The sequence below is a fragment of the Fundidesulfovibrio putealis DSM 16056 genome (assembly GCF_000429325.1).
Lineage (GTDB): Bacteria > Desulfobacterota > Desulfovibrionia > Desulfovibrionales > Desulfovibrionaceae > Fundidesulfovibrio > Fundidesulfovibrio putealis.
Genome location: NZ_AUBQ01000015.1, coordinates 115,078 through 172,748, shown reverse-complemented (window position 1 = coordinate 172,748; position 57,671 = coordinate 115,078). Strand labels below are relative to the sequence as shown.

At 55.7% G+C, this 57,671-nt stretch carries 54 protein-coding genes and 1 pseudogene (1 of these 55 running past the window's edge); 38 read left to right on the top strand and 17 right to left on the bottom strand.

All coding sequences use genetic code 11. The features are described from left to right. The 16 genes from G453_RS0113310 to G453_RS0113240 all read left to right on the top strand — a co-directional run. A protein-coding gene (locus G453_RS0113310; protein WP_027191464.1) for a type II secretion system F family protein crosses the window boundary here: on the top strand, positions 1 to 618 show its 3' portion. 450 nt of this gene lie to the left of the window's left edge; 618 of the gene's 1,068 nt are visible here — the last part of the coding sequence; its start codon lies off the left edge, out of view; the stop codon is at positions 616 to 618. Beyond that, positions 618 to 1,091, top strand: a complete 474-nt coding sequence (locus G453_RS0113305) for a type 4 pilus major pilin (RefSeq protein WP_027191463.1) — start codon at positions 618 to 620, stop codon at positions 1,089 to 1,091. The genes G453_RS0113310 and G453_RS0113305 overlap by 1 nt, the downstream gene beginning before the upstream one ends. Before the next feature lie 2 nt (positions 1,092 to 1,093). After that, a complete protein-coding gene (locus tag G453_RS0113300) occupies positions 1,094 to 2,119 on the top strand; it encodes an ATPase, T2SS/T4P/T4SS family (RefSeq protein WP_027191462.1) in 1,026 nt (341 codons plus the stop codon). Then, positions 2,116 to 2,544, top strand: a complete 429-nt coding sequence (pilM, locus tag G453_RS0113295) for a type IV pilus biogenesis protein PilM (protein ID WP_027191461.1) — start codon at positions 2,116 to 2,118, stop codon at positions 2,542 to 2,544. The genes G453_RS0113300 and pilM overlap by 4 nt, the downstream gene beginning before the upstream one ends. Before the next feature lie 3 nt (positions 2,545 to 2,547). After that, the gene (pilV, locus tag G453_RS0113290; protein WP_027191460.1) at positions 2,548 to 3,660 is read left to right on the top strand and encodes a shufflon system plasmid conjugative transfer pilus tip adhesin PilV; all 1,113 of its coding nucleotides are present in this window, start codon (positions 2,548 to 2,550) and stop codon (positions 3,658 to 3,660) included. Between the two features lie 2 nt (positions 3,661 to 3,662). Next, positions 3,663 to 4,865, top strand: a complete 1,203-nt coding sequence (locus tag G453_RS0113285; protein WP_027191459.1) for a TrbI/VirB10 family protein — start codon at positions 3,663 to 3,665, stop codon at positions 4,863 to 4,865. 67 nt (positions 4,866 to 4,932) lie between these two features. Continuing rightward, the gene (locus G453_RS0113280) at positions 4,933 to 6,918 is read left to right on the top strand and encodes a type IV secretory system conjugative DNA transfer family protein (protein ID WP_027191458.1); all 1,986 of its coding nucleotides are present in this window, start codon (positions 4,933 to 4,935) and stop codon (positions 6,916 to 6,918) included. Next, on the top strand, positions 6,915 to 7,448 hold the full coding sequence (gene traF / locus G453_RS0113275) for a conjugative transfer signal peptidase TraF (protein WP_027191457.1): 534 nt from the start codon (positions 6,915 to 6,917) through the stop codon (positions 7,446 to 7,448). The genes G453_RS0113280 and traF overlap by 4 nt, the downstream gene beginning before the upstream one ends. 2 nt (positions 7,449 to 7,450) lie before the next feature. After that, positions 7,451 to 7,639 carry a hypothetical protein gene (locus tag G453_RS24005; RefSeq protein WP_051272413.1) on the top strand — a complete coding sequence of 63 codons (189 nt, stop codon included), beginning with the start codon at positions 7,451 to 7,453 and terminating at the stop codon, positions 7,637 to 7,639. Further along, positions 7,629 to 9,998, top strand: a complete 2,370-nt coding sequence (locus tag G453_RS28820) for a zincin-like metallopeptidase domain-containing protein (protein ID WP_027191456.1) — start codon at positions 7,629 to 7,631, stop codon at positions 9,996 to 9,998. The genes G453_RS24005 and G453_RS28820 overlap by 11 nt, the downstream gene beginning before the upstream one ends. After that, positions 9,995 to 10,600, top strand: a complete 606-nt coding sequence (locus G453_RS0113260) for a lytic transglycosylase domain-containing protein (RefSeq protein ID WP_235731760.1) — start codon at positions 9,995 to 9,997, stop codon at positions 10,598 to 10,600. The genes G453_RS28820 and G453_RS0113260 overlap by 4 nt, the downstream gene beginning before the upstream one ends. Before the next feature lie 11 nt (positions 10,601 to 10,611). Beyond that, a complete protein-coding gene (topA, locus tag G453_RS0113255) occupies positions 10,612 to 12,600 on the top strand; it encodes a type I DNA topoisomerase (RefSeq protein ID WP_027191454.1) in 1,989 nt (662 codons plus the stop codon). 817 nt (positions 12,601 to 13,417) lie between these two features. After that, entirely contained in the window at positions 13,418 to 13,585 is a 168-nt protein-coding gene (locus G453_RS27985; RefSeq protein WP_156920917.1) for a hypothetical protein, read from the top strand. Positions 13,586 to 13,995: 410 nt separating this feature from the next. Continuing rightward, positions 13,996 to 16,296: a DEAD/DEAH box helicase gene (locus G453_RS27265; protein ID WP_084502324.1), complete on the top strand. Its 2,301-nt coding sequence runs from the start codon at positions 13,996 to 13,998 to the stop codon at positions 16,294 to 16,296. 123 nt (positions 16,297 to 16,419) lie between these two features. After that, entirely contained in the window at positions 16,420 to 16,770 is a 351-nt protein-coding gene (locus G453_RS0113245) for a helix-turn-helix domain-containing protein (protein ID WP_027191452.1), read from the top strand. Next, positions 16,748 to 18,079: a type II toxin-antitoxin system HipA family toxin gene (locus tag G453_RS0113240; protein ID WP_043645720.1), complete on the top strand. Its 1,332-nt coding sequence runs from the start codon at positions 16,748 to 16,750 to the stop codon at positions 18,077 to 18,079. The genes G453_RS0113245 and G453_RS0113240 overlap by 23 nt, the downstream gene beginning before the upstream one ends. Before the next feature lie 14 nt (positions 18,080 to 18,093). On the opposite strand, the gene G453_RS0113235 is transcribed toward G453_RS0113240, so the two are convergent. Next, positions 18,094 to 18,339: a ribbon-helix-helix protein gene (locus G453_RS0113235; RefSeq protein WP_027191450.1), complete on the bottom strand. Its 246-nt coding sequence runs from the start codon at positions 18,337 to 18,339 to the stop codon at positions 18,094 to 18,096. A 15-nt stretch (positions 18,340 to 18,354) separates the two neighbouring features. Beyond that, complete coding sequence (locus tag G453_RS0113230; RefSeq protein ID WP_027191449.1) at positions 18,355 to 18,990, bottom strand: ParA family protein; 636 nt, start codon at positions 18,988 to 18,990, stop codon at positions 18,355 to 18,357. A gap of 204 nt (positions 18,991 to 19,194) precedes the next feature. On the opposite strand from G453_RS0113230, the gene G453_RS29185 reads away from it, so the two are divergent. Beyond that, positions 19,195 to 20,061: a DNA adenine methylase gene (locus tag G453_RS29185; protein ID WP_084502322.1), complete on the top strand. Its 867-nt coding sequence runs from the start codon at positions 19,195 to 19,197 to the stop codon at positions 20,059 to 20,061. Here G453_RS29185 and G453_RS0113220 read toward each other — a convergent pair. The 4 genes from G453_RS0113220 to G453_RS23995 all read right to left on the bottom strand — a co-directional run bounded on the left by G453_RS0113220 (position 20,040) and on the right by G453_RS23995 (position 23,610). Beyond that, positions 20,040 to 21,134 (bottom strand): hypothetical protein, encoded by a 1,095-nt coding sequence (locus G453_RS0113220; RefSeq protein ID WP_043645719.1) that lies wholly within the window; start codon positions 21,132 to 21,134, stop codon positions 20,040 to 20,042. The genes G453_RS29185 and G453_RS0113220 overlap by 22 nt on opposite strands. A 3-nt stretch (positions 21,135 to 21,137) precedes the next feature. Continuing rightward, entirely contained in the window at positions 21,138 to 22,190 is a 1,053-nt protein-coding gene (locus tag G453_RS24000; protein WP_156920916.1) for a hypothetical protein, read from the bottom strand. 167 nt (positions 22,191 to 22,357) lie between these two features. Next, positions 22,358 to 22,933 carry a recombinase family protein gene (locus tag G453_RS0113210; RefSeq protein WP_027191447.1) on the bottom strand — a complete coding sequence of 192 codons (576 nt, stop codon included), beginning with the start codon at positions 22,931 to 22,933 and terminating at the stop codon, positions 22,358 to 22,360. After that, entirely contained in the window at positions 22,930 to 23,610 is a 681-nt protein-coding gene (locus tag G453_RS23995) for a Fic family protein (RefSeq protein WP_043645718.1), read from the bottom strand. Before G453_RS23995 ends, G453_RS0113210 begins: the two co-directional genes overlap by 4 nt. 418 nt (positions 23,611 to 24,028) lie before the next feature. On the opposite strand from G453_RS23995, the gene G453_RS0113200 reads away from it, so the two are divergent. After that, on the top strand, positions 24,029 to 25,054 hold the full coding sequence (locus tag G453_RS0113200; protein ID WP_027191446.1) for an ATP-binding protein: 1,026 nt from the start codon (positions 24,029 to 24,031) through the stop codon (positions 25,052 to 25,054). A gap of 312 nt (positions 25,055 to 25,366) precedes the next feature. Here G453_RS0113200 and G453_RS28815 read toward each other — a convergent pair whose 3' ends face one another. After that, positions 25,367 to 25,645 (bottom strand): hypothetical protein, encoded by a 279-nt coding sequence (locus tag G453_RS28815; RefSeq protein ID WP_235731759.1) that lies wholly within the window; start codon positions 25,643 to 25,645, stop codon positions 25,367 to 25,369. Positions 25,646 to 26,268: 623 nt separating this feature from the next. On the opposite strand from G453_RS28815, the gene G453_RS23985 reads away from it, so the two are divergent. The 5 genes from G453_RS23985 (at position 26,269) to G453_RS0113170 (ending at position 31,119) form a co-directional block, all read left to right on the top strand. Then, a complete protein-coding gene (locus tag G453_RS23985) occupies positions 26,269 to 28,050 on the top strand; it encodes an ATP-binding protein (RefSeq protein ID WP_043645714.1) in 1,782 nt (593 codons plus the stop codon). After that, the gene (locus tag G453_RS0113185) at positions 28,050 to 29,435 is read left to right on the top strand and encodes a sigma-54-dependent transcriptional regulator (RefSeq protein WP_027191445.1); all 1,386 of its coding nucleotides are present in this window, start codon (positions 28,050 to 28,052) and stop codon (positions 29,433 to 29,435) included. Before G453_RS23985 ends, G453_RS0113185 begins: the two co-directional genes overlap by 1 nt. Then, positions 29,432 to 30,079 carry a hypothetical protein gene (locus tag G453_RS0113180; protein WP_027191444.1) on the top strand — a complete coding sequence of 216 codons (648 nt, stop codon included), beginning with the start codon at positions 29,432 to 29,434 and terminating at the stop codon, positions 30,077 to 30,079. The genes G453_RS0113185 and G453_RS0113180 overlap by 4 nt, the downstream gene beginning before the upstream one ends. A gap of 30 nt (positions 30,080 to 30,109) precedes the next feature. After that, complete coding sequence (locus tag G453_RS0113175; RefSeq protein ID WP_027191443.1) at positions 30,110 to 30,502, top strand: hypothetical protein; 393 nt, start codon at positions 30,110 to 30,112, stop codon at positions 30,500 to 30,502. A gap of 344 nt (positions 30,503 to 30,846) precedes the next feature. Beyond that, positions 30,847 to 31,119: a hypothetical protein gene (locus G453_RS0113170; RefSeq protein ID WP_027191442.1), complete on the top strand. Its 273-nt coding sequence runs from the start codon at positions 30,847 to 30,849 to the stop codon at positions 31,117 to 31,119. An 18-nt stretch (positions 31,120 to 31,137) separates the two neighbouring features. Here G453_RS0113170 and G453_RS0113165 read toward each other — a convergent pair whose 3' ends face one another. Further along, entirely contained in the window at positions 31,138 to 31,410 is a 273-nt protein-coding gene (locus G453_RS0113165; RefSeq protein ID WP_027191441.1) for a hypothetical protein, read from the bottom strand. Between the two features lie 149 nt (positions 31,411 to 31,559). Between G453_RS0113165 and G453_RS0113160 the strand changes: the two genes are divergently transcribed. Further along, positions 31,560 to 31,814 carry a hypothetical protein gene (locus G453_RS0113160; protein WP_156920915.1) on the top strand — a complete coding sequence of 85 codons (255 nt, stop codon included), beginning with the start codon at positions 31,560 to 31,562 and terminating at the stop codon, positions 31,812 to 31,814. Positions 31,815 to 31,908: 94 nt separating this feature from the next. Here the strand turns inward: G453_RS0113160 and G453_RS27255 are convergent, their stop codons facing one another. From G453_RS27255 to G453_RS0113125, 7 genes are all read right to left on the bottom strand, one after another. After that, positions 31,909 to 32,505 (bottom strand): c-type cytochrome, encoded by a 597-nt coding sequence (locus G453_RS27255; RefSeq protein ID WP_169725335.1) that lies wholly within the window; start codon positions 32,503 to 32,505, stop codon positions 31,909 to 31,911. A gap of 85 nt (positions 32,506 to 32,590) precedes the next feature. Then, a complete protein-coding gene (locus G453_RS28455; protein ID WP_169725334.1) occupies positions 32,591 to 32,794 on the bottom strand; it encodes an SAP domain-containing protein in 204 nt (67 codons plus the stop codon). A gap of 305 nt (positions 32,795 to 33,099) precedes the next feature. Beyond that, complete coding sequence (locus tag G453_RS0113150) at positions 33,100 to 33,492, bottom strand: hypothetical protein (protein WP_027191438.1); 393 nt, start codon at positions 33,490 to 33,492, stop codon at positions 33,100 to 33,102. 104 nt (positions 33,493 to 33,596) lie between these two features. Next, entirely contained in the window at positions 33,597 to 35,756 is a 2,160-nt protein-coding gene (locus G453_RS0113145; RefSeq protein ID WP_027191437.1) for a SpoIIE family protein phosphatase, read from the bottom strand. 11 nt (positions 35,757 to 35,767) lie between these two features. Next, positions 35,768 to 36,973 (bottom strand): GGDEF domain-containing protein, encoded by a 1,206-nt coding sequence (locus G453_RS26405; protein WP_051272404.1) that lies wholly within the window; start codon positions 36,971 to 36,973, stop codon positions 35,768 to 35,770. A 21-nt stretch (positions 36,974 to 36,994) separates the two neighbouring features. Beyond that, entirely contained in the window at positions 36,995 to 38,167 is a 1,173-nt protein-coding gene (locus G453_RS26400) for an HD-GYP domain-containing protein (protein WP_051272403.1), read from the bottom strand. Then, positions 38,164 to 40,188, bottom strand: a complete 2,025-nt coding sequence (locus G453_RS0113125) for a methyl-accepting chemotaxis protein (protein ID WP_043645711.1) — start codon at positions 40,186 to 40,188, stop codon at positions 38,164 to 38,166. The genes G453_RS26400 and G453_RS0113125 overlap by 4 nt, the downstream gene beginning before the upstream one ends. A gap of 573 nt (positions 40,189 to 40,761) precedes the next feature. Here G453_RS0113125 and G453_RS29180 point away from each other — a divergent pair. From G453_RS29180 to G453_RS27250, 8 genes and pseudogenes are all read left to right on the top strand, one after another. Beyond that, a pseudogene (locus G453_RS29180) lies at positions 40,762 to 40,914 on the top strand (transposase); the annotation flags it as partial. 111 nt (positions 40,915 to 41,025) lie between these two features. Continuing rightward, on the top strand, positions 41,026 to 41,580 hold the full coding sequence (locus tag G453_RS0113120) for a hypothetical protein (RefSeq protein ID WP_027191435.1): 555 nt from the start codon (positions 41,026 to 41,028) through the stop codon (positions 41,578 to 41,580). A gap of 86 nt (positions 41,581 to 41,666) precedes the next feature. Continuing rightward, positions 41,667 to 43,118 carry a TolC family protein gene (locus tag G453_RS0113115; protein ID WP_027191434.1) on the top strand — a complete coding sequence of 484 codons (1,452 nt, stop codon included), beginning with the start codon at positions 41,667 to 41,669 and terminating at the stop codon, positions 43,116 to 43,118. A gap of 8 nt (positions 43,119 to 43,126) precedes the next feature. After that, positions 43,127 to 43,576: a hypothetical protein gene (locus G453_RS0113110; RefSeq protein WP_156920914.1), complete on the top strand. Its 450-nt coding sequence runs from the start codon at positions 43,127 to 43,129 to the stop codon at positions 43,574 to 43,576. A gap of 30 nt (positions 43,577 to 43,606) precedes the next feature. Next, on the top strand, positions 43,607 to 44,902 hold the full coding sequence (locus G453_RS23970; RefSeq protein ID WP_051272402.1) for an efflux RND transporter periplasmic adaptor subunit: 1,296 nt from the start codon (positions 43,607 to 43,609) through the stop codon (positions 44,900 to 44,902). A 12-nt stretch (positions 44,903 to 44,914) separates the two neighbouring features. Further along, positions 44,915 to 48,115, top strand: coding sequence for an efflux RND transporter permease subunit (locus tag G453_RS0113100; RefSeq protein WP_043645708.1), 3,201 nt, complete (start codon positions 44,915 to 44,917; stop codon positions 48,113 to 48,115). Between the two features lie 99 nt (positions 48,116 to 48,214). Beyond that, the gene (locus G453_RS0113095) at positions 48,215 to 50,047 is read left to right on the top strand and encodes a bifunctional serine/threonine-protein kinase/formylglycine-generating enzyme family protein (RefSeq protein ID WP_027191431.1); all 1,833 of its coding nucleotides are present in this window, start codon (positions 48,215 to 48,217) and stop codon (positions 50,045 to 50,047) included. A 22-nt stretch (positions 50,048 to 50,069) separates the two neighbouring features. Beyond that, positions 50,070 to 50,777: a PP2C family protein-serine/threonine phosphatase gene (locus tag G453_RS27250; protein ID WP_084502316.1), complete on the top strand. Its 708-nt coding sequence runs from the start codon at positions 50,070 to 50,072 to the stop codon at positions 50,775 to 50,777. 495 nt (positions 50,778 to 51,272) lie between these two features. On the opposite strand, the gene G453_RS0113085 is transcribed toward G453_RS27250, so the two are convergent. After that, entirely contained in the window at positions 51,273 to 52,649 is a 1,377-nt protein-coding gene (locus G453_RS0113085) for a sigma-54-dependent transcriptional regulator (protein ID WP_027191430.1), read from the bottom strand. 9 nt (positions 52,650 to 52,658) lie between these two features. Continuing rightward, the gene (locus G453_RS0113080) at positions 52,659 to 54,458 is read right to left on the bottom strand and encodes an ATP-binding protein (RefSeq protein WP_043645704.1); all 1,800 of its coding nucleotides are present in this window, start codon (positions 54,456 to 54,458) and stop codon (positions 52,659 to 52,661) included. Positions 54,459 to 54,700: 242 nt separating this feature from the next. Between G453_RS0113080 and G453_RS23965 the strand changes: the two genes are divergently transcribed. From G453_RS23965 to G453_RS0113050, 6 genes are all read left to right on the top strand, one after another. Then, positions 54,701 to 54,886, top strand: coding sequence for a hypothetical protein (locus tag G453_RS23965; RefSeq protein WP_043645701.1), 186 nt, complete (start codon positions 54,701 to 54,703; stop codon positions 54,884 to 54,886). A 12-nt stretch (positions 54,887 to 54,898) separates the two neighbouring features. Continuing rightward, positions 54,899 to 55,135, top strand: coding sequence for an SHOCT domain-containing protein (locus G453_RS0113070; RefSeq protein WP_051272401.1), 237 nt, complete (start codon positions 54,899 to 54,901; stop codon positions 55,133 to 55,135). Positions 55,136 to 55,155: 20 nt separating this feature from the next. Further along, positions 55,156 to 55,467, top strand: a complete 312-nt coding sequence (locus tag G453_RS0113065) for a hypothetical protein (RefSeq protein ID WP_027191427.1) — start codon at positions 55,156 to 55,158, stop codon at positions 55,465 to 55,467. A gap of 108 nt (positions 55,468 to 55,575) precedes the next feature. Beyond that, positions 55,576 to 55,854 carry a hypothetical protein gene (locus tag G453_RS0113060; RefSeq protein ID WP_027191426.1) on the top strand — a complete coding sequence of 93 codons (279 nt, stop codon included), beginning with the start codon at positions 55,576 to 55,578 and terminating at the stop codon, positions 55,852 to 55,854. A gap of 54 nt (positions 55,855 to 55,908) precedes the next feature. Further along, positions 55,909 to 56,205: a hypothetical protein gene (locus G453_RS23960; RefSeq protein WP_043645700.1), complete on the top strand. Its 297-nt coding sequence runs from the start codon at positions 55,909 to 55,911 to the stop codon at positions 56,203 to 56,205. 38 nt (positions 56,206 to 56,243) lie between these two features. Continuing rightward, a complete protein-coding gene (locus G453_RS0113050) occupies positions 56,244 to 56,693 on the top strand; it encodes a periplasmic heavy metal sensor (protein WP_027191425.1) in 450 nt (149 codons plus the stop codon). Positions 56,694 to 57,671 lie beyond the last annotated feature (978 nt).

The following is a 57,671-nucleotide window of genomic DNA, read 5'->3' as shown; positions in this document are numbered from 1 at the left end:
GACCCATCTTCATGGCACGGCGCGGCGGCGATCCTGTACAAGACGACCTCGTTTGTGACCTCCCCCATGGGGGTAGTGGCCCTTCTGGTCCTCCTGGGCGCTCTGGCCGCATCGCTCCTGACCCTGCCGGTCTGGACCGGAAGATTCCGGCTTCTGATGGAAAACCTGCCCCCGTGGTCCATCTACAGGCTGACCGTGGGCTGCGTGTGGTTGTTCACCGTCTCCACACTCATGCGCTCGGGCATGCAGCTGACGCATATCCTGGAGAACATGCTCAATTCCGATCACATCCCTGCGTATCTTCGGGAACGCATCCTGGCCATCGCCCTGGAGACGGGTACCGGCAAGAACTTCGGCGAAGCCCTCCACGACTGCGGGATGGAATTTCCCGACTCAGAAATGGTCGACGATCTGCGTGTGTACGCTTCCCTGCCCGGCTTTCATCTCAGAATGCACGAACTTGCAGCCGAATGGATGAACGATGGCGTGGAACTCGTGAAGCAGCAGGCACGGGTGCTCAACATCGCGGCAATAATCGCTTTGACCGGCTTGGTCAGCCTCATCGCGGCTGCCATCGGCTCGATGCAATCTCAACTTCTGCCTTCTGGAGGATTCTGATGACGCTTCTTGAAACCCTTGGTGCCATTCTGGTTGGACTGATCATCCTGGCCGGGGCCGCGCTCGGCCTTAATTCCGCCTTCAGCTCGTCCAAGCTGGGCGAGACGGAACAGAACCTCATCACCCTGCGGATGCAGGTTCAGCAGATGTTCTCCGGCAGCTCCGACTATACCGGTCTGGATAATGCTCTGGCACTCCAAGCGGGGTTGGTTCCCAAGCCCTTTATCAAAGGCTCCAGCCTTAGAAATTCCTTCGGCGGCGATATCACTCTTGCGCCAGTCAATGGCACGTCCGCCTTTTCGATTACCTTGACCTCCATTCCCCAGGATGAGTGCACCAAGCTGGCCAAGTTCCAGACGGACGCGTGGTTGTCGGTGAACGTCAACGGCACGGACGTGACGGGGGGGACAGTCGCCGACATCGTGGCTGCGTGTGCCTCGGTAACGAACACGATCACCTTCACGGCGAGGTAATCATGGTGTTGTCGGACCTGACGTTCTCCGACCTTCTCATTCTCCCGGACGGGTCCGCGAAACTCAAGGGATGCCCGGATACCGGACAACAGCTTGTTTCACTGCCCGGCGAATGCATGACGGAAATCAGTGATCTGCCCAAGAAGCTCATGGATGCCTTTTTGTCCATGAGACAACTCGACCCGACATCCGGCATGCGGGTCAGCCGCACCACGATCCGCTTTCAGCACGGCGGCGTGCATTATCGGGTTGCGGACTTCCAGGACGTTGACGGTGGCCGGACCTGGTTTCTGCGCCGTCTTCCCGCCGAAGTCCCAGACCTTTGGTGTCTGGGGCTCCCTCAGTTCCTGTGTGAATGGCTGCTCATGCCGAGGCAGCGTCACGGCCTGATCCTCGTCGCCGGTGCACAGGCCAGCGGCAAGACGACCACGGCCAGCGCCCTGGTGTCCGCCAGGCTCAAATTGTTTGGCGGCCACGGGGTAACTTTCGAGAATCCGGCTGAACTGCCTCTGGGCGGAAGCTGGGGGGAACACGGCTACTGCTTCCAGACGGAAATCCATGGAGAGCATGAGCTGGCCGCCCACATTGAACGGGCTCACCTCTATGCCAGCCCGAACGTGATCTTCATCGGGGAGATTCACACGAAGTACGCGGCCATCGAATCCCTGCGTGTGGCGCTCGGCTCCCGCCAGCAACTCGTGGTGGCTACCATCCACGGTTTTGACGTGCTGGCGGCGCTGGAGCGCCTCATCAACTGGGCTCAGGAGATTGATGGAGCCAATGCCTGCGAGAACCTGGCCAACTCCCTTCTGGGCATCATCTTCCAGGATTTGGAATGCGAGGAGAGATTGCAGAAAGTACCTCAGTTCCTTCTGTTGCCCTTCCCTTACGATGGGCAGTCCACTGATGCCTCCACCCGCATGAAAGGAATCAGGGCGAAGCTTCGGGACAATCAGCTTCATACCTTGGGCGACGACATGCGCCAGCAACGCAATCTGTTCGTGGACAAGGGGCTCAAGGCGGTATGAAGGCCCTTATCGTACTCGCATTCCTCATGGGCGTCATGGCCATGATGCGGTTTGTCAGCATGGACTCCATAGACGAACAGCAGGCTCAGGCAATCGCGGTGAACTACGGCGTTTTCCGCAACGAGGTCTATCTCTACGTTTTCAATGGTCACAAGACGCCTGGAGACATTGCCTCTTCTTCTCTGAACCTTCCCACTGGCTGGACGATGATGCGGCCCTGGAAGGCCCGTATCGAGGCTGGTTGCCTCTACGTTTGGGGTCCGGCCTCATCCGGGGAAATCGAGGCCACGCGCACCCTCTTCTGGGGGAGCCAGGCAGTTGGCCGGGCCGACGGCGGCAAACTGGAACCCGGACACGGGGGGACGACTCCCTTGCCTGCTTTCGTTCCCGAAGGAAGCCTCGTCAGCGTGGTGGGGGTGAATTAATCCATGAAGCTCATTGAAGTAGTCGCCGCGATGGCGGTCATGTTCATACTGCTGCCGTCCCTGGCCAACCTCTGGGTGATGGGCTCCAACGAGCTGGAGAAGCGTCAGGCTGCGGACCAGCTTGGCCAGGTAAGCCGGGCAACAGCCGCTTATGTGCGCAAGCACCAGACGAATTTGCTGGGCCAGACAACGGCAACCAGCGGGCCTGCGATCGATACGGCTCCTCTTGTCGCTGAGAGTTTCCTCCAGGTGGGCTTCCAAGGAAACAACGTCTGGGGTCAGACGTATCAGATCCATTTCCGCCAACCGTCATCGAATGCCCTTCAGGCCGTGATCCTCACCACGGGTGGCCTTGGCCACGATGTCAGCAAGCCCAAATTCGGCACGGCCATCGTACCCTCTGCTGCCGCCATGGCTGGCGGTTCAGGAGGGTTCATACCCACGGGGGATATCCCTGGGCAAGCTTCCGGGACGCTTCGCGGTGCCTTCGGCGGCTGGGTTCTCGACCTGGCCAGCGTGGGAGTCGCATCCCCAGGTGCTGGCCACCTCGGGGCGCTGGCCACCTTCGACAGCTCAAGCCTTGGTCAGGATTTCCTCTACCGCGTGTCGGTACCTGGGCATCCTGAACTCAACGCTATGCAGACGGAACTGGACATGACGGACCATGCCATCCGCAACGTCCAGGAAATCCAGTTCACCCCCCGGACTTTTGGCTCCGAAACCTGCGATGCTTCCGTGGAAGGAAGGGTTTTCCTCGATGCCAACCAGGGGCTCTACATCTGCCGCAACGGCAAGATGGAAGTCCTGGCCGACACCGGCAACAGCACTCTGTTCAAAACCGCCACCCTGGCCAGGGATGGCGATGTCATTGAGAAACCTGTCTGCCCTCCAGGTACCAATACCGTTCCTGAGATTTTCGTTGCGCCCTCCATCTCCGCCGCCGGAGCCGAAGCTCCCCCGCTGACGGCGTTCCAGGCCTGGGCCACCAGCCTCAATCCGACGCAATGGCGGGTGAATCTACGGCTTTTGACCACTGACGACACCCTGGGCTGGGTCAATCCCATGTCGGACTATGGCCGCATCATCGTCTGTACCACTTGCGCCAAAGGAAGCTGAAGATGTCGAACGATCCGAATGTACTCGTGCAAACAGAGAGAATGCGGAAGTGGCCGCTCATTGCAGGCGCTGCCGCCATCATGGTGGTGATTGGGGCTCTGGTCTACTCCCTCCACTTCTCTGACAAGGGCAAGAAGGAGGATAAGGCTAAACCGGCGGTCATCACGCGCGACGACAAGCCTTTGGTGAGCGATGCTGGCGGCATGGGATTGGCGACGCCTCCCCCTCCCGCCCCTGTGGAGCAGAAGAAGGACGAGCAGCCGCAGATCGTCGTGGTCACGAGCAGTGAACCGCCTGAGCTGCGTCGCGAAAGAGAAGACCTGAGGAGACAGAAACATCAGGCTGCCATGGCTGCTCTTTCTTCGCCTCTGACTGTCCGCAAAGGGAAGGAGAAGGATAACGCGCCGGACAAGACCGGCGTGGTGCAAGTCGCTGCCCAGAGTGGCGAAACTCGTTCTTCCAATGCCTCCGCTGATCGCCCTGGTCTTTCGGGCGCAGCCCAGGGGGATTACAACCCTGCGGCTGACAAAGACAAGGAAGGCTTCCTCGAGCGTTCCAAAACTTCGGACCGTCAATGGCTGTCCTCCAGCATCCGCATGGCTGGGCATCCTTTCGAGGTCAAAACGGGATCGATCATCCCATCCGCGATGATCGGGGGCATCAACTCCGACCTCCCTGGCCAGCTCGTCGCCCTGGTAAGCCAGAACGTCTACGACACAGCCGATGGCCGTTACCTGCTCATCCCTCAGGGCTCCAAGCTCTACGGCGTCTACGATTCCAGAATCATCTATGGCCAGTCCCGTGTGCTGGTGGCCTGGAACAGGATTATCTTTCCCGACGGCTCGGCCATCACTCTCGAATCCATGCCGGGGACCGATGCCGCTGGATACAGCGGATTCAACGACGAGGTAAACAATCACTACTTCCGCATCTTCGGCAACGCCCTGTTGATGTCCCTCATCACCGGCGGCACATCCTGGGCCGTGGATTCCGTGACGCCAAACACCGGCGTCACCAGCAACGCTTCCCCTTCACTCCAGCAGCAGATGGCTTCCTCCCTGGCCGCTCAGTTGGGCCAGACGACGGCCCAAGTCCTCTCCAAGGGCATGAACATCAAGCCCACGCTCGAAATCCGGCCCGGATACCGTTTCAACGTCGTCGTTACCAAAGACCTGGTTTTCCGGGAGCCCTATCGCGAGAACTAAAGCACGTAAGAACAAAAACAAGAAAGCAAGATAGCAAACAACAACGGAAACAAGGAAGATAGTTTTCATGCAAAATCAGTACGGCCTCGGCGATCCTGGACGGAAGAAAGCCGCTCTTCGCTGGGGGTATCTGCTGTTTTCCCTTCTTCTGGCCCTGGCCAGTCTGAGTCTGGCCACACAACAAGTCGCCGCGTACTTCGCCTACCAGCCTGCCTTAGGCCTGCCTTGGATGTCCGCTTTCGGTACGGTCTGGTACGCCCCCTGGAAAATAATCATCTGGCATCAGCTGGGGAGCCAGCATGAAGCTGTGCGCCAAGCGGTGTTCCATGGTCAGATGCTGTTCATGGCCCCGCAGATGCTCATTCTCGGCTACGCCCTGATGAGCGCGCGAAAGCCCAAGGGACGCACTGACCTGCACGGCTCGGCCCATTGGGCGGCGGAAGAAGAAATTTCCGAAATGGGCCTTCTGGAAGGCCGTGGCGTTTATGTCGGCGGATGGGTCAAACAGTTCCATGGCTGGCAGGCGATCCGGCTGTGGCTTCGTCTCCGGCCAGCCTGGGCTCACTGCTACCTTCGCCATGATGGGCCGGAACACATGCTCCTTTATGCGCCCACACGATCCGGCAAGGGCGTGGGCATCATCATCCCAACCCTCCTTTCCTATCCCGGCTCGACGGTGAGCCTGGACATCAAAGGCGAGAACTGGGCTCTGACCTCACGTTACCGCCAATCCCTTGGGCATACGGTTCTACGGTTTGACCCTTCCGACTCCAGTGGAATCAGCGCCTGCTTCAATCCGCTTGAAGAGGTGCGGCTGGACACCCTCCAGGCCATCCCGGATGTCCAGAACATCGCCACCATGATCGTGGACCCGGAAGGCAAGGGCCTACAGGACCATTGGAGCAAGGCGGGATTCGCCTTCATTGCCGGGGTGCTCCTCCATTGCCTTGTCATGGTGCGCCATCGGCAAAAACGAACCGCCACCCTCCACGACCTCGGGAACATGCTCGCTGATGAAAACCGCACCATCGAGGAGTTGCTCCAGGAGATGCTCGAAACGGAGCATGCGGCCCTCGTCAAGGAATGCTTCCCCAACGGGGCCACTGGCGGCGAGCATATCCACTTGTTCATCGCCAGTTCTGCCAGGGAAATGCTCAACAAGGCCGGGAACGAAGGCTCCGGCGTCGTCTCCACCGCCCTGGTCAACCTGGCGCTCTATCGTGACCCGGTCGTGGCCATGAACACATCCCGCTCGGATTTCCGGGTTCACGACCTCATGAATCATGAGGTTCCGGTGGACCTGTACCTGGTCATGAGCCCGGCTGACGTCAACCGGCTGCGACCACTGATCCGCCTCATACTGAACCTCATCATCACACGCATCTGCGAACGCATGGAGTTCGAGAACGGCGAACAGAAGAAGCCCAGCCGTCGGCTGCTGATGCTCCTGGATGAGTTCACGTCCATCGGGAAGATGGAGATCGTCAACAAGTCCATCGCCTATGCGGCGGGATACGGGATCAGCTACATGCTCGTCATCCAGAACGTCGAGCAGCTCATTGAGACCTACGGGAAAGAGAACGGCATCAAGGGCAACTGCCATATCCGCATCGCCTACGCGCCGAACACTCTGGAAACGGCCAAGGAGTTGTCGGAAATGACGGGCAAGACCACGGTCTTGACCCAGAAGACCTCCGTGTCCGGCTCACGTAGCGGCCATCTGAAAAACGCCTCGGTCAGCGTTTCTGAAACAGCCAGGGCGCTCTTGACGCCCGACGAATGCATGCGGCTGCCCGGCCTCCAGAAAAAGGGCGACAAGGCCAAGAAACCAGGTGACATGCTCATTTTCGTTGCCGGGCGCTCACCGATCTACGGTCGGCAGAATCTGTTCTTCCTTGATCCCACATTCTCCGAGCGGGCCAAGATGGGGGCTCCCGCCAAATCAGATTCCCTCTGTCCCGTGAAGAGCCCGGACGCCGCTGGCCAGGACAAAGAAAAGCCCGAAGGGCGCTCCTACGCGGATTACCTGAAGAAGCAGGGTGGATCGAAATGAAGCGCCTCCTCTGGATTCTGCTCCTGCTGGTCTGTTCGGGCTTCTTTCTCTTTCAGCAAGGGTATCGCTTCAACGCCACGCCTTCCATGCCCAAGGGGATTTATCAGCTCGTTCCCGGCAATCCTGGCATTGATCGTGGCGACCTGGTCAGCGTCTGTCTGGCCATTGAACCCTTCGCCTCCCTGGCCCTCGACCGGGGCTATCTGCGCTCCGGCTCCTGTCCTGACGGCACCGAGCCCCTCCTCAAGGTGGTAGCGGGCCTTCCCGGCGATCTTTTGGATGTGGGGCCGGAGGGTATTCGCGTCAATGGCCGGATGATGCCGCAAAGCATGATCGCCGCCACGGACAGTCTGGATCGGCCCATGCCGATTTCTACCACCCTTTCTCCAGGCCGGATTCCTGAAGGAATGGTCTTGATCCTTTCTCGTGAACATCCCGGCGGTTTCGACGGTCGGTATTTTGGTCTGTTGCCGTTGGCGTCACTTCAGAAGGTGAAGCCAGTTCGAGTCTTTGAACCCATAGGAGGATGATCGTGGACAAGGAGTATTTGATGGCAGCCGCCCGTGCGGTGGACGTTCAGGCCATGGAAAATCCGGGACTGGGAATACCGGTCGATCCCGAGGTTGCAGAGTTCATGGGAGCCTTCGAGGAACTGGCCGTCGGACCTGACGACCTGGAGGATATGTTCGCCGGTGAAGAGGGCAGCGACCATGGCGAATGATGCAAACGCGCGCAAACCGGTCCATCAGGTGTTCGCCGAGCAGATCATCGAAGATCTCAAAACCGGGGCCGCGCCGTGGCAGAAACCCTGGCGGCCAGGTGAACTCCACCCGCCCATGAACCCCGTCTCGGGCACGGTCTACAGCGGCATCAACAGGCTCATGCTCTCCCGCAAAGGGTATGCCGATCCTCGCTGGATGACGCTCAAACAGGCCAACTCGTTGGACTGCCGTGTTCGCAAGGGCGAGAGATCACAGACTATCGTCTTCTGGCAGTTCACCAAGGAAGAACCCGCCTTGGATGACAACGGCAAGCCAGTGCTCGATGGCGACGGCAACCAGGTGATGAACAAGGTGGAGCTGGCCAGGCCGGTGGCCCGTTTTTCTTCCGTTTTCCATGTCAGCCAGCTTGATGGAGACGTTCCTCCTCTGGCCCCCTCCACGCTCATCCGGGATTGGGACCCGAACGAGAAAGCGGAAGCCATTCTTCGCAATTCCGGCGCAGTCATCAAACACAACCAGCGCAATCGGGCTTTCTACAGCCCCGCCAAGGATGAAATCAGCCTGCCCACTCTGGATCGCTTCCAGACCCCCGGCGATTACTACTCCACGGCACTGCATGAACTCGGTCACTGGACCGGCCATGAGTCGCGCATGGGACGCGAGTTCGGTCCGTTCGGTTCGGAAGTGTACGCCAAGGAAGAACTCCGGGCCGAAATCGCATCCTGGATGCTCGGCCAGGATATGGGCATCGGCTATGACCCCGGCCAACATCTGGCCTACGTGGATTCGTGGATCAAGGTGTTGGAGCAGGACCCCTATGAAATCGTCCGGGCCTGCCGGGACGCCGAAAAGATCAAACAATACGTGCTCACTATGGAACAGAAGCAGGAACTCGGCAAAGGCCAGGAATTGGCTTCATCAAACCTCACCCTGCCCGAGGGCTGGAGTGAATCCAGGCCCGGCGGTCTGGCAACGAACAAAGACCCCGTGAGCGGTGGCATCGTGGACATGGTTATGCAGTCCAAACCGGAGGAGTGGTTCGCCATCCCGAACAACGATGGCCTCCTGGCGCAGTTCAAGGACAAATTCTTCCCGACCCGTGCCGATGCCTTTGCCGCTCTCAAGCATGCCTTGGAACTGTCTCGGGATGGTGCAGTGACCACCATGGCCCATGATGTCGAGCCCTCCAAGGAACCCGCCGCGCCATCCCAACCGGCCACCGGGAAGGTGTTCCTGGCCGTACCCTTCCGGGAAAAGAACCTGGCCAAGGCTGCCGGTGCCAAATGGGACGCCGAGGCCAAACTCTGGTTCGCGCCGGAAGGTTCCGACCTGGCCAAGCTGAAAACCTGGTTCCCTGACAAGGCTGCCAGCCCGGCCAAGACCATGGACCCTCTCTCTGAATTCGCTCAGGCGCTCCGCGATGCCGGACTTGACCTCAAAGGCCAGCTTCCCGTCATGGACGGCAAGATTCACCGCGTTTCCGTTCTGGGCGGCAAACCTCAGGCCCGCGATGGAGCCTACAAGGGATATCTCGATGGCCGTCCTGCTGGGTGGTACGAGAACTATCTCACCGGCGAAAAGACCAAGTGGAAGGCCACCGGCCATACCCTGACGGAAGAGCAGAAGATGGCCCTGCGACTGGAAGCGGAGCAGCGCAGCAAACAACGAGAACGCGAGCGCCTGGCGCTTCAAGACGACGTGGCCCTGCGGTGCCAGCAGGACTTTAGCGTCCTCCCGCCCATTATGCCCATGGCGGCGATTAGGAACCCTTATCTCCTCAAAAAGGGCATCCACCCTTATGGCGACATCAAAGAGTCTTCTGACGCCATGCTCCTGCTGGTCCCTCTCTATAACGCAACGGGCGAACTTCGGAACGTCCAGGAAATCGACTGGGATGGGACGAAGCGATTCCAGGCCGGTGCCGAAAAGAAAGGCTGCTTCAGTCTGATCGATCCCGATAAGAACTTGGAGCAAGGCCAAATTCTGCTCATCGCTGAAGGCTACGCCACCGGCGTCAGCCTGCACATGGCATCGAGCATGCCTGTCGTCGTGGCCTTCGATGCAGGCAATCTTGAGCCCGTGGCCAAGGCTCTGCGCGAAAAGTTCCCCATGGCCAAGATCGCCATCTGCGCCGACAACGACCATGCTCGGGAGCACGGCAACATCGGCGTGGAGAAAGCCAAACAGGCCGCTTTGGCTGTCGGAGGCTGCGTCATCGTCCCGGCCTTCACCAAGGAAGAACGGGAGGCCAGGTTGACTGACTGGAACGATCTTCACGCCAGCCGGGGGATCAAGGAGGTGACACAGCAACTTGGTCGCGGCCTAGCCAAGGAACAATGCCGGGAGTTGGACCGGTGATTCAGGCACTAGCCGGGCTCATCCTGGTTCTCCTGTCGTGCAATCAGGTCCTGGCTGGCCAGGACCTGGCCAGCCTCTTCGACGCCCCGTGTGATCGTTACAGCGTTCCGCGTCCTCTGGCCTTGGCCATCGCCGGTCAAGAGTCCGGGATGCAGCCATGGATTCTGAACATCGCGGGGCGAACAGTCAGACCCGTCACGAAAGAGCAGGCCGTGGCGATCAGCCGCGCGGCCCTGGCCGCAGGCCTCTCCTTCGATGTGGGAGTCATGCAGATTAACTCCTGGTGGATCAGACGCTACCGCCTGCCCTTGGAGGTCATCCTGGACCCTCCCGGCAACATCCAGGTGGGCGTCTGGATTCTCGGCAAGGAAATCAAGCGCCATGGGCTGAACTGGCGCGCAGTCGCCTCCTACCATACCCCTGTCGATCGCAACCCCGAACGTGGCTGGGCTTATGCCGCTGCCGTGCTTCGCCGCCTCGGCGGTGAAGCGCCGTCAGTTCCTTCTTCCGCGCCAGCAATTGCTGCCCAGCGCCCTGCTGCCTCGCCGATGCTGGTGAAGCGGTTCCGGGAAGTGGCCAGCAACGAAATGAAAGGATCATGAGGTAGTACGCCATGAAGCTTTTGATTGTCGAATCTCCGGGCAAGGTTAAGAAGATCCAAGGGTTCCTGGGCAGCGGCTGGAGGGTGGAAGCCAGCGTCGGACACGTGCGCGATCTGCCCCTGTATGACATGGGTGTGAGTCCTCCGAACTTCCGACCATCGTATGCCCCAACCGAGCGCGGCAAGTCTGTCTTGGCCAAGCTGGCCAGCGCGGTAAAGTCTGCGGACTCTGTTTTCCTGGCCATGGACCCTGACCGCGAAGGAGAGGCTATAGCCTGGCACCTGGAGGACGCCCTGCGGCTGGAGAATCCTGGAAGGATCACCTTCTCGGAGATCACGGAGAAGGCCGTCAAAATGGCCCTGGAACATCCCCGCGCCCTGGACAGGAACCTCGTTGCGGCCCAGGAGGGACGGCGGGTACTGGACAGGCTGGTGGGCTACATGGTGTCCGTCCCCCTCTCTCGCGCCATCGGCGGCAAAAAGTCGGCTGGGAGGGTGCAAAGCCCGGCTTTGCGCCTTGTGGTGGAGCGGGAGCGCGAGATCAGGGCGTTCAAGATGACCACGCATTACGGCGTGGAGTTGGTCTTTGATGCCCTGGACAACATCACTCCTGGCTGGAAAGCCAACTGGTTGGCGAAGGCCTGGCTCGGGCCTGGTCAGGAATATCTCCTGGAGAAGGAGAAGGCCGTCAGGGTAGCAGCCATGCGCCGGGTCAAGGTTCTGGCCTGCCAGGACACTGAGACCAAGGCAGTTCCACCAGCCCCCTTCACCACGTCGACCTTGCAGCAGGCAGCCTCGAACTCCCTCAAACTCTCCCCCAAGAAGACAATGGAAGCTGCCCAACGGCTCTATGAGGCTGGCCATATCACCTATATGCGCACGGATTCCCCCAATATCAGCGAGGAGGCCGTGGCTGAAATCCGGGAATACTGCCGGAACAGCAACTGGCCGGTGGTGGCCACGCCGCGCCGTTGGAAGAGCAAGGCCGGAGCGCAGGAAGCCCATGAAGCCATCCGGCCCACGCACATTGAGGTGGAAGAGGCTGGAGACACTGACAGCGAAAAAGCCCTCTACACGATGATTCGGTTACGCACCCTGGCCAGCCAGTTGGAGGATGCCGTTTTCGCAGTTCGTACCGCCCTGCTCCAAGGCGAGGACATTGAAGGCAGGATGCCGGAGTTCGAGGCCAAAGGCCGGACTCTGGTAAGGCCAGGCTGGAAGATGGTCATGGCTGCGGATCAAACCGAGGATGGGGAGGAAGAGGCGGATAACCCTGTCCCCCAGCTCAACGCAGGCTCCCTGCTCACGGTGGGTGGAGGCAAGGTCGTCACCCACAAGACCAAAGCACCGCCGCGCTACACTGAAGCTACGCTCGTCAAGGCTCTGGAAGGACGCGGCATCGGGCGTCCGTCCACCTATGCGGCCATCCTGGAGAATATCCTCGGTCGGGGTTACGTCCGCCTGGAGAAACGTGCCCTGGCGGCCACGGCGGACGGCGAGGCCGTGGTGGATGCGCTGATGGGACGTTTCGCATTCCTCGAGTTCTCCTTCACCAAGGAGCTGGAAGACGATCTGGACGCCATTGCCGAGGGCCGCACCGGTTACATTGATGTGATGCGCAAAATGCACCACTGCCTGGAGCAAGAACTCGGGCTGTTCCAGGCTGCGACCGTGACACCTTGCCCTGACTGCGGAAAGCCATTGCGCCGAATCGTCCGTGCTCCCGGAAAGAACGGCCAGGGTGGTTACGACTTCTGGGGATGCTCTGGCTATCCTGACTGCCCAGCCACGTTTGCTGACAACGGAGGCAAACCCGGCCATCGTTTGGAGAAACGCGAGAAACCACCTCTGAGCACGCATAAATGCCCGGAGTGCGGGAAGCCTCTGGCTCACCGCACCAAGGATGGGCCAGGAGCATACAACTTCTGGGGGTGCTCCGGCTTCCCGAATTGCAAGGTCACTTTCCAGGACGACAACGGCAAGCCTGAGGGAGCGGAATGATGCGTTTGCTCCGCTTGATCTTCCTGTTTTGGGCGTTGGCCATACCCAGGCTCGGTTTGACTGCCGACGCCACTAGCTTCGACCCAATGACGGTCGCTATCACCAGCCAAAGCACCATCGCCGTGGGAACGGTGGTCGCGTGGCCATCCGGCTCCAACCCCGCAGATATGGGCAAATGGCTTGAGTGCAACGGTCAGGCCGTACCGGCTGGCAGCCAGTATGATCGCCTTCGTGCCGTTCTGGGTGGCCAGCCTATCCCCAACTATAATGGCCAGTTCCTGCGCGGCACGACCACGGCTGGACTTGTAGGCACTCAAGTTTCGGACACCATCAGGTCACATACCGTGTCCGTGCCTGGGCAGAACGCTCCTGTCAGTGGGGGGCTGAATTCGACCTCATTGAGTGGATCGGCGTCATCCCAAACATATTGGTTTACGCAGACCGTAGTTAATACGGGAGGTGATTATACCGGTGGCGGAGGAATGGGGGCTGTTACAGGTGCAAACTACAACACTGAAACTCGTTCAACATCAGGCGGATCAATTTCCGGGTCGCTCAACAGCGGGTCGTTGACGGGAACGGCCTACGTAAGCGCTCAAACCGGAACATACAGCGGTGGTTCGGAAACAGCGCCGGTTCACACGAGAGTGCGGTATCTCATCCGTTCGATCCTCTGAGTGAAGGAGTACCTGTGGTCGTAAATACGTTGCGGAGGACCTTCCAGGGTCCGTTCCTTGCCTTGGATGAGTTGAGGGTCGGTCGGTCATTTTTGCTTCTGGAGATGACGGCAAGCGATCAGCTGCTTGTTGCGGAAGTGATGTTGCGCGAAGTTCGGAACGATTGCCAGGCTGTCGATCTGGCCATGTTCATCGCCTACTCCACTGACGGTCAGGCTCTGCCTCCGGGTGACACCATCGAGCGCCATGTGGACTTGGCCAACTGCGACAGGACGAACTGGACCCTCGCGAAGATCCATTACTATTAGCGGCCAGGTTCGCGGTTTTGGGATCTCAAACCGCGAACCTGGTTTGAAATGAAGGTGAGAGATGGGCCTTGGCCAGGGATGCGCTTTTCGTGTTTTTGTGTTTTAGTGCTTGATAGATTTCGTGCTTTATGGCTTTCTCTCTTTGCCAGGCCAACCTTGCCCCCACTTCGTGCGTGCAGCGCGAAGAAGGGGACTCTCCTCCGAAACAAGGGGCAGGAGATTGAAGCCCACCACAAGGCGCTCATTGACGTGTGGGTGGCCGAAACAACGCGGAAGTAGCGCCCGAGGGTGGCCCTGTTCTGTGGGCTAGAGAGAAGCAGGGGACGGTCACGCGTCGCATGGACAGGACTGCCAGGGCTGGAAATCCAAAAGCCTGGCCCATCTGGGTCGGAAAAGTTTTGAGGTAGTAAATGAATATCATAAAGCCACGTCCACATCAGGCCAAAGCAGTTTCAGCCGCAATCGAAGCGTTTAGGACACGAGACAGAGCTACCATTGTAATGCCGTGCGGAACCGGCAAGACCCTTATAGGGCCTTGGGTCGCAGAAGGCCTAGAAAGCCGAGTCGTGGTAATCTTTGTGCCGTCGCTTTGGCTCCTGCGGCAAACTGTGGGCCAGTGGGCAGCAACAACGGAATGGAAAGATGCGGAGTTCTTTGGAGTATGTTCGGATAAATCCGTTTTTGACGATCTGGACATTTCTGAAATCACAGAGACAAGGATAACCACAAGCCCTGCCGTGATCCGGGAATACTTTAATAGCCTGAACGGCGGGAAACACGTCGTCTGCTGCACCTATCAATCCGCAGGAATGCTTGCAGAGGCCATACCGGAAGGGCTCCATTTCGATTTTGGCATTTTTGACGAGGCCCATTGTACAGCAGGAGAAGCCTACGTAGGGCTTTCATTTGGTGGCTTCTCTGTTCCTTTGTTGGATCGGCATGTTCTTATCCGCAAACGACTGTTTATGACCGCTACCCCTCGATCATATGAAGAGAAGCAGAAGAATTTAGAGGGGAATAATCGTTACTTCTCCATGGATGACACAGAACTCTATGGGGAACGTGTTTACGAATTGACTTTTGCTGAGGCTGTGGCGCAAGGCTTGATTGCGGATTATCGAATAATAATTTCCGTGATAACAAAGCAAGATGTTACACGCGAACTTCTCTTGTCGAATTCTTCAGACATAGAATCTGCCGCAAATGCGTTAGCATTAAAAGCCGCGTGCAAAAAATACGGCATCCGCAAGAGTATTCTTTTCTTTAATACCATAGATGAGTGTGCGGCGTTTTCAAGCGGATCGGTTCAAGAGGTATGGCCTGATGTCTTTCATTCTTACATATCCTCTCGAATGCCTGCTTCCCAGCGGTCAGAAGTAATGAATTTGTTAAGCGCGGATCAAGATATTTCGGTCAGCAATGCCCGTTGTTTGACCATGGGCATAGATGTCCCCGCTGTCGACATGGTAGCATTCATGCGGAAGAAACGCGGCGAAATAGATATTGTGCAGGCTGTTGGTCGAGCTTCTCGAAAAGACGCAAAGCATCCTGACAAAATTGGATTCATTTTTTTACCACTTTACCTTGACGACGCGGGAGGAGAGGAGCTTTCTGATGCGCTGGGCATGTCTGGATACGAACAGGTATGGACAGTTTTGGAAGCCATGCGTGCAAGTGACGGTCGTTTTGACTCTTGGATAAGACTATCACGGGCTGGACTTAACAAAGACAATCCATATGTCAAGCATGCAGAAGATGGAAACAAAATAATTATAGAAGTATTTTCACAGGACATTGACACTGAAACAATAAGAAAATCAATTGACGCCAAAATTATTGATCGGATCGGTGATAGCTGGGATGAAATGTTTGGCCGTCTTGTTGAGTTCAAAAGTATCCATGGACATTGCAAAGTATCCAGACGGCATATGAACCAGACACTTGCAAGATGGTATCGGTATCAAATTCGAACATGGGACACGCGACTAAATCCAAAACGAAGAAATCTATTGATAATGCTTGGCGTCGACCCAGAAGACATAGACTTGCAATCAAAACAAAATGCCGCCTCCACTAGATGGACCAAAGAGGAGATTGATTATCTCAAAGCCTCAACACACTTAACTGACGCAAAAATTGCTGAACACATAAATCGTTCCGTGCAAAGCATTCAAGTTAAGCGCTCAAATCTTGGGTTGTTAAAGGATACGAACAAAGGGAGAAAGCAAGGTTGGATGACCGCAGCTGACGACAAATTTATAATCGACAATTGGGAAATATTGACAGACTCAGACATTGCTCAAAAGCTTGGACGCCATAGAGGCACTATATGCCATCGCCGTAAAATACTTGGGCTAAATAGAGGTGGCCCATCGCATGTGAACGACAGAAGATTCACCACAGATGAAGATGAGTTCATAATTCAAAATTCCAACCAAACAGATAGCGAAATTGCACTTGCATTAAATCGCGCACGCTCAAGTGTAGCCAGAAGAAGAAGCGACCTCGGGTTACGCAAACCTCATACGGCCACTACAAAAAGCAAGCCCTGGACATCGGAGGAGGACAAGATAATCCTGGAGAACTTGGACAAAACATACAACGAGGTCGCATTGATGCTCAACGGCAAAACTGGGACAGCTGTGTATTCTCGACGCCACCACTTAATTCGAAGACATTCCGCTCCATGCCCAGGCCGAAGCCCATCTTGACTCGGCTTGGCCAGGCTGGACGACTGGAGGCAGAGGAATATCCAGGGGGAACGTGAAAATCAGAATCTTGAGTATGCAAACTAGACATTGCCTAATATACACTTTGTGCATACTCTACTTTCCATGAAGACCGATGCGAAAGAAGCATTGCCGGAAGTCGTGCTGGACACGTTGCGAAAGCTCGGCGGAGATATCCGCACAGCCAGAAAGCGCCGTGGCTTGACTGCCAAGGACCTGGCCAAGCGGGCGAGGATCACCCGCCCCACCCTGGCCAAGCTGGAGAAAGGGGAACCGGGCGTTTCGTTGGGCATTTTGACGCACGTGCTCTGGGTGCTTGAACTAGATTATCGTGTCGGCGAGTTGGTCGATCCTGGAGAGGACGCCATGGGTACAGCCATTACCGTGCGGTCGTTGCCAGAGAGGGTGCGCGGGCACAACAGAAGGACCTCCGATGACTCCAAGTACGACTTCTAGGCCCAAAGAAGTTTATGTTTACATCTACTTGCCTGGGAAAAAATACGTGCCCGCCGGGCTGCTCACCCATGACCCCGATTTGGGCCGGTATCAGTTCGGATACGGCCAAAAGTACCGGCGGCTACCGGACGCCATCCCGTTAAGCCCAGTTCGTCTGCCCCTTTCCCTGGAGACCCCTGTGGCCTTCCGTGATACGGGCTGTCTGCCGAACGTGTTCGAGGACGTTGCGCCGGACTCCTGGGGGAGGCGACTGTTATCGCTTTACTGTCCAACGGCCATTGAGAGCCTTCCTGAAATAGACATCCTCACAGCCGTGCACGAGCCGCACAGGATCGGTGCCCTGGCCTTCGGCCCCGACCTCAAAGGCCCCGCCTCCATGGCTGAATGGTATGACGGCCCTTCGCTCATGAAGCCCGTCAATGATTTGGAACTCATCGCCGGGATGCTGGCCAAGATCGAGACGCACGTCGAGGAAGGGACGCTGGCTCAGTTGCGCGACGATCTTTCCAGCCCCCTGTTCCGCGCCATGGCCTTCAGCGGTTCATTGGTGGGCGGAAGTCGCCCGAAGGCCTTATACACAGACCCCCAGGGAGGAGAATGGATCGCCAAGTTCCCTAAGCTGGTGGACGCCTGGAACGACCCAATGCTTGAGCATGCGCTCATGCAGCTCGCGCGCGATTGCGGTATTCAGACGGCTGAAACACAGATCGTTACCACCAACGACATGAACATCCTGCTCGTCCGGCGTTTCGACCGCGATGAAGGCAACCGCCCCCAGCATGTCATTTCAGGGCTTACCCTTGCCGATCGGCGCAAAGATGATGAAAAAGGATGGGGGAGCTACCAAGGCCTTGCTCAGGCAGCTCGTCGCCATGGCGATGTAGACGCCGGTCCTGAGCTTTTCCGAAGGATGGCCTTCAATGTTCTTTGCAAGAACACGGACGATCATCCCAAAAACCACGCGTTCTTTGTTACGCGTGGCCATGTCCGCATGACGCCAGCTTATGACATCACACCGGCTGTTCAAGGCTACAAGGATGCCCGAAAGTACATGCTGGCCCTCCGTTGCGGGAAGCTCGGAGCCCGGCCCACCCTGGAAAACGTGCTCAGCGATGTGAGGCCCTTCGGGCTTACACCAGACCAAGCTCGGGGCGTTCTTCACGACATGCTCCAGGTTGCCAAGGACTGGCGACCACGTCTCGAAGCGAGTGGCGCTGCCTCGAAGGACCTGGACATGTTCAAGGATCGCTTCAGTGAAGCGGAACGTGCCCTTCCCGAAAGGAGCCGGGGCGACGAGCTGGAGAGATAGTCCGCAGCCTTGTGCTAACGTGCTTTCTGCTTTTCTTCCCAGGCATCCAGTGCTTCCCGCAGAAGCTCATTGAGCTTCAAGCCTGACTCGGCTGCGCGCATCTTAAAACGCCGCCGAAAATCGGCATCTACGGTGAAATTCAGGTGAGCTACCGTCGTGTTCTTTTGTTCCAGCTGCCTTGGGGTTGCATCGTCTCCAACTGCGGCTTGTCCCTTTTTGGCGACCAAACCGGCGGAAAGGGGAGCGGGCTTCTTGGACATGGTCTCTTCCTCTTGCTATCTGGCTTTCTTGTTATCGTTAATTCGTTTTTTGCAGAATTTCCATAGCTCGGCCACCTCAGACGCTGAACGTCCACGCGGGTCAATCTCCAGAACCGTACGGCCATCCACCATAGATGAGGCAAAATCAACCCGGTCATGGATGATCGCCGAGGCGACAACGCCATGTTCAGAGAGTGCGCCCATGGCTTGCACAGTGATTTTGGAATTTGCCTTAGCCTGGGTCAGAGCGAATGCGAACGGGCGTTGTGCCCCTGCGGCAAGCTCCACGGTTGACCCCACGGCCCGGAGATCATGAGGACTCGGCCTAGTCGGGATCAGGACGAAATCAGCAAGTGACACAACCGCCCGGATCGATTCGGTTATGGCCGGGGGGGTGTCGATGATGGCAAATTTGAACTTGGCCAGGGCCAAGGCCTCCAGCTTGGCTGGAAGCTCCTTCAAGTTCGTTGGTGCAAAGGCAGGGGTTTCTTCCTCTCGACCGTTCCACCATGCGGCTAGGCTTGCCTGCGGGTCAGTGTCGATGAGCACGCATGGCCCGTCACCGGCCTTCTCCGCCATCACGGCCAGATGAGCGGCCAGGGTGGTCTTTCCTGCACCTCCTTTCTGGCTAGCAAGAACTATGGTTTTCATGCTTTCGTCCTCTCGGGTTGACGTACTTCTGTTCAAGCCAGAAAAGATATTAACACGGCAACAAAAAATATGGCAATCAAAAAAGCACGAAAAAAAGCAAACACTGCCGGACCAGGTCAAATGGTTGCTCGTGCCTGCCGCAGTCTGCGGGAAGCCTCAAAATTCCTGGTGGCCACCGGAGGGTGTTTATGCTAGGCCAAAACCATGGCAACGATCTTTAGCCCCTTACGATACCCTGGTGGGAAAAGTGCCATGGCCGCATACTTGGCTTCGCTCATGGAAACCAATGGTCTTACGGGCTGGACTGTAGCTGAACCTTTTGCTGGTGGGGCCGGGGCTTCCATCGCGTTACTTTACGCTGGGAAAGCCTCACGTTTGGCTCTTAATGACGCTGACCCTGCTATCCGTGATTTTTGGTTGGCTGCTCTTAGCGACACAGACAACTTCTTACGATTGTTGCAAGATACGCCGGTGACGGTAGATGAGTGGCGTCGACAACGTGCTGTGTGGGAACGTCCAGAAGGGCACGACCTCACAACCCGAGGGTTCGCCACCTTCTATCTGAACCGGGTAAACCGTTCGGGAATCTTGCGGGGCCGCCCAATCGGGGGATTGGAACAAACAGGAGCATACCCCATAACTGCGCGCTATAACCCCGCTCGACTGACACAGCGAATTGCCCGCTTGGCGGCGTGGCGCGGAAGCATCAGCGTCAGCAGCCTAGACGCTCTGGAATTTCTGGAAGCTGTGGCCAAGCGGCCACCATTTCTCTTTCTTGATCCGCCATATGTGGGCCAAGGGCGACACTTGTACATGAACTCCTTCCGCCCCGAACACCATACCCGACTGTCCGACTGGCTCAAGTCTCATCCAGGATTACCCTGGGTGTTGACGTACGACGACCATCCCTTGATTCGGGAACTCTACGCCTGGGCTCGGATAACGCCGGTGTCGTTGCGCTACAGCGCACAAGTAAAGCGTTTCGCAACGGAATTGCTCATTCTTCCGCCCTGGATGCGCGTTCCGACTGATCCTCCCAGCCCGCTACGCTACGCCGCGTCAGCGGCATGATCCCTTTCTGATCCCATCGCAGCACGGCGAAGTGCCGCTTCAAAACCACTCCACCATTGCCGTAGGAGGCGAGCTACTTCGGCGCTTGGTAGGGCTCTCATGACCGAAACGTCCTCCGGGCGATTGAAAGCGCGTTGCACGCAGGCAGGTAAGCGGTAGCGATGAAAGATGATACCGTACGATATGGTATTTAGCTGTAATGTCTCGACATACTCTCCAGGGTCCCGATCATGGATATCATCAAAAAGGCTGAAGGGAACAAACATCGCCCGCACCGGTTTCAACATCGGGGGCTTCGCATACCAATGACGCATGAAGAGTTCAACATGGTCGGAGTTGAACGCCTTGATCGTCCAGTCTTTACCGGTGGCCACCTGACCCCACAAGGTCAAGGCGCACCCGGGGCCGTCGTTGTGAGGAATCCAAGCCACGACATCAAGTTGGTCGTCTTTCGGATTACGCGGGGCTGTCCTGGGAATAGCGGATCGAACGACGCCCTCACTCTGCATGGCATCTTCCAACACAGTTAACGCACCTAGCAAATCGGTTCTGTCAGGCCTGGGCCAGCCAAAGGCATACGTCCGCCCCCCCAGGTATCCGGCTGCGGCCAAGTTGGCGCAGTGCTGGAAAAGGTTGCGCTCAACACCAGTGTTAATGGCCGGAAGTCTGTCCAGATCCAGCACCTCGGACAAAGGTATGCTAAGGCGAAGACAGAGCAAATAGGCCAACTGCCCTTCTGTGGGCGTTGCCCCATCGCGATCCAGAGTACAGCAAAGAACGTCATCAGCTAGGACAAAAGGATACGCTGTCGGCCCTAAGGCTTCCATGCGACGCTCTAGTTCGCGTTCCACTCTGGCCCGGACCCGCTCGCGTTGTGTATCTTCGCTCATTCCCACTTCAGTATCGTAAGGGTCTTCCTCCCCAAAGGCGTCCACTGGAGTATCCTCAGCAAGGCCCATGGCCTCCCACAAAAGATCCAGTGATACCTCGCGGTATTCATGGATAATGGCCTGGAATTCTAACCAGTCCGCCAGCCTGGACGCAGGAGTTTCAACGTATACGGACATGAACACGGATCAATCCCCCTGGACGCCGCCCTCACGCCGAATTTTCATGTTCAAACAGAGTTGGGTGGCAACTTCCTTAAGGGTAAGTGCAGTATTGTACAGTGTCTCTGTACCAGAATAGCTATGTACGTTGCTTAAGGCTTTTTTTGCGGAATCCTCGGCTCGGTAGAGGGCCTCTTGAAACAGAACGTCATCGGGAGTCAGTGCGGCATGGGCGCGGTACAGGTCCCGATGCATTTCCAACAGGGCCAAAGCTTTTCCGTCCGCCAACACCTCGGATAGGTTTTTGACATCCGGGTTCTGGGATGCGACTACGGGTTTATGACTGTCCTTTTTGCTGCCATAGAGCCACGTACAGAACTTACCCAACTGCTTCAGTTTGTCGGGCGGGATGGGGTTGTCGGTAATCTCGGCCCCTGAGAAGGTGGTTGGTAACCCCAGATACTCGCGTACTTGGCTTCGAGTAAGGGCCACATAGAGGTGTGAAAAATGAAGTTTGCGCGTGGGGTAACGGTCCTCCATGGAAAAGACGCCTGCGTCATTGGCCTGCTTCAGGACTTTCCAGCCATGAAGGAGCTTACGCACGGTGTCGAAGGAATCACCAATGCGCTGTGATATTTCCTCCACGCTGATGCCGCCCTGGTCAAACCAGTCTGAAGCATATTTGGCTTTGGCCAGGGAATCCCACTTGTGTGGGCCGTTGATATGCTTGAAGCCAATATATGCACGGGCCTCGTCCTCATGCTCCACGCGCATGACCAATATCTGGTCCAAGTGCAGGTCTTTACCTGGAGGAATTTCCGGGAGGGAAATACGGCAGTCCTTGGCCAACTGCGGGTCACGCAGGAGGCGAATAGCGGCCAGCCGACGGTTGCCCTCCAACACGCGGTAGGGCCTAGCCTCACCCATGACCACCATGGGTTCGATGTCCAAGTACCCGTTGTTGACGATGGACAGTAAAAGTTCAGCTGGGTCTGCCGCCCGCTTGAGGGCTAGAATAAATTCTTTTTCGCCAGCCCCCGGACTCACTTCGTACTGAAGAGACAGTCTGGGGTTATGCAAATCGAACGCGAGGTCCTCGGGGGGGACTAGGCAAGCCGTCCTCGGAGGGATCGGCTCAGGACAAGAGTCGCTCATAATATTCCTCGCTGGCAGCGCGTCAGTCGGTGCGGCGGCGGGGAAACCTTAACCCGCCATGCACTTGGATTTTCAACTTAGCACGATGGCTTCTAAGCCTGCAACAAGGCTATCGATGGGTGATTAGGCTGTTCGAGACGACGAAGCAGGGTCGAGCGACTAATACCCGCAGCTCGGGCTGCTGCTGCCTTGGTATGTCCCTCGCTAAGAAGGCGCATGGCCTGTTCGACCTTGGCGTCCTCAATTCTGGGCCTTCCTGGCATGTTGCCCTTGGCCATGGCCACGGCAAGACCGTCCCGAGTGCGTTCGGCTATGAGGCGGCGCTCAAAGTCGGTCAGCGCGGCAAAGACGTGGAAGATCAGTGACCCTGCTGCCGTGGTTGTATCCAGCTGCTCTTCCAAGGACCTGAAGTCCACTTTCCTCGCCTTGAAATGGTCCACGATCTCCAAGAGTTCTCGTATGGAGCGTCCCAAACGATCCAGACGGACAACACAAAGAGTATCGCCTTCGCGGGCGAAAGCCATCATCTCGGCTAGGCCAGGGCGGTCGAAACGCTTCCCGCTCATGACGTCGGTGAAGATTTTTGTCACCCCGGCAGACTCCAGGCGTTTGACCTGGCTCTCAAGTTCCTGCTTGGTAGTGGATACTCGTGCGTAGCCAAGGATCACAGTTCCATCCCTTCAATTTGAAATCCTGGATATTCTTTCGCAAATTGGACGTCAAAAAAGCGAGACATCTCTCTTTCGTCACCTGTCTCGTAATATCGCAACACTTTTTCGTTGTATTCCAGAACGCTTTTGGCGGGTATGCTGAATGGGAGGATGCCTTCAGACATGAAAATTCCATTCAACATCAGCAGCCCTGTCCTTTTGTTGCCATCGAAAAAGTATTGGTTGTGGGCCATGTCGAGAGCCACTGAAACGCCAATGGAGAACGGCTTCTTCAGACCCTGCACTCTTGTGAGCAAGTGATCGAACCTAGCGTCAAGGGTGTCATGGTCGGGCGGTGAGTAGTCTGTCCCAGTGATCCAGACCATCCCATGCCGGAAACGGCCAGGATCGGCGGAATCTTCTTTGGCGACGATCCCATTGAGTTCACAGGCAATGCTCTTTGTGAGCCGGAATTCATTATTCTCCACAAGCTGAATCAGGTGCTGCCAGGCAAGGGATTGTTGTTTCAGCTTGTCTTGATCGGACACCTTGTGGCCACCCACGGTAATGCCTTGAAGGTACGTCTGAACTTCAGGCAGCGTGAAAGGCATCCCTTCGAGAGCTTGGAAGCTGTAGACCAAGCCTGCAATATTCTTCTTAGCTATGAACAGCGCCTTTTCCTTGCTCCGGTTCATGTCAAAGGACTCCAGGTGTTTTAAAAACGGTCGTTTTTGACACACTCTCCGGCCAACGGCACAGAGCGAGCAAAGACGCGTCAAAAACATGTTCAAAACATACTCATGTCTCAAAACAGGTCAACACCTTTTGGGCGCAGTTAGGATTAGAAAAATGCGTGACAAGAGCAAGTCATCTCCGCCTTGACCGCTTTTACCAGGGACACCTTCCCACCCGGCGGGACACAACAACTACCCACACCCAGCTTGTTTTTCCTTGCCCTAACAGTTTACTTGTTCTAACTATTTTAGAAATTTGAAGGAGCAGACTCCGTGGATTAGTCAATTGATTGGACGAGCACAGGATACAATGTGAGATAAAATATTGACTCGCCGCCACCAGGATAATGTTTGAAATCAAAAACCGCGAGGAGGTGTCATGAACATTAAGGCATTTGCCGTTGCTGGCCTTATCCTCGCAGTAACGGCACTACACTACGGCAGCGTCAGTGATCACTCCGCCTTCCACCTGCTGCACAGAGAACTCTATTTCATTCCCATATTGCTGGCTGGATTCTGGTTCGGGCTAAAAATCTCCCTTATCACTTCCCTTGCCATCACCGTGTTGTATCTTCCTCCGATGTTGGCCGGGAAAATGATCCACGACACGCCATTCACGGTGATAGCCCAACTTGTGATGTTCAATGTCGTGGCCTTACTTATTGGGATGCTGGAGGATCGCCGGGCCAAAGAACAAGAGCGAGTGCTCGGAGCTGAGAGGCTAGCCGTTCTTGGACGAGCCGCTGCGGCTATCGGCCTGGAGGTAAAGGACGTTGCAGTCGCCCTTCGCCGTTTGGTCAGTGAAGAGAACGAATTCCACAATTCCAAGTTGAAGCAAGATGTTCTAGGCGAGATCGACCGGTTGGACCGCCTCTTGGCTGCCCTAGTTCGCTTTATACCCGCGCGACATGTCCCCTCCACCTCCCTCAACGTCAACGACATTGTTGCAGCCAGCGCGAACCGTCTCAAAGACATGGGATTTAAGGCCGGGGTTGCGATCCAGTTGGATGTCGATCCGGCGGGCTGCCGCACCCGGGCCGTCTCGGAGGACTTCGGCGGCATCATCGACGCGCTTTTGAAAAACGCCATAGAAGTCTCGCCACCCGGTGAGGTAGTGACCCTCGCCACCAGGCTGCAAGGGGCAGTTTGCCAGATCACAGTACGTGACAACGGGCCGGGCATCGCGCCGGAACACAGAGACATGATTTTCAAACCCTTTTTCAGCACCAAGCCGGGCGGTCAGGGCTTGACCCTGGCCTCGACTAAGAAGTTCCTCTCGGATATCGGCGGAGACATGACCGTGGAGAGCGAACAGGGGAAAGGCGCAGCCTTCCATATGCACATTCCTCGTGAGCGGGTAGGCGACGATCCCCTCTATGGGGTTAAATCGAATCAGGATGGCTGAACATCACCATTCGGACAACGGCCAGGCAGGATTCTGCTCACATGACAATACGAACCAGAATTTGCCAGCTGGACCGGGTTTGTTGCCCACCCTAGTCCAGCTCTTGCGCATGATTACAACGTTGCATTCGTGGTCTCCCGGAGAAATGATGACCATAAAACCCTGCACACTGGGACTTCATGAGGATCACACGGAGAGGTAGCAACGGGTTGATTGATACACTGCTATCGGCGTTCGAGGCGAGACAATGCGAAATAGCCCCTCCCGGCGAAAGAGGGGCTCGATTTTGCAGAGTCTAACAAGAGAATTCTACTAGAACCCCATCCCCCCCGCCATCATACAGTTCTTGTTTCCCATGCCGCCCATCATGCCCATATCGCCCATGACCGGGAGCCCTTCCTTCACCATCTGCTTCTGGAAGCCCACCCAAGCTTCATAGAGCTTGACGCGCAGGTCGGAGACGTCCTTAGTAAGGGCCTGGACCTTCTTGTCATCAGGGTTTGAGCTGTAGATAATCGCGTTCAGCTCATACTGCTTGGACGTGAGCTGCTGACGCTCCGAAGAGGTGGAGGCGTAGAACTCCGCATCCATTTTTGAGCGGCGGCCTGCTTTTCGGGAGTCAGGCCCATCATGGAGCCGGAGTTTCCACCCATCATGGCGGCATTGCCCATCATCCCTCCCTGGGCAAAGGCGAGACTGTTCAAACTGAACAGAGCGGCCAGGGCCAGGGACATGGTCAGAATTCGCATCGATTGGGTCTTCATTGTCTTCTCCTTTTACATCGTGTTGGCAATTACTGGCCAAACGGGTGTTGAACGATGATTCTCGCCGTGGTGGCTACGCGTTGGTTTCGGACAACAGATTTGAGCCCTCGTGGATATTCACCAGAACGGCCGAATCCGTCGCCATTCCTGCGCCCCCTGCTTCACTGCCCCAAGGAGAGTACCGAGGTCGCAGGAAGCAAGCAGCAGCGCTACGATCAAGACCAGACATACTCTTTTCACTTTTGCCTCCCAGGGGTGTTTTTCCTTGCCGGAAATCGCCTGGCATGCTTTAGGCACGACATGTGCCATGGCCGCCCAATTGCACAACATAATAGGATAGAAGACTATTTTCGGCTGTGCAAAGGCAGCTGTTTGGATCCAATGTGTTTTGTGCAACGTGAGTAAATTGGATACAGGTTCGGCACACCGTAGGCTGAAGGGAGCCCTTCTATGGATATCAAGTGGAATTTGAAGTCGCCAAAACGAGGCCTCGCCCTGCACATTTCGCCATGGATCATTGTGGGCTTGGCCCTGCTCCTTGGAGCTGTTGTCGCCGTCTCCGCGCTAAGGAATGCTCAACGGGAACGGAACATCATGACCCGCAACCTCATGGAACGCGCACAGGCGCTCATCCTGGCAGTCGAAGCCGGAGCCCGGGCAGGCATGGGATTGCACATGGGGGAGCCATACCTCCAGGCGCTCGTCGAGGAAACAGCCAAGCAGCCCGGAATCGTCTCCATGGCCGTGACCGATGGACAGGGGCGAATAAGGGCACACAACAACCATGAATTGATAGGTCAGCCGTTTCAAACCCCGGAAGGGATCGAGGGTTTGAAACCTGGCGACGAGCCTCGTTGGAGAATCAGGACTGTTGCCGGAGGGGAGTCAGTGTTTGAAGTCTACAAATGTTTCAGCCCGCTGACCAGCACGCACCGTCACATGATGCGCATGCCCGGCATGCCCCCCCCCGGACAGCCTACGAGTAACGGCCTTGCGGATAGTCCTCAGGAAGAATGGCCGATCATAGCCGTGGACCTGGATGTCCGACCGTATGAGGATGCCATGGAGCAGGATTTGCGACATTCCGTGATGATGGCCTTGCTTCTGGGGCTCGTGGTCCTCGGAGGAGCGGTTTCAATTTTCTGGTTGCAACACTCCCGCCTTTCGCGCCGCCTGCTCCAAGATTCCCAAACTTTCGCGACCGAAGTAGTCACCTGTCTCCCAGTGGGACTTTTGACCACCGATCAGCAGGGAAGAGTGAGCTTGGTTAACGCGGCGGCTGCCAACATCCTCGGGAAAGAACAAGATCAGCTTGCGGGCAGCCTTCTTGGCCATGCGGACGACCCTGCCTGGAAAGGGATCCTACGGGACATGGCGGACGGGATGGTGGTTCTTGAACAAGAAGTGAGTCTTCCCCTCCCTGGGGGCAAGAGGCAGCCGGTCAACGTGAGCGCCTCCCGGATCGTCAATGACGAAGGCAGCTTTCTCGGAAACCTGTTCATCTTCAGAAGCCTGGGTGAGGTGCGCGACCTTCAGGAACGCCTCAGACGGAGCGAACGTCTTTCAGCCTTGGGTAATCTGGCGGCAGGCGTGGCCCATGAAATCAGGAACCCTCTGAGTTCGATACGCGGATTCGCCTCATACTTAGCAGGGAAACTGCACGATGGCCCCGATCAGGAGGCCGCCAGGGTAATGGTCCAAGAGGTGGATCGTTTGAACCGCGTCGTATCGGAACTGTTGGAATTCGCTCGGCCAGGCGAAGTGAAGCTGGTTGAAAGCGACCTGAACGCCGTAATGAGCCATGCCCTACGCCTTGGGGCCTCCGATGCCCTATCCAAAGGCATCCGGATATTATTCGCTCCAGACAAGACGCTGCCACGTATCCGTCTGGACCCAGAAAGGATGACGCAAGCATTTTTGAATCTGATTCTCAATGCCATTCAGGCCATGGATGACGGAGGTGTCTTGACCATTGAAGCGAAACCGGCGGAGACAGGAGTAGCCATTGCGATCACAGATACTGGGCACGGCATGTCCAGCGAGGTGATGGCCAACATCTTCAATCCCTACTTTACGACCAAACCGTCCGGCACAGGGCTTGGCTTGGCCATAGCTCACCGCATCGTTGAGAATCATCATGGCGCGATATCAGTGGACAGCCAATCGAATTCATATACTACATTCACCGTGTTTCTCCCGTCTATGAAGCACTCGGATTTAGGAGGGAAATGATGGCGCACCTCACCAAGCCTATTCTGCTCGTGGTTGATGACGACCCCGGACATCGGACGATGCTGCGAACCGTGCTTAAGGATTGGGGCTACGGCGTTGAGGAAGCAGAGAATGGAGAGAAGGCGGTGGAACTGGTGCGGGGCACTCCTTTCGACTTGATTCTTATGGACGTGCGCATGGCCGGGATGAGCGGGATAGATGCTCTCAAGGAGATAAAAGTCTACAACCCGGCTATTCCGGTTCTGATCATGACAGCGTATTCGAATGTGGAAACCGCCATCGAGGCTCTCAAATCCGGAGCTTACGACTACCTCATCAAACCCCTGGACCTGGATGTGCTACGCCTCGCGTCCGAACGCGCCCTTGAGCATTCATTGCTCAAATCAGAAAATATCTTCCTGCGTGAACGGTTGGGAAGTTCCATCGACACGCAGGGCATGATCGGCAACAGTCAGGCCATTTTTCAAGTCATGGAGACAGTGGCCATGATCGCACCCTCTGAAGCGACGGTGCTTATCACCGGGGAATCTGGCACAGGGAAAGAGCTTGTAGCCAAGGCCATCCACGCAAATAGCCCACGCCGTAACGGCCCTTTTATTGCCGTAAACTGCGCGGCTTTGACCGAGTCCCTCCTGGAATCAGAACTTTTCGGGCATGAACGCGGCGCTTTCACCGGAGCCGACAAGCGTCGGGAAGGTCGCTTTCTTCTCGCAGACAAGGGTACCATCTTTCTCGATGAGATCGGCGAAACCTCGGCGGCCATGCAGTCCAAGCTCCTGCGCGTCGTCCAGGAACGGACCTTTGAGCGCGTGGGGGGAGTGTCCACCCTGCATGTGGACGTACGCGTCCTGGCCGCGACCAACCGCGACCTCCAGGCCGAAGTGGAAACCGGTCGGTTCCGGGCCGACCTCTATTACCGGCTCAACGTGGTTACTCTCCGTTTGCCAGCTCTGCGGGAACGAGTGGAGGACATCCCCCTGCTGGCCGGACACTTCCTTGAACGCATGGCCCATAAAAACCGCAAGACGGTGAAGGGGTTCACGCCGTCCGCCATGGACTGTTTGCGCAAGTACTCCTGGCCCGGCAACGTGCGGGAACTGGAAAACGCCATCGAACGGGCCGTGGTGCTCCTGGTCGGCGATTATGTCTGCGAACGGGAGTTGCCTCCCCACCTTGCGTGCAATACTCCGACCGTCTCGCCGTCTTCAGAACAAGCACAATCCCTGGCTGGCATAAGCCTGGAGGAGGTCGAAAAAACGGCCATATCCGATACGCTCCAGGCTTGTGATGGCAACAAAAGCGAGACAGCCCGGCAACTGGGCATTTCACGGAAAACACTCCACGCAAAATTGCACCGCTACGGTTTGGAAGGAGAGAAGAGATGAAACAACAGGGCAGCGATGGTACCATAAAGCAGCGTAATGCATGGCTTCGTCCTCTCTTGGGAGCACTTGCGGGGAGCCTAACCGGGTATGCCTTGCTACATCCCTACGTGATGTTCTTATTATCCCTGGGGGCCATTCCCGGACACTTATCCCCACTTGCCCCAGGCAATTGGAGCCTACAAGCCATTCTGGCCCTGGAATACGCTATGATCCCTATGGCGGCCCCACTGGCACTTTTCGGAGCAGCATTCGGGTTCTTGGCCGGTTCATACCTCAATCGCGCCAACAGGATTCAACAATTACTCCTCACACAGGAGAAGGATTCTGCCGCTCTTGATACTGTCAAGGTTCTTACCGCCACCCTATCCCACTACCTGCTCAATGCGAATATGATCATAGGCGGACAGGTTCGGCATTGCAGGCGTTATACTCCCCCCTCTGAGATTATGGAGTCTCTGCGAATCATTGAAGAGCAGGGACTGATCATAGACGCAGCCGTGGGAGCGCTAAGGGAGCTGGCAAGGATCGTTGTCTCGCATGAATCCTCAGGACAAGTGCCAATGATTGACCTTGCCCGTGAACTTGAAAACCGTTTACGCCAGATTGGCGGAGAGCTCTCCAATGAATCGACAAAGAACGTATGATTTTCCGCAACAATCTTAACAAGAGAGAACATGATGCGACTCTCCAAACTTCAATTTGTTACAGCTCTGTTGGTAGTCCTACTCCTGGTGACAGTTGGCTTCGTCCTGGCTGTAGACCCCGTGCAAGACAATGCATTTGTTCGAAGTGGAATGGAGAAAATGCTCGATGGAGCGAAAATGATGATGAGTGCTAACGCCTTGACAGGAGAGCAGATGCTGAGCGATGGGGAAATAATGATGAAAAGCCAAGGCGAGATGATGACAACAAGGAGTACCTTCGATGAAAAAAGGAGAAAGATAGAAGAATCCAAGAAAATGATGAGCGAGGGAAAACTATTGATGACTAGAGCAAGAAAGATGATGGAAGAGGGAATGGAAAAAATTCAAACTGGGTATGACAATGCTACGAGATTATCTCGCTAATGCATAGGTCGACTTCAACATTAATGGAGTAGCCCCCGTTTAGACCAGACACCCCAGCCAACCGAGGAGGCAGTGCTAGAGACAGGTCCAGACATAGTGTTAACGGATTTGCCACGGTCGAGGTGGTCAACGCGGTCAAGCGCCGTCGCTGACCAACTAATACCTTCCCGGCCTGCATCAAAAAGAACCAGCCCACTGCCCAGAATGTGCAGATGATTGCACAGGCCCACAGACAATCCCTACGCTTACCCACTGTTTATTCACAACAAATCACGATGGCACGAAGTCTGCTTTAAGTTGGCATCTCACAAACTCGGAGTGTAGTTCCCCAGGAGGAATTTACCATGAAGAAGATCACCACTTTCGCAATTTTGTCTGCGTTGCTGCTGACCGCGTCCCTGGCATCGGCCCAGATGATGGGCGGAGGATTCACCTCCTCTCAGACCGTCATCCCTACCAATGCCAACACCAATGCTAACACCTCGTTTGCGTGGCCCATGTTCGGCTTTGGGACCCAGGCTGGCATTCAGGTTGGCACTGCTAGCCAGGCCAACACTGCGCAAGGGAATCTGTGGTCGCTCATGCCGATGCTCCAATTTTTCGGTACTTCCCGGTAATTAGCGGGAATGGTCTCATCAAGCGGATAGGAGAAGAATAATGGGTAATCGTTCTGTAAAGAAAGTGTTGGCCTTGTGTCTCTCCATGCTGCTTGTCAGCTCCCTAGCCTTTGCCATGGGTGGTGGCGGCGGAGGCGGAGGCATGGGCGGGGGAAACAGCGGCGGCAGCATGGGGGGCGGAAACAGCTCCTTTTCGAACGGTGGTTCAAGCGGCGTGAGCAACTCCGGCAGCATGGGTAGCATGAGCAGCAGTTCAATCAGTTCCAGCGATACGCCCTCTTCGAACCACATGTCATATGGCCCGAATGATCCTCCCGCAAAGGGTCAAAGCCGCAACCCCATTAACCGAAATTTCTATAGTCGCGACTATGACAGATAAATGTGTTGCCCAGGCTCAAGAGTAAGCACACTGCAACATCTCACCGCAAGGAGAAATGATCATGAAAATCCGTATCGCCTCTTTTATGCTGGCCCTGGCCCTTTTGAGCGGTGTGTCAGTAGCCTCCGCCCAGACCAACACCGCTCAAAACCCTTGGGCCTATACACCGATGGCTTACTTCTGGGGCAACCAGGCAACAACAGTCACAAACACGCCCCTCCCCAATACTCAGGTCACCTCGACCAACCCGAACACCGCGCTTGAGAATTTCTGGGCGTTCATGCCCATGTTCAGGTTCTTCAACTATTCTCGCTAACCCGCGACACCTCACTTCCCCAAAACAAGAAGCCCGGCTAATGGCTGGGCTTCTTGTTATCGTCTTCACGGACGATAAAAACCATGGTATCAATCTAATGATGATGGCCTTTTTGATCAATCAACGGAGAATGGGATTCATCGTTTGTTGCGCCGTGAGAATTGTTCTGCGTTTTTTTGACAAGGCCAGCTGCATCAAGCATACTGAGATATTCGTTCGCAGACAAAGATGGCAGCTTTCGTAGAACTGCCATCATTCCGAGGATCGCGTCCTTATCGTGGGTTGATCCAAAGGCAGGCATGCCCGTCATTTTGAGGCCATTGTCGACAATCCAGTATATTTCCACGTCACTTCTGCTTTGCACGGTCTTTGATGCCAGTTCTGGCGGGCTTGGATAAAGTCCTTTTGCGAATTCGCTTTGGGGATATCCTGGAGCGCCATGACACAAACGGCACATGTCGTGGAAGTGTTCTAGGCCAGCTGAAAGATATTTTGAATTGTCAACTTGATCCAGCATAATGTTATTGCTATGCACTGCAATCGAACGGTCACGCACTACCCCGATCAGCAGAGTTGTTGCACTCCAGTGTGGTTCCCTGGCTGAAATATTAAAAAAACCACTCCACACAAACAGAAGAGCCATCGCAGCAGAAGAACCAAGGACTACCATTAAACAAGAGACGGCTTTCATTTTCGAACCCCCGTACCTGCTCCTGACCATCCCTGTTTTATTGAATAAATTAAAATCAGCTGCCACCGGCAAGCCCGCGACTGATTCAACCCTCAAGAACCTGGGAAACATCCAGGCATTCTGGACGGTATGCGCAGCCATACTGGTCGCAATAACCTGACGAAGCCCGTCCAAAACAATCAAAATGACCATCATTGCGTTGTTTTTCGCGTATGCTGTCAACATTTAACACAGACAACATAGGCATTTGCGGCAGAGCCAGCTCCATTTCACCAGATTTATTTTTCATGCAGCTTCTCCCTCCTTTACCTATTTGGGAGTGTGGATACCATTCCATTAATCTTTGTTCAAGCGCTGTGATCATTTTGGGTGCCCGCACGCTCGCCACCACACATCTCGTTGCCTGTCTTTCTCCTGTTTGACGATGCGGATCGAAAAGAGACGCTCGGTCGGCTCTCCTCATCTTTGCCCCGTCGGGCTTGATTTGGAGAGCCTTCTTTTTCCAACAGAATCAACCAAGGAACGGTCAAACCTTTTCGTATCACACCGCCAGAGGCGGTTGTTTAACTGTTGGAATTACGGAACATGTTAATCCTACTGAGCATTTTTACTGGCATCTATCGTTTTTTGCCCATCTTCCATCATCTTCTGACCATCACCCATCATTTTTTCACCGTCCATCATCATTTTCTCTCCGTTCATCATCATCCCCTGATCACCAGACTTATTTCCAGACATCATCATACTCTTTCCATCCATCATCATCTTGCCCCCCATCATCATCATGCCTTTCCCGTCCATCATCATCTTTGACCCCATCATGCCGTTCGACTTCATCATGTCTCCATGGGCCATTTTATTTCCAGAATCTCCCCCTTGGGCGTGATCTGCTTGTTGAGCTGAAAAGGCCACATGGGGGAACGCAAGGATTAAGGCAAAGATGGTCGCCACAAGATTCTTCGTGATGAAAGTTGCGTTCTGAAGCATAAAGTCCTCCATGTAAGAGTTTAGGGTTGAAACAAACAAATGTAACTTGCCAGCCCGCCGGTGGCATCATTGAAAAATCGTTTCTTGCGTGTCGCCTCCTCAACTCAAACGCTTTTTATTATGACCAGAGTCACATCGTCTTCGACCGGAGATTCCCCTCGAAAGCAGTCCAGGGCGACCAGGACTGCCTCCACCATCTCCTTGGCATTCATCGCGTCACACTGGCACAAGATTTCCTTAAAGCGTTCCTTACCAAACATCTCGCCACGAGGACTGCGCGTTTCCCATATTCCGTCAGAACCCAGCACAACGAACTGCCCAGGATGGAAGTCTGGGCGCAGAGATTCTTGAAATACCCAGTTTTCTTCGACCCCCATGGTAAGTCCTGCCCCTCCCAACTCGACGAATTCGTGGGAATTTTGATCATAAAGCAGTGCAGGGTCATGTCCGGCTCGAACCCAAGTGAGTGAATTACCCGCAGGTTCGATTTCCAAATAAAACAAGCTCATGAACCGTCCAGTTCCTTCGGTGTCCTTGCTCAGAAAACGATTGACGCTGGTGACGATCTCCGCCGGACTGCCCGGCATATCGGCACGCATCCTCAAGAATGCCCTCGCAGTGGTCATAAGCAAAGCGGCTTCCATGCCATGCCCGCTGACATCGCCTAGAGCCACGGCGAGGTATTGCTCCCCATATGTGTTTTCACGCAGAATGAAATCATAATAATCTCCGCCTGTTTCGTCATAATAGACGCTTGCTCCCGCAACATCCAAGCGAGGAATCACAGGAGGCTCATGAGGCAACAGGCTCTGCTGCACTTGCATCGCAAGTTCCACGCCTTCTCTGAAGCGGATGTTTTCTTCGATACGCGGCCCCATTTCGTTAAATACTTGACCCAATCCGGCCAACTCGTCTTTTCCATGTATTGCCACCTTGGCGTTGAAATTTCCTTTGGCCAGTTGCCGCGCGGCTTCGGAAAGTTGCTGCAATGGGCCTGTAAAACGCCTGGAAATAAGGATGGATAGTCCTGAGACCAACAAAATGGTCAATCCTAGAATGCACACGGCTTGGGTGATTTGCTCTCGCATTCGTTTGGCAAGATACTCTGTTGCCGTGCGCACATCCCGGAGGATGTCGTCCATAGGAGCAGTAAAAACAAGGACACCAACATCACCAGGAACCGGCGCTACCGCCCATAGACTTGGAACTCCCCGGTTCGAAGCCTGAAACACACTCGTTGCGCCCGCGCGAATCCGTTCCAACAGAAGTTGTTCCGTTTGGGCATCTTCCGTCGTCAACCAATGAGGCTCGGCTTGAGCTTTCCAATCTCTTGAACCGTCTGTTTCATGAGTGTGCCTGACTCCGCTTGGCTCCCTATGCGCCAAAACCCTCAAGTGGCGTGTCCCTTCCATCGACTCCTCCAGCTTGACGAACATGGCTTCCATGTTCCCGGAGAGATGCTGGGTATGCTCGTTCTGTTGCAGGAGCACGTTCAAGGAAGCCATTATCGCGCTGACCCCCATTGGCGCGCCCCTGGCATCGCGGATGGCCACGGCTGTGGCAAAAAGGACCTCCCCCGAAGCATGGTCCAAAAAAGGATCGATCCAGACCAGTTCATGGCTGGAAATTGCTTTTTGATACCAGATCGATAGGCGGCCATCATAGCCGGGGAGGAAATGCCCGTACCCAGGATAAACGGAGAACAGGCCATTCTTCAGGGCGGTAATTTGCCAGGCGATAAGATCTCCCAATCCCTCCGAAACACCCTGATATCCGTCCTCCATGTCGGCCAAGCGGGCGATGTCCGGCCATGCCTCGCGTCTTGTCAACCCTGGAGCGAGTTGAAAAACTTGCTTGTCCACGCAATCCACCGCCTCCCCCTGGCCTGTTCTTCTCCCCAGCCATGAGCAACGGCCACGCAACTTCCGCAGCCGCAAGGATTCCTTGGTCCGATCAATATCAGTATCGTAAAGAACAGGATCTGGGTCACGTGGCACAGGCCCTAAAAGATACAATCGCACGGTCTCTGCTTGCAGTTTCAGAGATGTCGCAAGCAGCTTGTGCTCACGTGAAAGCGTACGGGCATGATCCTCCGCAATAACGGTCATCAGTGTTCGCGCCTGCTCCACCAGAGTAGCGCTCTGACGGATAGCTAAATCCCTTCCTAATTCCAGTGAGGAGTAGACCCGAATGCCTCCGAGAACCAGAAGCGGTATCACTGTGATAGCCAGAAGGAGAATAAGAAGCTTGGTTCTGATGCGCATATACAGTTGTTCTATTGGTTAGTGAACTCTGAGTCTTCGTTGACCGTAGCGGTACAGGCTCTATTCTTGCCTTCTCGCTTAGCCTTGTACATCAGGACATCAGCAGCTTTTATCGCCTGGGTAAAGTTGCCGTTGTGCTCAGGCAATGAAGCGATCCCGAAGCTGGCAGTCACTTGGCGGGCACGTGTACCTTCGGGCAAAAGGAAGATATTATCCTGAATCGCTTGGCGTATCTTTTCTGCCACGACAGCCGCTTGCCGTTTGTCAGCGTCCAGCAATACGACAAGAAATTCTTCTCCACCGTATCGGATCAGCCTGTCGGCTTTACGGACGGTTTGCCTCAAGACTTCGGCCAAGTCCTTAAGAAGCTTGTCTCCTGCCACATGCCCATAGGTGTCATTGAACTTCTTGAAATCGTCTATGTCCAAAAGAATCAATGAACAAACAAGCCCCTGAATTTTTGATTTCTCCAACTCGCCTGCGATCACAGTGTCGAGATAGCGCCTATTATGTAATGTCGTCAGACTATCCATAAGGGAGTGTTTCTCTGTAAGTTTATAAATCTTAAGAAACACCCGCTCGGCAAATACCAACAGGAACAACCCCACAACAATGGCCAAGGCAAATTGAGTGAAATATATGTAGTTACTTTGCTGGTAAACATGATGTGCATCATTTTTAAGATTTTCAAGCGATGCGTAGTGTGAGGTATGAATCTTGACGTAATACTTGTGGAACACTTCATCAAATATATTGTTGGCCTTCTCTAGGTTATTCGCGCCGTCCCTGTCATCTCCTGCAATGATAGGGGCCAAGACCGCCTTGAGTTCTTCGAAGTAGCGACCAATGTTGGCGGCGATTTCGTCATCAATTGGGCTGGTTTTGTGGAATCCGTGAATGCCATGTTGGCCATTTTCCTGCTGTAACCGCAGTTTTACAAGCTGAGCGACGGACTGTCCTCCCTCTTGGGCCTTCTTGTTGTATTCATCCCGGTAGCGTTCTTCTTTGGAATGCAGATAGGCCGATGCATAGATAATCATCGAATGCATAGAGGAATGAAATGACTCTGCTACGTGCATCTCCTCCACGATGTCCAGAGTTTTGTAGAGGGAATCATGGAGCATTCCGATATTTTTGCGATATATCCCCTGAGTGAGGATAAATGTGCATACCGCAATGGCGAGGAAAATGGCAACTTTAATCTTCAGTGCTTTCATATTATTCAATATTTATTAAGTTTATGAAATGATGGTTAGCATGGCGTCTACGGTTTCATTGCTCCACTGAACTCCACGCAGACGTAGCAATTCGGATTTTGCTTCCTCTGGAGTTAGTGACTTACGGTAGGGCCTGTTTGTTGTCATTGCGTCGTAGGCGTCCGCGACAGCGATACAGCGCGCAAAGAATGGGATGTTTTCTCGCGCGAGGCCGTCGGGATATCCCTTCCCATCGTGACGCTCATGGTGATGCCGTATGGACGGAAGAAGCTCAGCTAGAAATTCCACTTTGGCCAACAAGCGCTCCCCTATCACTGGGTGTTGCCGCATGACCGCGAATTCTTCATCGCTAAGCTTGCCCTCCTTTAAAAGTACCCTGTCCGGGACTCCGATCTTGCCTATGTCATGGAGAAGAGCAGCCATATAGAGTTGTTGACAGGACCCACAATCAACCCCGAGTATTTTCGCCACGGCAACCGCATAGTTTGCTACACGCACGGAATGCCCTTTGGTGTAAGGCTCTCTCGCATCTAAGGCAGTAATCAAGGCAGTGAGCGCGGAATTGATTTCACTTTCTCTACGACACAATTGCGCGTTTCTGCGTTCACGAAGCGTAGAGGCAAATCCCATGGCGATGATCAAGAGACAGGCCATCCCGATGCCCATGGCCAGAAGCTTGATGCTCCGCTTGCCCGCAACGAGTTCTTCCTTGTGCTGCCTGACATGTTGTTCCAGCAACGGCATCACGGAAGATAAATGACGCTGCACCGAACCGAGGTTTCCCTTGGACAAGGCTTCTTCGACCTGCCCCACTTCTCCCAGAAGCTCCATGGCATGATGGATGTTGTCCTTGGGCCATTTTTTAAAAATCAACTCTTTTAATCGCTCACCGGCATGCAAAAAATGCTGGGCGGCTATATTGTCCACGCCTAATTCGCCTTGGGGAGTCTCCACTGTCCGCTGCAAGTGCTCACCAGCAACCATGAGGTCTTCGAAATGAAGAATGGTGGGCGTATAATAGGAAATCACGGAATCACCGAAGAGGAGGATTTTGACCACCAGCCAGATGATCATGAGGGCAAGAGCCAACGATGTAGCCAGGGGAGCGTAAACCTGTAACCCGCCGCCCCGAAGAAAGGCGAGGTGTTCGGCCTTTACCTCCGGCGTGATTCGCCCCCCCCCTTCTATGTTCATTGGCCGTTCTCCGTCTCCGCCAAGCAGCGCAGGCTTCGGGCGAACTCCACGAGCTTTCCGATGGATTCGGCGGCGAGGTTCATGTCGTCAGCGGTCTTTACGGAGATGTCGTTGACATTGTCCACATTGCGCCCAATTTCCTCACATGTAGCGGATTGCTCCTCGGCAGCCGTGGCTATTGAACGCACCTGATCAGAGGTGGCGTCCACAAGTGGAACTATTTCCTCCAGGGCTTGGCCGGAGCGGTTGGCCAAGCTCGTCGCGGTTTCAACAGCCTCGACCGCCTGGTCCATTCCACGGATATTGCCTTCAACCCCTTGCTGAATGGAGGCTATGGCCGAACTGACTTCAGTTGTGGCTTTCATGGTCTTCTCGGCAAGTTTGCGCACCTCGTCAGCTACTACCGCAAATCCCCTCCCTGCCTCGCCCGCTCGGGCCGCCTCGATTGCTGCGTTGAGCGCCAGAAGATTGGTTTGGTCCGCGATATCCGTGATCACGTTGATGATCTGACCTATGGCCGAAGCCTGCTGCCCCAAGGCGGAAACATCGGTCTTGAGTTTGCCCGCAAGAGTATGCACCACGCCGATGGCCTTGACTGATTCGCCTACTATAGACGCCCCGTCCTGAGCTTTAGCTCTGGCCAACTCCGCTTGGCCCGCAGCCGATGCTGCGTTTCTGGACACCTCCAAGATCGTCTCCCGCAGTTGTCCCATCGAGATCACGGTTTCTCCCACCCGCTCCGTTTGAAGCCTCGCCCCACTGGCCACCTGCCCCACCTGGGACGTGACCTCCCCGGAGGTTTCGGCTATTCGAGCCGCCGCCTCGCCTAGTTCCACATGAACCACACTCAACCTCTCGAAGCCGGTCTTGATCTCCTCTTCCTTGCGCACAAGGGTAGTCACGTCCCGCAGCACCTCGATAACTCCCATTTCTCGCCCCTGCTTGTCCCGGACGGTATCGGCAAAGGGCTGAAAGCATACCGTGTCCCCAACAAGATCGCAGATCATGATTTCCTCACGATCTCGATCCGTCTCCGCAGGGTCCTGAGCAGGACAAGCATTTCCCTGGTGGTGCGTTGAACGAAACAAGTCAGCACAGCTCGCTCCATGGATATCTTCCAGAGTCCGTCCAGAGAACCTCGCCGTGGCTTGGTTTGCGAGGAATATCTTACCTTCTTTGTCCACCAAGTAGACCGGATCAGGGATTGCGTCCAGCACGGCACGGTTCAGAACCAACACCGACTCGATTTTATCCAGAAGAAAATCGAAAGCCTGGCCCAGTTCGCCAACTTCATCTCTACTCGAAGAACGTATGCGCAGTGACATTTCACCCGCCGCAGCACGTCGCGCCAAACTGGAAATCGATGTGATCGGGCGGGCTATCCCCCTGTTCAACAAGATTGCCATGCCCCCACCGCAGATCACGGCGACGAATCCGGCCAAGCCCATGCCGAGTTTAATTCTATCAATCGAATTCGTTACACCGGTTGCAGCTTCTCGCACGACCTGAGCTTGCCGTTCCCGAAGTTCATCCACCTGACGTTCGAGGCCGAGAGCCAAGGCATCGAACTGTTTGCTCAAGGCGTGGCCTTTTTCCATGCCTTGAGTATGAAAGGCCTCGACCATTGCCAGGCCAGATGAATGAAATGCGTCGAAAGAACTGGCTATCTTGTTGGTCTTTTGAAGAAATTCTTCATTCTTCATCTCCGCGAACATTGACTGGAAAATTCCGAGTTGCTTCTTGAAAAACTCGATCTTGTCTTTGAGGCTCTGTTGTCTTTTCGGATCAGGAACATGTTCATTAGCCAGAGCAAAATAATCCTGCTGAATTTTTAGCAAGGATTTTTCCATCTGATCGGCCTGAAAGGCATATGGTAAATAGTGATCGCTTACAGCCATAGACTCCTGATCGATTGTCTTCAAGTAGATTATCGCTACGACAAAGCTTCCCAGCATGAGCAGAATGGTCAGTCCAAATCCAGTAATGAGTTTCTGCCCAATTTTGAAGTCTTGGAATGTCATTAATGTCTCCACGTAGCATATTTGTATTGGATATTAAGTCATCGCTAGCCGTTTTATGCCCAGCAATGGCCGCGATTCTCGCTGCCTTGCCAGAAAGCAAGTCCTGTTCCTTTACCTACGGTCCCTGGAAATCATCGCGAAAAGTCTCGCCAGCCAATGCTCAGCAGGCCACGTATGTTTTGGGCAGCAAGGCTTGCCCAGCACAATCAATCACTCATGTGCATCAGGTTGCACATGAGGCGCGCCGACCTGGATAAAAATGAGACACCCACGTGACCATGCCCTTGTGGTTAACCGTTAATACGCGCAAATTATTTGATATTTTTCCTGGCATGATCAATGCTCTCTCTGATTATCCAACAATGAACTCCGTATAAAAAAGGAGCACTATCATGCTTTTCTTCGCCCTTATTGGGTAATGGCGACATCCCTGGACGCGCTCGTTCATGGCCGGTGATGATGATCACGAAAGTGGTCAAATTTTACGACAACGTCGTGTGCCGCAAATTCACGCGAGTATTCGTAGCACTAGGGGATATTCATGAATAGTCAACGAACTTCCACAGGACAGATATGAACGAACACGATCCTGTTAAGTTAATCCAAGACGAGAACGCTGCGCGAGCATACTTTCTGAATATTTTCTGGCCGGAAGGAGTAACGTCATGCCTGCGATGTGGCCACAAAAAGATATACTCCTTGCGCAGGATGCGATATCGATGCCGTCAATGCGCTTACGAATTCCACGGCTTCTCTGGACTTCAACTGAACAGCTTACGGATACCCCTTCGCAAGTGGGCTGCGGTACTGCACTGTTTCGAGCAGGAGTATACAGCGGTGCGCACGGCGGAGGAAGCCAAACTCTGCTATCCCACGACGCTCAAGGCCTTTGCAATTATCCGGCGGGCGATTTTCGTCGATGTGTTGCTTCGGAAGTTCGGTCGTGGAGCAGAGGAAAAGAACATCGCTTTTGGCGCAGTTCTCCCGGCTGGGGCAGTGCTTGGCGTCAATCTGGAGAAAGGTATCGCGAGGATAGAGGAAGCACGGAACTACTGGCCGGGCATGACCGAACGGCTACCTATGCAGTCAATCCGCTATGGGGGGATATGCATAGCCTCATCTTCCCACACCTATGATTTGCTGCTATATGAAACAAATAAAACATATTTGCTCCCCCAAGACACTGCCTCTTCGACATGGGAGAATGGCTCTGATGAGCTTTCTCTTTTCGTTCAGTTTCTGAAGACGCGGCTCCTCAAGAAGCGACGGTTGGGGATCGGCGCATTTCCGTTGACGGTCTCAGAGATCATTTTCCGATACAACAACATCGGAACACCTCTTTTCAAAAATCTTGCCGAGCTTCTCGCGGCCCAGGTGGAAGATGATTTATAATACCACCCGTATTGCCCTTGCCATTTATCTTTGCTAACCATGATTCTTATCTTTATCCCAGACATTCTAATCGCCCAGGATGCCCCATGATCAAACAACTTTCCCGGGTCGCCCGCAAAGGTTCGCTGCTGTCCTGGAGCCTCATCGCTTTCGTTCTGATTCTCTGCGCAGAGACAAGCGTCTTCGCTCAGGACATGGACCTGCCCTCGCTTATCAGCGAGGCTCTGAACAACAATCCCGAGCTCGCCGCAGGGCAGGCCAGGGTGACCTCCGCCAGGCACCGCATTCCGCAATCAAAGGCCTTGCCGGACCCCACGATCTCGGCTGGATACACCAACGTCGGCTCGAGCTATTATACCTTCGGAAAGTATGACGACGCCCTGTGGGCCTTCGGCGTTTCCCAGACGGTCCCCTTCCCCGGCAAGCTGATACAGAAGGGCAAGGTGGCCGAAAAGGAGATGGAGACCCTGGGCTTGCAGTTCCATGCCCTGCGCTTGGCAACCGCCGCGCGCGTGAAGGAGCTGTATTACGACCTGTTCGCCGCGCACCGCACCATGGAAATCCTTGCGGACAAGGCCAAGCTCCTCGATCAGGTGGAGAAGGCCGCCCTGGCCAGATACGCCTCCGGCATGGGCGACCAGCGGGACGCGATCATGGCCCAGACCGAGAAGTACATGCTGCTGGAGAAGATGGAGATGATCCGTCAGCGGCTCTCCACGCTGGAAGGGATGCTCAACGCCATCCTCGGCAGGGATGTGAAGTCTCCCTTGGGAAAACCCGGGGAACCGTCCAAGACCCTCTACAAGAGAAGCCTCGACGACCTCCTGGTGAAGGCGTCCTTTGATTCGCCGGAAACCAAGGCCCGCATGAAGAAAGTCGAGAAAGCCCAGGCCAAGGTGTCACAGGCCAAAGCGGAGTTCGTGCCGGACGTGACTCTTTCCGCCGGGTATGCCCAGAAGGGGTACAGGGCCACTCAGGAGCCGTATGTGGCTACCGGGGCTGGGCCGGACGGCGGGGACGTCACCGGGTCCCCCGGATACCGCCAGCGCTGGATCGACATGTGGAGCGCCAGCGTCTCCATGACAGTTCCGATCTTTTTTTTCGTCAAGCAGGCCGAGGGGCTGAAGGAATCCCGTTCCGATCTGGCAGAATCCCAATATGACCTCGAGGCGGGCAAGAACATGATAGCTTCCTCCATTCGGGAGAACTACTCCATGCTCCAGTCCGCCGAACGCCTGAGCGAGTTGTTCGTTTCCGGAACTCTTCCCAAAAGCCGCCAGGATTTCCAGCTGGTCATGGCCGGGTACGCGGCGGGCAAGGGAGATATTTATGCCGTGGTCTCCCGGCTGAAGAACGTGCTGGACTATGAGGTGCAGTACTGGGCGCAGCTGGCGGAAAAGCAGAAGGCCGTGGCCCGCCTGGAAGCGCTGGCGGGCATCACCGACGGCCTGACGCTGCCCAAGCCAATGGAAGACGCCAAGAGCGGACGCAAGGACGCCATGGCCGAGGAACAGCACGCCAACTCCAATATGAAATGAGGTGGATCATGAAAACGAAAACGATGCTTCTTTCGATTACGGCCGCTTTTCTCTTCGTTCTGGGCTCGATGACCGTGCTTTCCGGTTTCAGCATGGCCCAGGCCCATACGTCCCAGGGCAACCAGCCCGGCTCCGGGCATTCGCACCAGATGTCGCCCGAGCAGATGAAGCAAATGACTCCCACGGATATACGCCAGATGACTCCTGAGCAGGTCCATCAGATGACACCGGAGCAGATGAGGCAGCTGACGCCCGAGCAGATCCGCCAGATGACGCCGGAGCAAATGAAGCAAATGACCCCGGAACAGATGAAGTTGATGTCCCCTGAACAGATGAAGGCCATGCCGTCCGAGCATATGCAGCACGGAGCGCCTGGACAGATGCAGCAGACTCCGGCTGGGCAGATGAAGGAGATGACTCCCGAACAGATGCAGCAGATGAACCAGGGCAAGCAGTAGGTCCGCAACAACCAAGCACGGAGAGGTGGCATGCAGGCTTTGACCATGACCGCGAAATCGGCGTTGACGGCCTGGAAGCTGGCGGCATTTTTGCTTGCCATCCTGGCCCTGCCCCATGGGTCTTTGGCCCAATCCGGCGGTCAGGGGAGCATGGCGCAAAAGCCGTCTGCCCCGGCCGCGACAGACCACTCCGCCCACCAGCCTGCAACACCTGCGCCTCAAGCCTCGCCCGGGAGCGACCATGCCGGGCACGGCCCGGCCCCGGCCGCCCCGGTCGCCCCGGCCGTTCCCATGCCCCCCATGGCCATGATCACCCCGGAGCAGGCCAAGATCATCGGCGTGACCGTGACCAAGGCCGAACTGAGGCCCTTCAAGGTGTTCATCCGGGGCACGGGCCGGGTGGCCCCGGACGAAACCAGACTGGCTACCGTGACCACCAAGACCGAGGGCTTCATCGAGCGCCTTCTGGCGAATCATACCGGGCAGGAAGTCAGGAAAGGCCAGCCTCTGGTGGAACTCTACAGTCCCGAGGTCTACGCCGTGCAGCTCGAATACCTGAACCTGCTGCGCTGGAAGAATGCCAGCGTGAAAACCCCGGAGGGTTCCTCCGGCGAGTTCGCGGGCCTTGTCGCATCCGACAGCCGGGATCTGCTCACCGCCGCCCGGCAACGCCTGACGCTCCTGGACGCGGGGGGGCTGGCCTCCCAACTGGAGAAGACCGGCAAGCCCTCCAGGACCTACGCCTTGACCAGCCCGGTGAACGGCTTCGTAATCGCCCGCCAGGCCACTTTGGGCATGCGGGTCATGCCCGGGGAGAAGCTCTACGACCTGGCCGACCTGAGCACGGTCTGGGTCCTTGCCGACGTGTACGAGGAAAACCTGCCCTATTTCCGTGAGGGGCAGACGGCTTTGATCACCCTGACCGGCGTGGGCGGCCCGCCCCTCACCGCCAAGGTGGCCCAAATCTATCCGGTGATCGCCGGGGACACCCGGACCGTCAGGGTGCGCTTCGTGTTGCAAAATCCCAAGGGCCTGCTCAAACCGGAAATGTATGCTGAAATCCAGATGGGATCGGACCTGGGCAACCGTCTGGCCGTGCCCGAGTCGGCCATCATCGACACGGGACTCCGTAAGGTGGTGTATTTCGAGTCAAGCCCCAACAATTTCGAACCCCGCGACGTGGTGACCGGCATGCGCTCCGGGGGATTCGTGGAGATCGTCTCTGGCCTGGCCCCAGGGACGAACGTGGCCGCGTCGGCCAATTTCCTCCTGGACGCCGAGACGCGCCTCAAGGGTTCCGGCGGCGGCACCGGGCATCAACACTAACCCGGGGCAGTCATGATCATCCAGAACATCATCGGCTTTTCCGGCCGCAACAAACTCCTCATCTTCCTCATGTGCTTAGTACTGGGTATCTGGGGCACATGGGCCATGCGCAACGCGCCTTTGGACGCCATCCCGGACCTCTCGGACCCTCAGGTAATCATCTACACCGAGTGGCAGGGCCGAAGCCCAGACTTGGTGGAAGACCAGGTCACCTACCCCATAGTCACCTCGCTCCTGGCCGCTCCGGGAGTCACCGCCGTGCGCGGCTTCTCCTTCCTGGGGTCGTCGTTCATCTACGTGATCTTCAAGGAGGGAACGGACATTTACTGGGCGCGCTCGCGCGTGCTGGAATACCTGCAGTCCGTGCGCGCCAAGATTCCCGCCGACGTGAACCCCGTGCTCGGGCCGGACGCCACCAGCCTGGGCTGGGGTTTCTCCTACGCCCTGGTGGACAAGACCGGGAAGCTCGATCTGGCGAAGCTGCGTTCCCTGCAAGACTGGAACGTGAAACTGGCCCTGGAGAGCGTGCCCGGAGTGTCCGAAGTGGCTTCTCTTGGCGGCTATGTGAAGCAGTACCAGATCACCGTGGACCCAAGGCGGCTTTTCACCTATGGCCTGCCCCTGCAAAAAGTCCTGGAAGCGGTGCGCCAAAGCAACAACGACGTGGAGGGCCGGGTTCTGGAGATGTCCGGGGTGGAATATATGGTGCGTGGCCGGGGCTACGTGCGCGGCCTCTCCGACCTGGAAACCATCGCCGTGGGCACGGACAACCGGGGAACGCCCATCTATCTCAAGGATGTGGCCTCGGTGAGCCTGGGTCCCGAGATGCGCCGGGGCGTGGCGGACCTGAACGGCCAGGGGGAAGTTGCCGGAGGCATCGTGGTGGTGCGATTCGGCGAGAACGTGTTGGCGGTCATCGACAGGGTCAAGGCCAAGATCGCAGAGATCGGGCCGTCGCTCCCTCCCGGCGTCACGGTGGAAGTCACCTATGACCGCTCGGACCTCATCCACCGCGCCATCTCCACCCTCACTGAAGAAATCGTCAAGCTCACCATCGCTGTGAGCGCGGTGTGTGTCGTGTTCCTCTTCCATCTGCCCAGCGCCCTGGTGATCATCCTCACACTGCCGCTGGCCATTATCATTTCGTTCATCTGCATGAACGCCCTGGGCGTGACTTCCAACATCATGAGCCTGTCGGGCATCGCCATCGCCATCGGGGCCATGGTGGACGCGGCCATCATCATGGTGGAGAACGCCCACAAGAAGCTTGAGGACTGGGAGCACGAAGGCCGCCCCGGTTCGCGTGCCCAGGTGATACTGGAGGCCGCCCAGGAAGTCGGGCCTTCCTTGTTCTTCTCCCTGCTGGTGATCACCGTTGGCTTCCTGCCGGTGTTCACGCTTCAGGGCCAAGCCGGTCGCCTGTTCAAACCCCTGGCCTACACCAAAACCTTCGCCATGCTCTTTTCCGCCTTCCTGGCCATCACCCTGACGCCGATGCTCATGATGCTCTTCATCAGAGGCAAAGTGCGCCCCGAGGATAAGAACCCCCTGAGCCGCATCCTGCGCGTGCTCTACCATCCCTTCGTGGTGCTGGCCCTGCGCTTCAAGAAGACGGTCATCCTGCTGGCCCTGCTGGTGATGGCCGGAACCGTCTGGCCGGTCATGCGCCTAGGGTCTGAGTTCATGCCCCCCCTGTACGAGGGCACGCTGTTCTACATGCCCGTGACCATGCCCGGCATCGCCATTTCCGAGGCCGCCAAGCTCCTCAAGCTTCAGGATTCCATCATCGCCTCCGTGCCCGAGGTGTCCCAGGTCTTCGGCAAGGCCGGAAGAGCTGGGACGGCCACGGACCCGGCACCCATGGAAATGTTCGAGACGGTCATCAATCTCAAGCCCGAATCCCAGTGGCGTCCGGGCATGACCGTGGAGAAGCTCAAGGCGGACCTGAACACCAGATTGAACATTCCCGGCGTGGTGAACGCCTTCACCATGCCCATCAAGGCCCGGGTGGACATGCTCTCCACGGGCATCCGCACCCCGGTGGGCATAAAAATCCTGGGGCCGGACCTGGCCGTGATCGAGGGGATCGGCACCCAACTCGAAAACGTGGTCAAAACCGTGCCCCACACCCTGTCCGTGTTCGCGGACAAGGTGAACACCGGCTATTACCTGGACATCAGGGTGAAGCGACAGGCCATCGCGCGCTACGGGCTCTCCGTGGCCGAGGTGCAGGACATCATCGAATCAGCCATCGGCGGGCGCAATCTCACCACCACCATCGAGGGCCGGGAGCGCTATCCCGTGAACGTGCGCTACCCTCGCGACCTGCGCCAGGACGTGGACACCATCAAGGCCATGCTTGTTCCCGTCGGGGGAGCGGGCGAGGACCCCAAGCCCGCAATGGGCTCCTTCCCGGGGCCGCGCAGGCTCCTGCAGGTTCCCCTCGGGGAGTTGGCGGACATCAGGGTGACCAACGGCCCCTCCATGATAAAAAGCGAGGGCGGGCTGCCCACGGCCTATGTCTACATCGATTTCTCGGGCACGGACGTGGGCGGCTACGTGAACAGCCTCAAGAGGGCCGTGGAGGCCGCCGTCCAACTTCCGGCGGGCTACCGCCTGGTGTGGAGCGGCGAGTACGAGAACCTGGTCAGCACCCAGGAGCGGCTGGAAATGGTCATCCCTCTAACCATTTTCATCATCTTCATGTTGCTCTACTTCAACACCAAGTCTTTCCCGGCCACCTGCATCGTGCTGCTGGCCGTACCCTTCTCCCTGGTGGGCTCGTTCTGGCTGCTGTATCTCTTGGGCTACAACCTGAGCATCGCGGTGTGGGTGGGTATCATCGCCCTGGCGGGCCTGGACGCGGAAACGGGGGTGGTCATGCTTCTGTACCTGCAACTGGCTCACAAGGAGTGGCAGGACAAGGGCCTCCTCAAAACTCGGTCGGACCTGAATGACGCCGTGATGCACGGCGCAGTGAAGCGTATCCGGCCCAAAATCATGACCGTGGCCGTGATCCTGGCGGGCCTTTTGCCGGTGATGTTCTCCACCGGAGCGGGCTCGGACGTGATGAAGCGCATCGCCGCCCCCATGATCGGCGGCGTGGTGACCTCCACCATATTGGAACTGATCCTTTACCCGGCCATCTTCGCGCTGTGGAAAGGGATGTCATTGCCAAGACAACGTGAAGATAATGCAGATGAGGAAACATAACACAAGAACCATTCTATCCTCATTGATGCTATGCACACTTTCGGCCTAGCTTTACAACAGGCGTTATTTAAAAATGTGTTTATGGCACGGAGTCATTCCATGATAGATGAAGCCAAAAAAGGAGTTCTTGAAGAAGGACTGCTTATTAACGAGAAATGGGAGATTATTTCTCATATCGCCACTGGCGGAAAGGGGGAAGTTTACCTTGCAAATCAGCGCGGTTTGGATCGTAAGGTAGCCCTTAAGGTCATATCCAAAGCCTACCTTGAAAGCCTTGAGGACGATCATGAAGGTGTGGCTGCGGAAACTGAGCGATTTCGCCGGGAGGTTAAAATTCTTGCTCACATGCGACACCCCAACATCATCCAGGTATTTGACTTTGACCAAGTCGAAATTGATACAAATATATTCGAATACATTGTAATGGAGTATGTTGCCGGGTCGGACCTGTCCATGACTTATCCGGAATCAGGCCTGGGGCAGGAAGAGGCACCTGTAAAAAAGTGGATTCACAAGTACTATCTGCCAATCCTGCATGGGGTAGAAGCGGTTCACGTCAAAGGAATAATACACCGCGACCTAAAGCCTGGCAACGTACTCATTGCAGATGATACTCCAAAAATAGTCGATTTCGGATTGGCTGGCGGCCAGATGATCGACTCCGTGACACGAAGTTGCGACATCATCGGCAGTCTCCCGTATATGCCCGAGGAACAACTGTATGGCCTGTCCCACCTGGATGTCCGCTCCGACATATTTGCCTTGGGTCGAATGCTCTTTGAAGCCATCTCAGGATCGCTCCTAAAATCCAAGGCTTCACCGTTCCAAACGGTAGGCCTGAATACCCCTAGCACGCCTTTTTTCAAACGCCTTGATCGGATTATGCGACAAGCCACCGCGAAAGATCAGAACAAGCGAACTCCCTCAGCTAAGGCATTACGCGAATCACTTGAGGAACTGTTGAAAGATGTCCCAGGTACGAAACGAAATCACACTGTTCGTCTCTGGATTGGTGTAGCACTTTTGTCAGTGGCATTGCTGGCGGGAGGAGCTATTTATCATTACCATTACATGATGCCAGAACCTCACGTCGAGGTTTTTTCTCCCGTTCCGGACATCACCCCGCCTCGCAGTGAAATCGAGCCATCAAAAGGGGATACTGTTCCCCTGGATCAGAGCACACTATCCAATCAGGACGCTGCCGTGCCAAGAGAAATCGTAGGTAAAGAAGGGGCGTCCCTTGTGTTAGTGGTTGGCGGAAATGTCGACATGATAGATGACGCAGCTAAACATACTACTATCGAAGTCAAACCATTCTACATGGACAAGATGCCAATAACTAACTATCAATATGTTGAATTCTTGCGCAAAAACAAAGAACGACTGGATGTCAGAGGCAAGACTGTTTATGGAGACGGTAAATTATGGTTATTGCTCGGAGAGGTCTTAGAAGGATACGAACCCATTGCGTACAAAAAAGGCAAGTTCATTCTCAAGCCCGAGGCAGCCGCTAGCCCCATAGTCCGTGTCACAGCCATAGGCGCATCCGCGTATGCCAGCAATTATGGCAGGAGAATCCCCAGCATGGCGGAGTGGCGGCTTGCCCAAACGGAATCAGAAAAAGCCATGATACGCCCACCTGAGTCTGCCCCATCCGCTACAGGCCCGACACTCGCGCTTGAACCCGGTTCCGCCCTAAAAAGCCTGTCGTCGGCTCCCTTTCCGCTATCGGAAAATGCTGCCAATCGTTTCCAAATCACAGGATTGGGGGCAAGGGTGAACGAATGGACCACTTATCAGTCCCAACCCGGAATTCTTGAGTATCACGTCCTCGGAGGCACCGGTTTTCAGTCATCAGCCAAGGATCATTACGAACGTCAGCCCTGGGAAGCATTCCCGAACGTTAGTTTCCGGACAGTTATTAACCCCTAGGACGCATCCGTACGTGATACATATGGATATACATGGAGAAACAAACAAAGGACTGACTCGAAAACGCAACGAAGACAGGTTTATCGTTCGTGCGCTTGAAAACAACATGTATTTACTGGCGGTTGCCGACGGCATGGGGGGGGAAGCGGCAGGAGATATTGCCGCTCAAATTCTAGTGGATGTATTAAGCAGGATGCCGTCAAATCCGAATGTTGCAGCCATGGCACTGTCCAATGCTTTCAAAGAAGCCAACACTGAGGTAATTAATAAAGCAAATAACGATACAGCTACGCTTGGGATGGGAACGACAGCGACAGCAATTATCTTGAACAAGGGGGAAGTGACTTATTCCCATGTAGGAGACAGCAGGCTATATCACTACCATAATGGTCATATCATAAAAATCACCGAGGATCACACCCTGGTACAACGACTCGTCGACGGAGGAGTTGTAGACATAACTGAGTCTCGGAAGCATCCACTACGCCATATACTCGAACAATGCATAGGGTGCGATGACTTCTCGATCGACACAGGAGTCTTTTATGTCCAGCCAGACGACGTTCTTCTTCTATGTAGCGATGGCCTCACAAATGAATTAGACGACCGTATAATTGAAACAATACTTGGAGAAAATGAGGATGCTTCCAGCATGGCGAGTAATCTCATAGCGCAGGCACTGCTATATGGCGGAAGAGACAATGTAACAGCAATTGTCGCAATAGCTTAGTGCACCATTATGCATTTATAATTTTCTGAAATTGAATTATTTAAACTCATGCATCCCACGCAAACAACCTCACATGTTCGGCTTTACATCTCACCACGTGCTCAAATATCTCGCTTATAACAGATATTTCAGTCTGAAGCTATGCGACTGATTACGCGGAACAAGATCGATCATGTCGTGGTATACAGTGCCATAACCACCGAAACAGTCACATGGTGGCAAGTACCGAACGATCACCCCGTTGAGCTGAGACTTGGGTCCTGCGCGTTGGCTGTCCACCTATGCTTCAATGTCATTTCGCAAGAGTTCCAAACTGCAAGTCGGCCTTGCGATCCCACTACCAGAACTACTGCCGAAGGCCTTGCCCCCTTCTTTGAATTTCTCTTGCCCCCGAGCGGCATTACGCTGATTAAGCACACGGGCATTGTTTACCATGATTTCAACAATTGTTGAAGAAAGTGCAGTTTACAACCGAAGCAAGTCGACACAACTTCTTTAGTCATTTGCGTCTGCCACCCCATACCGCTGCAACTTGGCGTGTAGTGTTTTCCTTGTGATGCCAAGTCTCCGTGCGGCCTCGCTCTTGTTGCCCTCGGCGGCATCAAGCGCATCCAGGATGGCGATGCGTTCGACTCCCTCCAAAGTCATGTTGGAAAAGCCAGGCTCTGGACATTGACCGCCATCCTGTGCCTGAATGATCACCGGGGGCAGTTCCCTTTCGGTCACATACTCGCCAACCAGAAGCACCACGGCACGTTCCACGGCATTTTCCAACTCACGCACGTTTCCAGGCCATGAATACTTGAGCAGCTTGTCCATGGCTCCAGGGGTGAACCCTTTCACTTGTTTGCCGTTCTTGATCGCGAACTTGTTCAGAAAATGCATTGTCAATAAAGGGATATCCTCCACGCGCTCGCGCAAGGGGGGGAGTGCCAGCGAGACAACGTTCAGGCGATAGTAGAGGTCTTGACGGAAGCGGCCCGCCTCCACCTCTTCCTTGAGGTCACGGTTGGTGGCGGCCAAGATGCGCACGTCTACCTTGATGGTCTGGTCGCCGCCCACCCGCTGGATTTCCCGTTCCTGGATGGCACGCAGGAGCTTGACCTGCATGGCCAGCGGCATCTCCCCTATCTCGTCAAGGAAAATGGTGCCTTTGTCGGCGACCAGAAAACGCCCTTCGCGTCTTTTTTCCGCCCCCGTAAAAGCTCCTTTCTCATGCCCGAAGAGTTCTGATTCCAGGAGGGTTTCGGTAAGGGCAGCGCAGTTCACCGCCACGTAAGGGCCTTTACGGCGCTGGCTGTTGGTGTGGATGGCCCTGGCGATGAGTTCCTTGCCCGTGCCAGACTCGCCCGTGACGAGAACCGTGGCCTCGGAAGGGGCGACGGCGGCCAGCAACTCCATGAGTTGGCGCATAGATGGACTCTGCCCGATGATGCCGCCCTGATCGAAAGTTGCCGACAGAGTATCCCTCAGAGCCTTGTTTTCATCGCGCAGGGAGGCGTGGTCCAACGCCCGGTCCAGGGTCAACCGGAGATCGTCGAAATCCAGAGGTTTGGTCAGGTAGTCGTAGGCTCCGGCCTTGATGGCCTCCACGGCCGTCTCCACATTGGAGTAGGCGGTCATGATCAGGATGGGGATGGCCGGATTGTAGGCCTTGATCTCCTTGAGGGCCTCGATGCCGGACATCCCGGCCATGCGCACGTCCATGAGGATTAGGTCGAAGGGACGTTCCCTGCAAAGGGCCACTGCGGCCTCGCCGTCCTCAGCGCCCTCCAGGCGGTAGCCCCAGTCAGCGAGCAACGTCAGCAGCATGTTGCGGTGGCCGGGATCATCGTCCACCACCAAAAGTCTGGTCTTGGATGGTTTTGCCATGCGTGTCTCCTACGCCATCCTTGCCAAGGGCAGCAGGATGGTAAAAACGGTTCCCTTGCCGGGCTGGCTCTCAACCTTGATCTCGCCGCCGTGCCCTTCCACTATCCTGTGTACGATGGCTAAACCCAGACCCGTCCCGGAGGGTTTGGAGGTGAAATATGGGTTGAAGATATCGGAGAGCACCTCCGGGGCCATTCCTTTCCCCGTGTCCGCGATGCGAACGCTCACCCTGCCCGATGCGCTTTCGATCGATGTGGAAACTTCCAGCACGCCCCCCGGATCCATGGCCTGGACCGCGTTCAGGAACAAATTGAGCAGGGCCTGAGTGAGCCTTTCCGAGTCGATGGGGATCTGCGTCAGGGAGTCGTTGCGGGAGAAACGCGTAGCAATACCCTTGGCCGATGCGTCCGAGCTGGCCAAGCGCAAAGTACGTTCGATGACCTGGTTGATGTCTTCGACCTTGAGTTTCATTTCACCCGGGCGCGCGAACTCCAGAAGTTCCGAAACCACTCGGTTCAGCCTGTCCACCTCCTGGATCATCATCTTGGCGGCGTCCTTGTCCGGGCCTTCGCCTTTGATCTTGCTCGCAAGATACGTGGCAAAGCCCTTAATGGAACTGAGCGGATTACGGATTTCATGGGCCACGCCCGCAGCCAAGTTGCCCAGAGCGGTAAGGCGCTCGTTGCGCCGCACTTGCTCCTGAAGTCGCCGGACTTCCCCTAGGTCGCGTAGGATGAAGAGGTGTCCCAGGAACAGCCCCTCTTCGTTGACAATGCGAGACGCGCTCAGGCTTACTGGCGCTTTCCTTCCACGGCTGGCTGCCAGTTCCACCTCTCGTTCGAGCACGGCCTCGTCCCCTGCCAGGGCCGCGATGATCGGTTCCCACTCCAGGCTACCAAGGCCTCGGAGCGGCATTCCGAGTAAGTTCCCGCGCTCGATTCCCAACATGGCCGAGGCGGCGGCATTCGCCAATTTGATCTTCCCATCTGTATCACTAGTCAGGAGCCCCACGGGAAGGCTGGTGACCACCTCTGAGGCAAAGGCCCGCGTATCCTGGAGTTGGCGGCGCGAGAGCCTGTAGTTCTGCGCCCAGAACAGTGAGACGAAACCGCCTAGCCCCAGAAAAGCCACCAACATCGCAATGACCATGGTGTTGCGGAAATCCTCTGCCAGGGCTTCCTCAAAGGGCTTGATGTCAAGGCCCACGAAAACGAGTGTGTTGCCGTTTGTTCTGGCAAAGGGCATGGCCGAACCTTGCCGCCCCATCCCCCCAACTCCGCAATCCGGACAATCGCCCCAGGAGGAATGTCCCATGCCGTGCATGCCATGTTGGTACTCCTGAGCAGGTGCGAAGATTTTATACACTTCGAAGATTTTCTCCGCCGCGCTTTCGTTGATCCGCCAAGCGGACTGCTCGGAAGCACCCAATCGGGCCACATCCTCACCTTCGTGAATGAGCGCGCCGATCCTGGTGGGGTCATTGTGAGCCAGGATGCGGCCCTTGCCGTCCACGACCGCCAGATAGGCAATCCCCGGCTGCTTGGCGGTCTCCTCCACCAGCGCCTGGAGCTGGCGGCTCCCGCCTTGAAACCCCATCCAGGTCCGTGTTCCGGCCTCCACAGCCCAAATCAGCGCATCGGCACGGTCCACGAGGTTCTGGGACATATGCCGCTTTTCTCGCTGCGTATTCCTGGCGGCCAACACGGCAATGGCCACGCCGAGAATTATGGCCCCTCCCACGATCAACCATGGGGAGTGCTGAAGGACGAAGCTGCGGCGTGGGGAAAAACCTGAACGCAAGCTTGGCATGACAAGTTCCTCTTCGTTTCAAGTTACTGCGAGAACCTGTAACTATTTTACACGCCATGTCTAGTGAGAAGTGGATACTTCCGGGATGCACAAGCACGTCCAGGGAGCCTACCGACTTGGTGACAAAAAACTAAAGTCAATTATTTTATATAAATAAATACAATATTCCGTGTTGGCACGCCATTTGCCCTACTGGTGACATCTCGCGTTGAACCGAAACAGGGAACGCAAGGAGGCTCATCATGAATAAGGTTCTTCTGGCTGTCGCGGCTCTTCTGCTGGTCGCCTCGTGCGCTCCGTACCAGTACGGGGGCGGCCCCGGCTGGTACGGGGGCGGTCCGGGCTGGAACTGCTCGGGCGGATACTGGGGCGGTTACGGATACAGTGCCCCTTCACAGTACGGTTCTTACGGCGGGTACGGCTGGTAGGAGGGATACAATATGTGGGGTTGTAACTATATTCCCTATGCGTCCGGCTGGAACGGATGGATTCCGATGGTGTTCTGGTTGTTGATTCTGGGCGGAATCGCCCTCCTGGCCTTCAAGGCGCTCTGCGGGAAACCTAGGAACGGCAACCAGGATGCCGACAGAAACGATTCGCTGGCAATCCTGAAGACCAGGCTGGCCAGGGGCGAAATCAACATGGACGAATACAACACGCTCAAGAGCGTGCTGTAGTAAATATGGAGGGAAACAACATGACTTTTCAAAAGAGGATGCTGAAGGGATTCGCAATGGCTGCTGTCCTGGCCGGAGGCATGGCTGTTTCCGGTTCCTTCCAGGAAGCTAAGGCGCAGATGATGTACGGCTATGACCAGAACTGGGTGCAGCCTGTGCCCCAATCGGTGGTGCAGAATCAGCAGGCGTATCCGCCTCAGCAGAATACGTACGGATACGTTACACCGAAGAATTACAAACGGTACGTCAACACCTCGGGCGGATACTACGGCCAAGGGCGGCATTACGGCCCGCGCGGATACGGCTACGGATACGGCTGCTCTTGGTGGTAAAAAATTTCGCCGGAGCCGGGTTTCGTCCCCCCACCTCCACCTCCGGCCTTGCCCGGCTTCGGCGGATCAAACGCAATCAATTTTAACCATGCATTGGAGGATATCAAGATGAAAACGAAATCGAAGAAGACTTCCTTCATCGCCGCCATGGCTCTTGGTGCGGCCATCTTGGTCGGGTCGGCCTTGCCGTCCCAGGCACAGACCACCACGGTCCAGCCGCAGGCCACAGTCCAGGGCGTGCTGCCTGCCAACGTTTACAGCGGCTGGAACTGGCCCACGATGTGGTGGCCCACCACCTCGGGCAATTCGGGTACTGTGCCGGTTGCCCCGCAGGTGACCACTACCCAGCCCACGGCCTTCTGGGGCTGTTGGGGCGGCTGGTGGTAGTAACCTAAAACCGTCAACCACACAGCTAACGCATAAATTTAAGGAGAAACGCGCATGAAAGCCATACTCAAAAAGTCCAGAAATGTCGGGCTGGCGCTGGCCCTCGGCGTCGCCATCCTCGCGGGGATTTCCAACATGGCTTCGGCCCAGACCCCAAATGCCCCCGCCACGGCGGATCAAGCCCAGCCCCCGGTCGTGCAGCAGGTCCCGGCCGGAACGTACGCACCCGCCCCCGGCTACTACGGCCCCGGCTATTACGGCTCCGGCTATGCGCCCGGACCGCAGGCGTACGCTCCCAGAGGATACGCTCCCGGCTACGGCTACGGTGGTTGGGGATGCGGCTGGTATTAGGCCACCTGATTCAATCTGAACCCAAAAGGGAAACGACTATGAAGACCTCTCGAATGCACGCCTTGACCCTGACGCTTGCCCTGGTGGCCCTTCTCGGTCTGAGCGGGCTGGCAAACGCCCAAATGATGGGTCCCGGAATGATGGGCGGCCCCCAGATGATGGGTGGCCCCATGTACGGTCTGACCCCGGAAAAGCAGGCCGCCGCCCAAAAGCTTTACGCGGACTTCAACGCCAAGACGGCCACCCTGGGGCAGCAGTCGAACGCCAAGCAGTATGAGCTGAACGTCCTGCTTAACACCCCCAACCCGGATGACAAAAAGATCAAGTCTTTGAGCAAGGAAATCGCCGACCTGAACTCGAAGTTTTACGAAGCCCAGGCGGCTTTCCAGAACCAACTGGCCAGGGAAGGTATTCCGGCCATGGGCGGCATGGGCATGATGGCTGGCGGAATGCACCATGGCATGGGCATGGGATGGAGATGCTGGTAGCTGGAACGGCATACTAATGCATCACAAGAGGAAGAGATGGGGAAACGCTCCCCCCATCTCTTCTTCCCTTCATTCTCCTGGGCGTAATTATGATCGTGACCATATTATCCTCCGGTACGTATACTGAAGTGAGACGGTTTTAACCTGAGAGCCCCTCGGAAGAGGCGGATGCTGGCCATGCCACCACAAGAAGGGTTGGCGATGGAGTTGCAAAGCCTCATCACCCATAATATTTACTTTTTATCTGGAAGACATATGCACAGGAAACTACTTATACCAATGTCAGGCATGTGATGTTCATTTGTCCAGCATGTAAAAGCTCGCTCGAGCATATCGGTGACCATGGCATGAACAGAGACTACGGCGTTGAATTTCTGACTGCTTGCTTTGAATGCCATTCCTGCGGCAAATCATGGAATATTAAATGCTCTCCACTTGAGTTTACAGAGGTCATAGATACTAATGAGTGGAAAGACAAATCACAATATCTATCTTTATGAAACATAAGGACCGCCGATCGCGTGTCCTCCAACGATCAGCCCTTCAGGCATCCAATAGAGATGGCTGATTCAATGAAACAACGGCACGATGTGTCCATACAAAAGGGATATGACCACCGTGCCCATGGCCAGCAAAGAGGCCCAGCCGGGTTAAATGGGAGACTCCATGGATTACGTCCTCAACCACCAACTTAAAATCCTCCGGTCAGCTCATCCAGACTGGCCAGAGGACCGCCTGATGCGCACGGCTGAGCTATGGGCCAAACGGTCGCGGAGGATCTGCTTTGGCGTTGCCCCTGAGAGGTTAAAAATGAAAGAGAATAGGTGTTCAGAATAGTCAGCCATCTCTTTGGATAATATTGCCCATATCTTCGTCTTCATTCATAAAGGAGTGCGTCGAGCCTGGCGTTTTTTTTGTGGAGCCAGGAACGGCCAAGCTGGCTATTAGCAGACTCCACCACCAACGCCTGAACCTAGC

Excerpts from the sequence above, each read along its gene's own strand:
- G453_RS0113305 (WP_027191463.1), top strand. The coding sequence starts at position 618 with ATGACGCTTCTTGAAACCCTTGGTGCCATTCTGGTTGGACTGATCATC.
- G453_RS0113300 (WP_027191462.1), top strand. The coding sequence starts at position 1,094 with ATGGTGTTGTCGGACCTGACGTTCTCCGACCTTCTCATTCTCCCGGAC.
- pilM (WP_027191461.1), top strand. The coding sequence starts at position 2,116 with ATGAAGGCCCTTATCGTACTCGCATTCCTCATGGGCGTCATGGCCATG.
- pilV (WP_027191460.1), top strand. The coding sequence starts at position 2,548 with ATGAAGCTCATTGAAGTAGTCGCCGCGATGGCGGTCATGTTCATACTG.
- G453_RS0113285 (WP_027191459.1), top strand. The coding sequence starts at position 3,663 with ATGTCGAACGATCCGAATGTACTCGTGCAAACAGAGAGAATGCGGAAG.
- G453_RS0113280 (WP_027191458.1), top strand. The coding sequence starts at position 4,933 with ATGCAAAATCAGTACGGCCTCGGCGATCCTGGACGGAAGAAAGCCGCT.
- traF (WP_027191457.1), top strand. The coding sequence starts at position 6,915 with ATGAAGCGCCTCCTCTGGATTCTGCTCCTGCTGGTCTGTTCGGGCTTC.
- G453_RS28820 (WP_027191456.1), top strand. The coding sequence starts at position 7,629 with ATGGCGAATGATGCAAACGCGCGCAAACCGGTCCATCAGGTGTTCGCC.
- topA (WP_027191454.1), top strand. The coding sequence starts at position 10,612 with ATGAAGCTTTTGATTGTCGAATCTCCGGGCAAGGTTAAGAAGATCCAA.
- G453_RS27985 (WP_156920917.1), top strand. The coding sequence starts at position 13,418 with ATGTTGCGCGAAGTTCGGAACGATTGCCAGGCTGTCGATCTGGCCATG.
- G453_RS27265 (WP_084502324.1), top strand. The coding sequence starts at position 13,996 with ATGAATATCATAAAGCCACGTCCACATCAGGCCAAAGCAGTTTCAGCC.
- G453_RS0113245 (WP_027191452.1), top strand. The coding sequence starts at position 16,420 with ATGAAGACCGATGCGAAAGAAGCATTGCCGGAAGTCGTGCTGGACACG.
- G453_RS0113240 (WP_043645720.1), top strand. The coding sequence starts at position 16,748 with ATGACTCCAAGTACGACTTCTAGGCCCAAAGAAGTTTATGTTTACATC.
- G453_RS0113235 (WP_027191450.1), bottom strand. The coding sequence starts at position 18,339 with ATGTCCAAGAAGCCCGCTCCCCTTTCCGCCGGTTTGGTCGCCAAAAAG.
- G453_RS0113230 (WP_027191449.1), bottom strand. The coding sequence starts at position 18,990 with ATGAAAACCATAGTTCTTGCTAGCCAGAAAGGAGGTGCAGGAAAGACC.
- G453_RS29185 (WP_084502322.1), top strand. The coding sequence starts at position 19,195 with ATGGCAACGATCTTTAGCCCCTTACGATACCCTGGTGGGAAAAGTGCC.
- G453_RS23995 (WP_043645718.1), bottom strand. The coding sequence starts at position 23,610 with ATGAACCGGAGCAAGGAAAAGGCGCTGTTCATAGCTAAGAAGAATATT.
- G453_RS0113200 (WP_027191446.1), top strand. The coding sequence starts at position 24,029 with ATGAACATTAAGGCATTTGCCGTTGCTGGCCTTATCCTCGCAGTAACG.
- G453_RS28815 (WP_235731759.1), bottom strand. The coding sequence starts at position 25,645 with ATGGATGCGGAGTTCTACGCCTCCACCTCTTCGGAGCGTCAGCAGCTC.
- G453_RS23985 (WP_043645714.1), top strand. The coding sequence starts at position 26,269 with ATGGATATCAAGTGGAATTTGAAGTCGCCAAAACGAGGCCTCGCCCTG.
- G453_RS0113185 (WP_027191445.1), top strand. The coding sequence starts at position 28,050 with ATGGCGCACCTCACCAAGCCTATTCTGCTCGTGGTTGATGACGACCCC.
- G453_RS0113180 (WP_027191444.1), top strand. The coding sequence starts at position 29,432 with ATGAAACAACAGGGCAGCGATGGTACCATAAAGCAGCGTAATGCATGG.
- G453_RS0113175 (WP_027191443.1), top strand. The coding sequence starts at position 30,110 with ATGATGCGACTCTCCAAACTTCAATTTGTTACAGCTCTGTTGGTAGTC.
- G453_RS0113170 (WP_027191442.1), top strand. The coding sequence starts at position 30,847 with ATGAAGAAGATCACCACTTTCGCAATTTTGTCTGCGTTGCTGCTGACC.
- G453_RS0113165 (WP_027191441.1), bottom strand. The coding sequence starts at position 31,410 with ATGTGGTTCGAAGAGGGCGTATCGCTGGAACTGATTGAACTGCTGCTC.
- G453_RS0113160 (WP_156920915.1), top strand. The coding sequence starts at position 31,560 with ATGAAAATCCGTATCGCCTCTTTTATGCTGGCCCTGGCCCTTTTGAGC.
- G453_RS27255 (WP_169725335.1), bottom strand. The coding sequence starts at position 32,505 with ATGAAAGCCGTCTCTTGTTTAATGGTAGTCCTTGGTTCTTCTGCTGCG.
- G453_RS28455 (WP_169725334.1), bottom strand. The coding sequence starts at position 32,794 with ATGAAAAATAAATCTGGTGAAATGGAGCTGGCTCTGCCGCAAATGCCT.
- G453_RS0113150 (WP_027191438.1), bottom strand. The coding sequence starts at position 33,492 with ATGCTTCAGAACGCAACTTTCATCACGAAGAATCTTGTGGCGACCATC.
- G453_RS0113145 (WP_027191437.1), bottom strand. The coding sequence starts at position 35,756 with ATGCGCATCAGAACCAAGCTTCTTATTCTCCTTCTGGCTATCACAGTG.
- G453_RS26405 (WP_051272404.1), bottom strand. The coding sequence starts at position 36,973 with ATGAAAGCACTGAAGATTAAAGTTGCCATTTTCCTCGCCATTGCGGTA.
- G453_RS26400 (WP_051272403.1), bottom strand. The coding sequence starts at position 38,167 with ATGAACATAGAAGGGGGGGGGCGAATCACGCCGGAGGTAAAGGCCGAA.
- G453_RS0113125 (WP_043645711.1), bottom strand. The coding sequence starts at position 40,188 with ATGACATTCCAAGACTTCAAAATTGGGCAGAAACTCATTACTGGATTT.
- G453_RS0113115 (WP_027191434.1), top strand. The coding sequence starts at position 41,667 with ATGATCAAACAACTTTCCCGGGTCGCCCGCAAAGGTTCGCTGCTGTCC.
- G453_RS0113110 (WP_156920914.1), top strand. The coding sequence starts at position 43,127 with ATGAAAACGAAAACGATGCTTCTTTCGATTACGGCCGCTTTTCTCTTC.
- G453_RS23970 (WP_051272402.1), top strand. The coding sequence starts at position 43,607 with ATGCAGGCTTTGACCATGACCGCGAAATCGGCGTTGACGGCCTGGAAG.
- G453_RS0113100 (WP_043645708.1), top strand. The coding sequence starts at position 44,915 with ATGATCATCCAGAACATCATCGGCTTTTCCGGCCGCAACAAACTCCTC.
- G453_RS0113095 (WP_027191431.1), top strand. The coding sequence starts at position 48,215 with ATGATAGATGAAGCCAAAAAAGGAGTTCTTGAAGAAGGACTGCTTATT.
- G453_RS27250 (WP_084502316.1), top strand. The coding sequence starts at position 50,070 with ATGGATATACATGGAGAAACAAACAAAGGACTGACTCGAAAACGCAAC.
- G453_RS0113085 (WP_027191430.1), bottom strand. The coding sequence starts at position 52,649 with ATGGCAAAACCATCCAAGACCAGACTTTTGGTGGTGGACGATGATCCC.
- G453_RS0113080 (WP_043645704.1), bottom strand. The coding sequence starts at position 54,458 with ATGCCAAGCTTGCGTTCAGGTTTTTCCCCACGCCGCAGCTTCGTCCTT.
- G453_RS23965 (WP_043645701.1), top strand. The coding sequence starts at position 54,701 with ATGAATAAGGTTCTTCTGGCTGTCGCGGCTCTTCTGCTGGTCGCCTCG.
- G453_RS0113070 (WP_051272401.1), top strand. The coding sequence starts at position 54,899 with ATGTGGGGTTGTAACTATATTCCCTATGCGTCCGGCTGGAACGGATGG.
- G453_RS0113065 (WP_027191427.1), top strand. The coding sequence starts at position 55,156 with ATGACTTTTCAAAAGAGGATGCTGAAGGGATTCGCAATGGCTGCTGTC.
- G453_RS0113060 (WP_027191426.1), top strand. The coding sequence starts at position 55,576 with ATGAAAACGAAATCGAAGAAGACTTCCTTCATCGCCGCCATGGCTCTT.
- G453_RS23960 (WP_043645700.1), top strand. The coding sequence starts at position 55,909 with ATGAAAGCCATACTCAAAAAGTCCAGAAATGTCGGGCTGGCGCTGGCC.
- G453_RS0113050 (WP_027191425.1), top strand. The coding sequence starts at position 56,244 with ATGAAGACCTCTCGAATGCACGCCTTGACCCTGACGCTTGCCCTGGTG.